This is a genomic window from Acinetobacter sp. AOR12_HL, from assembly GCF_027855275.1.
In the GTDB taxonomy this organism is placed as follows: domain Bacteria; phylum Pseudomonadota; class Gammaproteobacteria; order Pseudomonadales; family Moraxellaceae; genus Acinetobacter; species Acinetobacter baumannii.
The window spans coordinates 1-57671 of sequence record NZ_JAKTIJ010000028.1; the positions used below are offsets into that span (position 1 = coordinate 1).

General features: G+C 38.3%; 59 protein-coding genes (1 of these 59 running past the window's edge). 26 read left to right on the forward strand and 33 right to left on the reverse strand.

The window, feature by feature from the left end; genetic code table 11:
- Positions 1-61: 61 nt before the first annotated feature.
- Positions 62-1206 (reverse strand): IS3 family transposase gene (locus MKL36_RS14275; protein WP_085944219.1). Its coding sequence is split into 2 segments (ribosomal slippage): positions 62-942 and positions 942-1206, totalling 1146 coding nucleotides; the frame shifts between segments, so codons are not numbered across the junction.
- 633 nt (positions 1207-1839) lie between these two features.
- Here MKL36_RS14275 and MKL36_RS14280 point away from each other — a divergent pair.
- The 6 genes from MKL36_RS14280 (at position 1840) to MKL36_RS14305 (ending at position 7535) form a co-directional block, all read left to right on the forward strand.
- Positions 1840-2394 carry a TetR/AcrR family transcriptional regulator gene (locus tag MKL36_RS14280; protein ID WP_021511608.1) on the forward strand — a complete coding sequence of 185 codons (555 nt, stop codon included), beginning with the start codon at positions 1840-1842 and terminating at the stop codon, positions 2392-2394.
- Positions 2395-2628: 234 nt separating this feature from the next.
- Entirely contained in the window at positions 2629-3519 is an 891-nt protein-coding gene (locus MKL36_RS14285; RefSeq protein ID WP_021511609.1) for a DMT family transporter, read from the forward strand.
- Positions 3520-3751: 232 nt separating this feature from the next.
- Positions 3752-4369, forward strand: a complete 618-nt coding sequence (locus tag MKL36_RS14290) for a paraquat-inducible protein A (protein ID WP_000768105.1) — start codon at positions 3752-3754, stop codon at positions 4367-4369.
- Positions 4357-5163, forward strand: a complete 807-nt coding sequence (locus tag MKL36_RS14295) for a paraquat-inducible protein A (protein WP_001062699.1) — start codon at positions 4357-4359, stop codon at positions 5161-5163. The genes MKL36_RS14290 and MKL36_RS14295 overlap by 13 nt, the downstream gene beginning before the upstream one ends.
- Before the next feature lie 7 nt (positions 5164-5170).
- Entirely contained in the window at positions 5171-6838 is a 1668-nt protein-coding gene (locus MKL36_RS14300) for a PqiB family protein (RefSeq protein ID WP_002016783.1), read from the forward strand.
- Positions 6828-7535, forward strand: a complete 708-nt coding sequence (locus MKL36_RS14305; RefSeq protein WP_021511610.1) for a PqiC family protein — start codon at positions 6828-6830, stop codon at positions 7533-7535. The genes MKL36_RS14300 and MKL36_RS14305 overlap by 11 nt, the downstream gene beginning before the upstream one ends.
- A 58-nt stretch (positions 7536-7593) precedes the next feature.
- On the opposite strand, the gene uraH is transcribed toward MKL36_RS14305, so the two are convergent.
- Together uraH and MKL36_RS14315 are read right to left on the reverse strand one after the other, a co-directional pair.
- A complete protein-coding gene (gene uraH / locus MKL36_RS14310; RefSeq protein ID WP_000167347.1) occupies positions 7594-7995 on the reverse strand; it encodes a hydroxyisourate hydrolase in 402 nt (133 codons plus the stop codon).
- A 10-nt stretch (positions 7996-8005) separates the two neighbouring features.
- Complete coding sequence (locus tag MKL36_RS14315) at positions 8006-8473, reverse strand: GlcG/HbpS family heme-binding protein (protein WP_085941192.1); 468 nt, start codon at positions 8471-8473, stop codon at positions 8006-8008.
- A 125-nt stretch (positions 8474-8598) separates the two neighbouring features.
- Here MKL36_RS14315 and MKL36_RS14320 point away from each other — a divergent pair, with 125 nt between their 5' ends.
- From MKL36_RS14320 to MKL36_RS14365, 10 genes are all read left to right on the forward strand, one after another.
- Positions 8599-9270 (forward strand): heavy metal response regulator transcription factor, encoded by a 672-nt coding sequence (locus tag MKL36_RS14320; protein ID WP_001221364.1) that lies wholly within the window; start codon positions 8599-8601, stop codon positions 9268-9270.
- Positions 9267-10670, forward strand: coding sequence for a heavy metal sensor histidine kinase (locus tag MKL36_RS14325; RefSeq protein ID WP_001009557.1), 1404 nt, complete (start codon positions 9267-9269; stop codon positions 10668-10670). The genes MKL36_RS14320 and MKL36_RS14325 overlap by 4 nt, the downstream gene beginning before the upstream one ends.
- A 96-nt stretch (positions 10671-10766) precedes the next feature.
- On the forward strand, positions 10767-11330 hold the full coding sequence (locus MKL36_RS14330) for a lipocalin family protein (protein ID WP_021511611.1): 564 nt from the start codon (positions 10767-10769) through the stop codon (positions 11328-11330).
- A 119-nt stretch (positions 11331-11449) separates the two neighbouring features.
- Entirely contained in the window at positions 11450-12421 is a 972-nt protein-coding gene (locus MKL36_RS14335; RefSeq protein WP_000032710.1) for an acyl-CoA desaturase, read from the forward strand.
- Positions 12418-13680 carry an NAD(P)/FAD-dependent oxidoreductase gene (locus MKL36_RS14340; protein ID WP_000684184.1) on the forward strand — a complete coding sequence of 421 codons (1263 nt, stop codon included), beginning with the start codon at positions 12418-12420 and terminating at the stop codon, positions 13678-13680. Before MKL36_RS14335 ends, MKL36_RS14340 begins: the two co-directional genes overlap by 4 nt.
- Before the next feature lie 21 nt (positions 13681-13701).
- Complete coding sequence (locus MKL36_RS14345) at positions 13702-14493, forward strand: DUF1365 domain-containing protein (RefSeq protein WP_021511612.1); 792 nt, start codon at positions 13702-13704, stop codon at positions 14491-14493.
- Positions 14490-15689 (forward strand): SAM-dependent methyltransferase, encoded by a 1200-nt coding sequence (locus MKL36_RS14350; RefSeq protein ID WP_021511613.1) that lies wholly within the window; start codon positions 14490-14492, stop codon positions 15687-15689. Before MKL36_RS14345 ends, MKL36_RS14350 begins: the two co-directional genes overlap by 4 nt.
- Positions 15690-15718: 29 nt before the next feature.
- Complete coding sequence (locus MKL36_RS14355) at positions 15719-16498, forward strand: DUF1295 domain-containing protein (RefSeq protein WP_000498738.1); 780 nt, start codon at positions 15719-15721, stop codon at positions 16496-16498.
- Positions 16499-16506: 8 nt separating this feature from the next.
- A complete protein-coding gene (locus MKL36_RS14360) occupies positions 16507-17553 on the forward strand; it encodes an SAM-dependent methyltransferase (RefSeq protein WP_021511614.1) in 1047 nt (348 codons plus the stop codon).
- Positions 17554-17585: 32 nt separating this feature from the next.
- The gene (locus tag MKL36_RS14365; RefSeq protein WP_031223085.1) at positions 17586-18914 is read left to right on the forward strand and encodes a sensor histidine kinase; all 1329 of its coding nucleotides are present in this window, start codon (positions 17586-17588) and stop codon (positions 18912-18914) included.
- On the opposite strand, the gene MKL36_RS14370 is transcribed toward MKL36_RS14365, so the two are convergent.
- From MKL36_RS14370 to MKL36_RS14385, 4 genes are all read right to left on the reverse strand, one after another.
- Entirely contained in the window at positions 18911-19606 is a 696-nt protein-coding gene (locus MKL36_RS14370; RefSeq protein WP_000526534.1) for a response regulator transcription factor, read from the reverse strand. The genes MKL36_RS14365 and MKL36_RS14370 overlap by 4 nt on opposite strands.
- Before the next feature lie 17 nt (positions 19607-19623).
- The gene (locus tag MKL36_RS14375; RefSeq protein WP_000350280.1) at positions 19624-20118 is read right to left on the reverse strand and encodes a chalcone isomerase family protein; all 495 of its coding nucleotides are present in this window, start codon (positions 20116-20118) and stop codon (positions 19624-19626) included.
- Positions 20085-20657 (reverse strand): nuclear transport factor 2 family protein, encoded by a 573-nt coding sequence (locus tag MKL36_RS14380; RefSeq protein WP_021511616.1) that lies wholly within the window; start codon positions 20655-20657, stop codon positions 20085-20087. Before MKL36_RS14380 ends, MKL36_RS14375 begins: the two co-directional genes overlap by 34 nt.
- Positions 20658-20811: 154 nt before the next feature.
- Entirely contained in the window at positions 20812-21318 is a 507-nt protein-coding gene (locus tag MKL36_RS14385) for a GNAT family N-acetyltransferase (protein WP_000894329.1), read from the reverse strand.
- A 137-nt stretch (positions 21319-21455) separates the two neighbouring features.
- On the opposite strand from MKL36_RS14385, the gene MKL36_RS14390 reads away from it, so the two are divergent.
- Complete coding sequence (locus MKL36_RS14390) at positions 21456-22184, forward strand: aspartate/glutamate racemase family protein (RefSeq protein ID WP_021511617.1); 729 nt, start codon at positions 21456-21458, stop codon at positions 22182-22184.
- A gap of 14 nt (positions 22185-22198) precedes the next feature.
- On the opposite strand, the gene yddG is transcribed toward MKL36_RS14390, so the two are convergent.
- Positions 22199-23110 carry an aromatic amino acid DMT transporter YddG gene (gene yddG, locus MKL36_RS14395; protein ID WP_000042002.1) on the reverse strand — a complete coding sequence of 304 codons (912 nt, stop codon included), beginning with the start codon at positions 23108-23110 and terminating at the stop codon, positions 22199-22201.
- Positions 23111-23460: 350 nt separating this feature from the next.
- Here yddG and MKL36_RS14400 point away from each other — a divergent pair, with 350 nt between their 5' ends.
- The gene (locus tag MKL36_RS14400) at positions 23461-24828 is read left to right on the forward strand and encodes a PQQ-dependent sugar dehydrogenase (protein WP_021511618.1); all 1368 of its coding nucleotides are present in this window, start codon (positions 23461-23463) and stop codon (positions 24826-24828) included.
- A 27-nt stretch (positions 24829-24855) separates the two neighbouring features.
- The gene (locus MKL36_RS14405) at positions 24856-25308 is read left to right on the forward strand and encodes a GNAT family N-acetyltransferase (RefSeq protein WP_021511619.1); all 453 of its coding nucleotides are present in this window, start codon (positions 24856-24858) and stop codon (positions 25306-25308) included.
- A gap of 57 nt (positions 25309-25365) precedes the next feature.
- Here MKL36_RS14405 and MKL36_RS14410 read toward each other — a convergent pair whose 3' ends face one another.
- The gene (locus MKL36_RS14410) at positions 25366-26568 is read right to left on the reverse strand and encodes an MFS transporter (RefSeq protein WP_021511620.1); all 1203 of its coding nucleotides are present in this window, start codon (positions 26566-26568) and stop codon (positions 25366-25368) included.
- A 137-nt stretch (positions 26569-26705) separates the two neighbouring features.
- Between MKL36_RS14410 and MKL36_RS14415 the strand changes: the two genes are divergently transcribed.
- The gene (locus MKL36_RS14415) at positions 26706-27272 is read left to right on the forward strand and encodes a TetR/AcrR family transcriptional regulator (protein WP_001151697.1); all 567 of its coding nucleotides are present in this window, start codon (positions 26706-26708) and stop codon (positions 27270-27272) included.
- 428 nt (positions 27273-27700) lie between these two features.
- Entirely contained in the window at positions 27701-28999 is a 1299-nt protein-coding gene (locus tag MKL36_RS14420) for a dicarboxylate/amino acid:cation symporter (RefSeq protein ID WP_000347180.1), read from the forward strand.
- A 235-nt stretch (positions 29000-29234) separates the two neighbouring features.
- On the opposite strand, the gene MKL36_RS14425 is transcribed toward MKL36_RS14420, so the two are convergent.
- The 11 genes from MKL36_RS14425 to MKL36_RS14475 all read right to left on the reverse strand — a co-directional run bounded on the left by MKL36_RS14425 (position 29235) and on the right by MKL36_RS14475 (position 39462).
- A complete protein-coding gene (locus MKL36_RS14425) occupies positions 29235-29438 on the reverse strand; it encodes a hypothetical protein (protein ID WP_000758190.1) in 204 nt (67 codons plus the stop codon).
- Positions 29439-29794: 356 nt separating this feature from the next.
- On the reverse strand, positions 29795-30526 hold the full coding sequence (gene gloB, locus MKL36_RS14430) for a hydroxyacylglutathione hydrolase (RefSeq protein ID WP_001270564.1): 732 nt from the start codon (positions 30524-30526) through the stop codon (positions 29795-29797).
- Positions 30527-30683: 157 nt separating this feature from the next.
- Positions 30684-31379 carry a methionine ABC transporter permease gene (locus MKL36_RS14435; RefSeq protein ID WP_001205190.1) on the reverse strand — a complete coding sequence of 232 codons (696 nt, stop codon included), beginning with the start codon at positions 31377-31379 and terminating at the stop codon, positions 30684-30686.
- Complete coding sequence (locus MKL36_RS14440; protein WP_000614025.1) at positions 31376-32401, reverse strand: methionine ABC transporter ATP-binding protein; 1026 nt, start codon at positions 32399-32401, stop codon at positions 31376-31378. Before MKL36_RS14440 ends, MKL36_RS14435 begins: the two co-directional genes overlap by 4 nt.
- A 75-nt stretch (positions 32402-32476) precedes the next feature.
- On the reverse strand, positions 32477-33343 hold the full coding sequence (locus MKL36_RS14445) for a MetQ/NlpA family ABC transporter substrate-binding protein (protein WP_000733779.1): 867 nt from the start codon (positions 33341-33343) through the stop codon (positions 32477-32479).
- A gap of 248 nt (positions 33344-33591) precedes the next feature.
- Positions 33592-34878, reverse strand: coding sequence for a phosphoribosylamine--glycine ligase (gene purD, locus MKL36_RS14450; protein WP_001024112.1), 1287 nt, complete (start codon positions 34876-34878; stop codon positions 33592-33594).
- A 125-nt stretch (positions 34879-35003) separates the two neighbouring features.
- The gene (purH, locus tag MKL36_RS14455) at positions 35004-36578 is read right to left on the reverse strand and encodes a bifunctional phosphoribosylaminoimidazolecarboxamide formyltransferase/IMP cyclohydrolase (protein ID WP_000153210.1); all 1575 of its coding nucleotides are present in this window, start codon (positions 36576-36578) and stop codon (positions 35004-35006) included.
- Positions 36579-36667: 89 nt separating this feature from the next.
- The gene (fis, locus tag MKL36_RS14460; protein ID WP_001086304.1) at positions 36668-36937 is read right to left on the reverse strand and encodes a DNA-binding transcriptional regulator Fis; all 270 of its coding nucleotides are present in this window, start codon (positions 36935-36937) and stop codon (positions 36668-36670) included.
- A 376-nt stretch (positions 36938-37313) separates the two neighbouring features.
- On the reverse strand, positions 37314-38156 hold the full coding sequence (locus MKL36_RS14465; protein ID WP_001003277.1) for a zinc-ribbon and DUF3426 domain-containing protein: 843 nt from the start codon (positions 38154-38156) through the stop codon (positions 37314-37316).
- Positions 38157-38169: 13 nt separating this feature from the next.
- Positions 38170-39075: a 50S ribosomal protein L11 methyltransferase gene (gene prmA / locus MKL36_RS14470; protein ID WP_021511621.1), complete on the reverse strand. Its 906-nt coding sequence runs from the start codon at positions 39073-39075 to the stop codon at positions 38170-38172.
- 156 nt (positions 39076-39231) lie between these two features.
- Complete coding sequence (locus MKL36_RS14475; protein ID WP_000859008.1) at positions 39232-39462, reverse strand: hypothetical protein; 231 nt, start codon at positions 39460-39462, stop codon at positions 39232-39234.
- A 232-nt stretch (positions 39463-39694) separates the two neighbouring features.
- On the opposite strand from MKL36_RS14475, the gene mnmG reads away from it, so the two are divergent.
- Entirely contained in the window at positions 39695-41575 is a 1881-nt protein-coding gene (gene mnmG, locus MKL36_RS14480) for a tRNA uridine-5-carboxymethylaminomethyl(34) synthesis enzyme MnmG (protein WP_000559183.1), read from the forward strand.
- A gap of 386 nt (positions 41576-41961) precedes the next feature.
- On the opposite strand, the gene MKL36_RS14485 is transcribed toward mnmG, so the two are convergent.
- Positions 41962-42969: a helix-turn-helix transcriptional regulator gene (locus MKL36_RS14485; RefSeq protein ID WP_000117148.1), complete on the reverse strand. Its 1008-nt coding sequence runs from the start codon at positions 42967-42969 to the stop codon at positions 41962-41964.
- Positions 42970-43194: 225 nt separating this feature from the next.
- On the opposite strand from MKL36_RS14485, the gene MKL36_RS14490 reads away from it, so the two are divergent.
- From MKL36_RS14490 to MKL36_RS14505, 4 genes are read left to right on the forward strand one after another with little or no spacing between them, the layout of a single operon-like run.
- Positions 43195-44745, forward strand: coding sequence for a circularly permuted type 2 ATP-grasp protein (locus tag MKL36_RS14490; protein ID WP_021510402.1), 1551 nt, complete (start codon positions 43195-43197; stop codon positions 44743-44745).
- 22 nt (positions 44746-44767) lie between these two features.
- Positions 44768-45364: an alpha-E domain-containing protein gene (locus tag MKL36_RS14495; protein WP_021510403.1), complete on the forward strand. Its 597-nt coding sequence runs from the start codon at positions 44768-44770 to the stop codon at positions 45362-45364.
- 2 nt (positions 45365-45366) lie between these two features.
- A complete protein-coding gene (locus tag MKL36_RS14500; protein ID WP_021510404.1) occupies positions 45367-46146 on the forward strand; it encodes a transglutaminase family protein in 780 nt (259 codons plus the stop codon).
- Positions 46147-46162: 16 nt separating this feature from the next.
- Positions 46163-46897 carry a proteasome-type protease gene (locus MKL36_RS14505; RefSeq protein WP_000220477.1) on the forward strand — a complete coding sequence of 245 codons (735 nt, stop codon included), beginning with the start codon at positions 46163-46165 and terminating at the stop codon, positions 46895-46897.
- A gap of 52 nt (positions 46898-46949) precedes the next feature.
- On the opposite strand, the gene alr is transcribed toward MKL36_RS14505, so the two are convergent.
- The 12 genes from alr to ppsA all read right to left on the reverse strand — a co-directional run.
- Positions 46950-48020, reverse strand: coding sequence for an alanine racemase (alr, locus tag MKL36_RS14510; RefSeq protein ID WP_031222453.1), 1071 nt, complete (start codon positions 48018-48020; stop codon positions 46950-46952).
- A gap of 32 nt (positions 48021-48052) precedes the next feature.
- Entirely contained in the window at positions 48053-49498 is a 1446-nt protein-coding gene (gene dnaB / locus MKL36_RS14515; RefSeq protein ID WP_000075891.1) for a replicative DNA helicase, read from the reverse strand.
- A 200-nt stretch (positions 49499-49698) separates the two neighbouring features.
- Positions 49699-50145 carry a 50S ribosomal protein L9 gene (gene rplI, locus MKL36_RS14520; RefSeq protein WP_000382591.1) on the reverse strand — a complete coding sequence of 149 codons (447 nt, stop codon included), beginning with the start codon at positions 50143-50145 and terminating at the stop codon, positions 49699-49701.
- 8 nt (positions 50146-50153) lie between these two features.
- The gene (gene rpsR / locus MKL36_RS14525; protein ID WP_000090661.1) at positions 50154-50381 is read right to left on the reverse strand and encodes a 30S ribosomal protein S18; all 228 of its coding nucleotides are present in this window, start codon (positions 50379-50381) and stop codon (positions 50154-50156) included.
- 11 nt (positions 50382-50392) lie between these two features.
- Positions 50393-50776, reverse strand: a complete 384-nt coding sequence (gene rpsF / locus MKL36_RS14530; protein ID WP_001216679.1) for a 30S ribosomal protein S6 — start codon at positions 50774-50776, stop codon at positions 50393-50395.
- 184 nt (positions 50777-50960) lie between these two features.
- On the reverse strand, positions 50961-51839 hold the full coding sequence (gene cyoE / locus MKL36_RS14535) for a heme o synthase (RefSeq protein ID WP_021510406.1): 879 nt from the start codon (positions 51837-51839) through the stop codon (positions 50961-50963).
- 10 nt (positions 51840-51849) lie between these two features.
- Positions 51850-52179 carry a cytochrome o ubiquinol oxidase subunit IV gene (locus MKL36_RS14540; protein ID WP_000094534.1) on the reverse strand — a complete coding sequence of 110 codons (330 nt, stop codon included), beginning with the start codon at positions 52177-52179 and terminating at the stop codon, positions 51850-51852.
- Complete coding sequence (cyoC, locus tag MKL36_RS14545; protein ID WP_000852577.1) at positions 52179-52799, reverse strand: cytochrome o ubiquinol oxidase subunit III; 621 nt, start codon at positions 52797-52799, stop codon at positions 52179-52181. Before cyoC ends, MKL36_RS14540 begins: the two co-directional genes overlap by 1 nt.
- Before the next feature lie 4 nt (positions 52800-52803).
- A complete protein-coding gene (gene cyoB, locus MKL36_RS14550; RefSeq protein WP_000367186.1) occupies positions 52804-54795 on the reverse strand; it encodes a cytochrome o ubiquinol oxidase subunit I in 1992 nt (663 codons plus the stop codon).
- 3 nt (positions 54796-54798) lie between these two features.
- Positions 54799-55851, reverse strand: a complete 1053-nt coding sequence (cyoA, locus tag MKL36_RS14555) for a ubiquinol oxidase subunit II (RefSeq protein ID WP_001250044.1) — start codon at positions 55849-55851, stop codon at positions 54799-54801.
- A 316-nt stretch (positions 55852-56167) separates the two neighbouring features.
- On the reverse strand, positions 56168-56923 hold the full coding sequence (locus tag MKL36_RS14560; protein ID WP_001167811.1) for an RDD family protein: 756 nt from the start codon (positions 56921-56923) through the stop codon (positions 56168-56170).
- A 64-nt stretch (positions 56924-56987) separates the two neighbouring features.
- A protein-coding gene (gene ppsA / locus MKL36_RS14565) for a phosphoenolpyruvate synthase (RefSeq protein WP_000853480.1) crosses the window boundary here: on the reverse strand, positions 56988-57671 show its 3' portion. The gene runs 1704 nt beyond the window's last position; 684 of the gene's 2388 nt are visible here — the last part of the coding sequence; its start codon lies beyond the right edge, outside the window — the gene reads right to left on this strand; it ends in the stop codon at positions 56988-56990.

Below are 57671 nucleotides of genomic sequence, written 5' to 3' on the forward strand. Positions count from 1 at the left end.
AGAGGTGGTCCCACATGTTTGAACAACTAAAAGCTTATTTATAAGTGATACTCTGCTCTAGTTAAGCTACCTTATTTTGTTGTGGTAGCTGGTCATAGTAAAACTCATCTGGAGTCATTTTGTCCAGACTCGAATGAGGTCGTTTCAAATTATAAAATTCAAAATATGCGTTTAATTGCTTCTTCGCATCCAAAACATTGCTGTAGGCTTTGAGATACACCTCTTCATATTTAACGCTCCGCCATAATCGTTCAACCATCACATTATCAACCCATCGACCTTTACCATCCATGCTGATTTGGATGTCATTTGATTTCAATACATCAATAAATGCATCACTGGTAAACTGACTGCCTTGGTCTGTATTAAATATTTCAGGTCGACCATATTTTTCAATAGCTTCATTTAATGTTTCTATGCAAAATGTAACCTCCATACTAATCGATACTCTATGCGCAAGTACCTTGCGGCTATGCCAATCAATCACAGCACATAAATAAACAAAGCCTTTTGCCATAGGGATATACGTTATATCCGTAGACCACACTTGATTACTGCGCTGAATAGCCAATCCTTTGAGCAGATATGGATATTTGCGGTGAGCTTGATTAGCCTGGCTTAAATTTGGTTTGCAATATAACGCATTAATGCCCATTTTCTTCATTAAAGTACGTGTATGACGTCGTCCTATATGATGTCCTTGACGATTCAACAAATCACGCATCATACGGCTACCTGCAAAAGGGTATTGCATATGTAACTCATCCATACACCGCATCAGCTTCAGATCTGATGCACTCACAGGTTTTGGGCGATAGTAATAACAACCACGGGAGACTTTCAGCAGCTGAGCTTGCTTAGATACTGAAATCTGAAGTGAGTCATCGATTAACTTTTGTGGTTGAAGCGGCCCAGTTTCTTCAACACACCTTCTAAAAAATCAATTTCTAATGCCTGCTCACCGATTTTTGCATGTAGTTTTTTTAGATCGATGGGTGGTTCTGTTGGAGCTTTTGATTGATCGAAAGCTTGCGAGGAAGCTGAAATCAGTTGATTTTTCCAGTCGATAATTTGGTTTTGATGAACATCAAATTCAGCACTCAATTCAGCAAGTGTTTTTTCTGCTTTAATCGCAGCAAGTGCTACCTTAGCTTTAAAATCATTTGAATGATTTCTTCTTGGTCTACGTGCCATAAAATACTCCATATATTGATGTTTATAACATCATTTGGGGAGCAAAATATCACTTATAAGTGTTGTTCAAATTTCCTGATCCACCTCTCTAATTTAAAACAAATATCATTTTGTGTGCTTGACTGTAATAGGGCAGAGCACTATCCTTTGCCTGCTGGTCACATTACCAGTCAGCTTTTGACAGAGCTGGTACAAAAGGCGCACAACAACGTATTATTTCGTTTTGTGCGTACTCCTAAGTCACGCCTTTATGGTGAGGCTAGGAGGGGCACGCTTGCGTGCGCTGGTTTCCTTTTGTACCAGTCTGTCAACCCTTCTAGTCTTGCCACCATTATTTGACAGTAATTGGTAAGACTCTTTTAAATCAAAAGGAGTCCGCACATGCGTACTATTTCTTATTTATTGGCCTTTGCCAAATTCTCTCTATTTATACCGCCTAAACAGTCATTAAAACGGCTCAGTAGATCGTAGGTTTTCTACGCCTTAAGTATCGTTACGACTCAAAATCATAGCAACAATAAACCCGAGATAGGCGAGCACACCATTTTGTGCGGTTTTCGCATGCCTGTATTTAGCACTCATTTTAAGAGTGACGGCATTTTTATCTCTTTTATATACAACAAAAAATTATTTTAAGCGGTATACATGAAAAATTTAGGCGCTTCATTTAGAGCATTACACGTGCTCCACATAGCATCGGATTTATTTAAACAATACGGGTTTCATAAGGTTGGGGTAGACCGAATTATTAGTGAAACTAAAATTTCCAAAGCTACTTTTTATAACTACTTTCATTCAAAAGAACGTCTGATTGAAATGTGCCTCTTACTTCAAAAAGATACTTTAATGGAAAAAGTAAGAGTGGAGATAGAAACGACTCACTATTCAACTTTCGCTCATAAACTCAGGCAAATCTATCTCTTACATGCCAATTTAAAGAGCGCTTATTATCTGTTGTTTAAAGCAATTTTTGAAATTAAAACAAGTTATCCTACAGCTTACCAAACGGCAATACGCTATAGACGATGGATTAAAAATGAAATTTTCTGCCTGCTTATGGAAACTAAAAAAGCCGTTTCATATGCCGAAGCGGAAATTTTTATATTTATGATAGATGGGACAATTTTAGGGCTTTTGACTTCAGACAGAGTCGAAGAACAAACCAAGTTGTTAGATTATTTTTTAGTGAGGGTTAACTAAATTTATTGAGCTAAAGAATCAGTATTTTAGAATGAATTAACTATCTTTTTATTTTGAAATAATGATTTCTTAATTAAAAATTAACATGATTTATCTTTTATTTTATTGTTCTAGATTTTAAAAAGGACAAGTTATTTAGACTAAAAACTCACGGAATACTAAGAAAAAGTGAGTTTATAAAATCTGAAATAAAAATAGATGAAGACTTAACAATATAAATTTTTGGAGAAATTCGTGGATGATCATGATTTAAAAAGAAAAGTCGGCACGCTTGAAATGGTCGTAGCCATGCTGCTTTCAGGGAGTATTGGTCTATTTGTGATTAAGTCAGGTCAATCACCCGTTAATATTGTATTTTTCCGTTGCCTTATTTCAGCACTGTGTTTAATACCGATTTGTTACTTCTATGGTCATTTTAAAAAAGTATACTTCGGTAAAAAAGAACTGTTTTTAATGGTGACTTCGGGCCTTCTAATTATTTTTAACTGGGTTCTACTGTTTGCCGCTTTTCCTAAAACTTCTATTTCTTTAGCGACGATTGTTTATCACGTGAACCCGTTTGTCATTTTATTTTTAGGGGCTTTGGTCTTTCATGAAAAGCTCAATAAAAATGATGTGCTATGGACCATCATTGCTTTTATAGGGCTAATCGTGATTATAGGCTTAGGCAGTGCTTCGGTGAACTCTAATGAGTTGGTCGGCTTGGGGCTGGTTCTTATTGCCACAACACTTTATTCAATATCGGTATTAATCACTAAAAAATTAAGTAATACACCGCCTTTATTAATTGTATTTATACAAACTCTGAGCGGGGCGATTGTCATGGCTCCGTTTATTTCGGTTTTTGAAAACCCGCCGATCGGTCAACAATGGCTGTTTGTGGTCGGATTGGGAGTTTTGCATACTGCATTTCTCTACTATTTAATGTATTCGGCGATTAAGAAAATACCTTTAAATAATATTGCGATCTTATCTTTTATTTATCCAATATCGACCATAGTGATTGATTATTTCTTCTTTGATCATGTGTTGACTAGTACTCAAGTTTTAGGTGCAGGTTTAATTTTATTAGGCGTATTGGGCGTGAAGTTGTATTGGAATATTTTTGCGTTGAAGAGCGCCTAATTTTATTCAAATATAATATCCATTTAATTTTAAACGTGTTAAAAGCTCCTTTGAGAAAAGGGGCTTTTAGTTCTTTTTCTTTTATTTAATAAAAGAATTCATTGATGCGGTCACTAATTTTTTCTTGAAGAAATGAGATTAGTTTGGCACATTGCTTATAAATACTATTTTAGGCAAGCGTTGTAGCAAGCAGTTATTAGCACAGTAAAACGATAAATCTTAGAGTATAACTATGAAGCTTAAAGAATTAGCAGGTTGTGAGGAGTGCGATACCGTCTATCGTAGAGTCCCGCTTGCTTACGGAAAAAGAGCTTATTGTGTCTGCTGTGGTGCAGAGCTTTATCGGCATACCAAGCCTTTTACTACATTGTTAGCTCTAATTTTAACGGCCCTCATTGTATTTGTTATTGCCAATAGCTTTCCCATTGTCAAAATTGAACTGCAAGGCAACATATCCGAAACCACTTTACTGGGCGCCGTGTGGGTAATGTTTCATTACGATCGGGCATTTGTCGGTGTTCTTATTTTAATTACTACATTCATTGTGCCACTTACATATTTGTTATTGCTGGGCTATGTACTCGGTACGGTCAGTATATTAAAGAAATGCCCCCAATTTTTAGTCGGTGCTTTGCGAACACTTTATTTTATGAGAGTGTGGGGAATGGTTGAGGTGTTCCTGATTGGAATTCTGGTCACGCTTGTAAAGCTAATGGGCATGGTTCTTGTTATTCCGGAAATTGCTCTATGGGCATTTGCGGTCTTGAGCCTATTAATGGTTTATATTACTTCCGTAAAGGTGAGTGATATATGGAATGAAATTGATAGGTCACAGCCATGGCAAAAATAAAAAATGTGACTCCTGAAAAAATCACAAATACCAATATGATTTTAAAACAATATCCAAGAGCCAAAGATCTTTCACTGATATTGTGTCATTGCTGTGGGTTATTGAATTCTTCAAAAGTAAATAAAACTGATGCTCATAAAAATCAAATTCTCCGCTGTGTTAGATGCCATAGCGTTTTACACGAGCGTAAGCCGGGAAGTTTAAATCGTACCTTCGCTTTAGTGGTGGCTGCGACCATTCTCTATATTCCTGCAAATGTCCTTCCTATGACGGTAACTGACTCTCTTTTGGGCCGTCAGCAAGATACCATCATGAGTGGGGTCATTTACTTTTGGCAAAGTGGAGACTATTTGGTATCGGTAGTCATTTTTATGGCGAGTATTTTTATTCCGATGCTAAAGCTTCTTATTTTGTATTTCCTGTTGTTGGTTGTATATATACAGTCATCCGCGGCGTGGAAGTTTGCACCGGAGCAATGCATTAAACTCTACCGCATTGTTGAATTTGTAGGGCGCTGGTCCATGATTGATGTGTTTGTGGTAGCCTTACTTACTGCTCTCATTCAAATTCAATCACTTGCAACTATTTTAGCGGGACCCGGTTCAATTGCTTTTGGTGCGGTTGTGGTTTTAACCATGTTTGCATCTTTAAGTTTTGACCCACGTATTATTTGGGATAATTTTTATGCATCTCAAAATACAAATAAACCTAACCGTGTTTCTTCGGAAAAAAACACAATTATTCAGGCAGAACACTCGCCTTTGAATAATGATTCCATTAATCCCAGTCAATAAAAGAACAATGAGTATGTCTGAAAACAAAACAACCAGTGAGACCTCAGATCATCATGAAACAGATGTTGAACTGGAAAACATGAATGATTTACCAGAACCCCAAGAAAAGAAAAATCGGTGGAAGCCTCTACTAATCTGGATTATTCCACTTATTGCGCTGCTGATTGCGCTTTCTTTGGCAGTGAAAGCATTACTTTCTAATGGACCAACCATTGAAGTATCTTTTCGTACCGCCGAAGGTTTAGTCGCAGGTAAAACAACAGTGCGCTATAAGCAGGTAGACATTGGGGTGGTACGGCAAATCGATCTTGCAGAAGACCGATCTCATATTATTGCGCGCATTGATTTACGTAAGGATGCAAGCAATTTTGCTGCTCAAGATTCACGGTTCTGGGTAGTGCGTCCACGGATTGGGACAAGTGGGGTTTCAGGCATCGACACTTTATTGTCGGGTTCATATATTGAAGTAGATGGCGGGAAATCACCCGAGAAAAAACTTGAATTCACAGGTCTGGAAATACCGCCAGTGATTACGTCCGATGTGCCGGGCAAAGAGTTTTTCTTGAAAGCCGATGATTTGGGATCTTTAGATATTGGTTCGCCAATTTATTACCGGAGAATTAACGTAGGACAAATTACAGCTTATAAGCTATCTGATGACGGTAAAAGCGTAGAACTTCAGACGTTTATCCGTGCGCCGTACGATAAATTTGTAACGACTGACACACGTTTCTGGCAGGCAAGTGGTATTGATGTGACGTTAAATGCTTCAGGCTTTAACTTAGATACTCAATCGCTTGCAAGTATTGTTGCTGGTGGTATTGCGTTTGGTTTCCCTGAAAACTCAAATGCGACTGTCGCTGCTAACAAGAGCCGTTTTAATCTTTGGGACTCAAAAGCTGAAGCATTAAAAGAGCCGGATGGTCTACCGCGTGGCGTGATTATGTACTTTGATCACTCATTACGTGGTTTGGCTGTGGGTGCGCCAATCGACTTCATGGGTATTGAAATTGGTAGCATTAAATCAATTAATGCAGAGTTTTATAACAACTATAAGCAGATTCGCATGCGTGTTGAGGCAGTGATTTATCCTTCACGCGTTGAAAATGGTCAAGCACTCAATCCAAACAGCGACATTTTCAAAGATTTTGTTGAGCATGGATGGCGTGCCCAAATGAGAACCGGCAACCTCTTAACGGGTCAAAACTATATTGCTTTAGATAAGTTCCCTAAAGCAAAACCTGCCACTCTACAAATCTTGAATGATGGTCGTGTGGTAATTCCAACCACTGCAACAGAGTTAAGTGGTTTACAGGCACAGGTTTCCCAAATTGCTGATAAATTAACAAAATTCCCACTAGTCGAAATTGGGCAGGATGTTCGCAAAACGCTTAAGAATATGAATACAGCCATTGAGTCTACCGACAAGTTGGTTAAACAGCTAGATGGTAAAGTTGCTCCTGGTTTACAAGCAACCTTAGACGATGTTCGTAAAACTGTAAGATCTTCCGAGTCTATTTTGTCGAGCGATGCGCCGTTACAACAAGATGTACGTAAAGCACTACAACAAATGACTCGTGCGGCTGCGTCATTACAGTTAATGGCAGACTATATTGAACAACATCCTGAATCTATTATTCGTGGTAAGAGACCAGAGGCCAACGATGAAAAATAAAAAGAACCGATCATTGCAACACTCTAAAGTAGCCAAATGGCTGCTTGGGAGTGGAGTGCTTTTGACAGCGATAGCCATGACAGCATGTTCTAGTTCACCAACACCAAACTATTATACGCTTACACCTAAAGTGACTCCGGTCTCGAACTCAACTGTGCAGGTGATTGAGGTCTTGCCGGTCGGGATTCCAGATCGCTTAGACCGTGCGCCACTGGTGCTACAAGACAGTAATGGTAAGTCGACTGTACTTGATAATGAGCGCTGGACATCGACTTTGGGTACACAATTACGCGATACCTTATCGGCTGGTTTGCAACAAAAACTTGGAGCAATTGACAGTTATAGCAGTGGGCTTTCTGGAAACAATCAGCCTCTATATCGAGTTTCTACTGACTTTTCTCATTTTGATATTGTAGATAATAGCAATATCAACGTTGCCGTATCTTGGGTAGTGAAGCGCCAAATACCGCCTACGCAACTAGAATCAACGAATCCGAAAGTAATCTCGAATAGAGGAGCTCAGCTCAATTGTAGAATTGCGTTTAAACAGCCGATTGATCAAAAAGCTAAAAAAATGGAAGCAATTGTAAGTGCTTCAAATGAAGCGATGAGCCAAATTATTAATACCATCTCTTCTTCAATTGTGGCGCTAGATTCAAATAAAAAATCGATTATTAGCAATGGTGTCTGTTCGTAAAACGCATCGTTTTTAATCAACCCCTTTATTTGTACAACAGATAAAGGGGGTTTTTATTTTAGTTGCCTCTATAGGTTGAATAACCGTAAGGGCTAAGTAGTAACGGAATATGGTAGTGATTTACGCTTCCATCGACTTTAAAAATTACTGGAACCTCGGCAAAAAAAGTTTGTTGTTTGTTCTTCTTAAACCAGTCTTCAGTTTTAAAGGTAACTTTATAAACTCCTTGCTCTAGTTTTTTATTTTCTGGATAGAGCGCAGTAATACGACCATTTGAATCGGTCACTTGCTGGTTGAGTTTAACCCACTGGTTATTGGTATTTTTTTCTAAAACCACTTCAACCTGAGAAGAGGGCAAACCCGTCTCTAGGTTTAACACATGAACACTTAGTGGATTAGTTTGTGCAAATGTAGCTGAAGCTATAAATAATGAAGATAAAGCAATAAATGATTTAGTCATGATGAACTTCTTATGAACGAAAAACGGTTTCAATGGCTTTGCTTGCGCATTGATTGTCATTTTGTGCGCCGCCAGCACCTGCAACCCCAATGGCTCCGATCACTTGGTTCTCAAAACGGACAGGTACGCCACCGCCTAACAAAAGTAAATTTGCTACTGTAGTTAAATTTTTTGCATCGGGGTTTTGGTTACTATTTTGGCTTAAAACTAAGGTCGATGTTTTGGTAGATAACGCGGTATAGGCTTTTTTCTCGGCAGCCATTAAGTTATGCGGGCCCACCAACTCATGCCGTTCGGCAGTTAATGGATTACCACCGCGATCTACAACAACAACCGCAATGTTTTGATTTAATTTTTTGCATGCCTCTTTTGCACTGTCGGCTAGCAGGTGGGCAGTTTGAAGATCTAACGAATAAACTTGATTCAAAGCAGGGGGCTGTGCAAAAGTACTACTACCGAATAGCATGGCTGCTAACATCAGCCAGTTCAATTTTTTCATGATGATTGCCTCTATGTCGCTTTGAAAATCTTAAACAAATTGCTTAATTTCAAGCATGACAATCACATTACAAAGTTGTCATCTTTCAAATGAGTCTCTACAAAATGCGTATCCTTATTATTGAAGACGAGATCAAGATCGCCACTTATTTGGTCAAAGGATTAAAAGAGTCTGGATATCAAGCGGAGTGTGTTCACTTAGGGCTGCAAGGTTTGGAAATGCTAAAGAGAGATCAATATGACTTGCTTATTCTTGATGTCATGCTGCCAGACATAGACGGCTGGAGCGTATTACAAGTCCTACGCCAGTTTTCAAAAATTCCGGTGATTTTTTTAACGGCGAAAGATCAGGTGATGGATAGAGTGAAAGGTTTGGAGTTGGGAGCAGATGATTACTTGGCTAAACCCTTTTCCTATATTGAACTGTTGGCACGCATTAAAAGTCTGTTAAGACGACAGCAATATCTGCAAGAAAATGAGTTGTCTATTAGTGATCTAAAAATGGATATGGTTGGTCATAAAGTATGGCGTAGTGGCAACTTAATTGAGCTGAGTAAAACCGAATTTAATTTGTTGCGTTATTTGTTGCTCAACAAAGAGCAAATTGTGACGCGCAGACAAATTGGTTCCGAAGTTTGGAATATTAACTTTGACACCGATACCAACTTTATTGACGTCGCAGTACGCCGTTTACGAAGCAAAATTGATGAGGGATATGAATTAAAACTTATTCATACCATACGTGGCTTGGGCTATAAAATTTCGGTTAGTTTATGAACTTTAAATTTGTGCGTTCTCTTGAAGTCCGTATTACATTACTGGTCACGCTTTGTTCTGCCTTAATTTTATGTTCAGTCGGCTTTATGACCTATTTGGGTATTAACCAGATTTTGTTAAAGCAGCAAGATAAAGCTTTAGCAGACAGAATTAACCGTTTGGAAATTTTGCTGCAAGATAGCGAAAATGTAGAGCAAATCATTGCGCGGCCTAAGCTGTATCAAAACATGCTTGGCAATCAAGACAACTTATTTCTTTTTATTCATAAAGACAAAACTTTAATTAATATCAATCCGCTTCACATTCAACTACCTCCGCTTGCACAGCGCGACAGTCTTCAATTTCAAGATTTAGCTAACAACTCATATCCAACGAGAATTGCGTGGAAAACCATAAAAATTAATAACGAACCTTATCTGCTCATTGCAGGTAAACAATGGTCGGAACGCATTAATATTCTTTTACCTTTTCAAGAAAGTCTCTTGATCTATGTGGTCGGGGGCGTGTTTGCGATCTTTGTGCTTTGCATTTTAGTGTGTCATTTAGGTTTAAAGTCGCTACAACAGCTTCGCAAGCAAACTCATTCTATTAACGTAAATCAGCTACAAAAACGGTTAAACCTCCCAAATACACCTTTAGAAGTTGATCTGCTTTCAAAAGATATAAACCACATGCTTGAGCGTATTGAAAAGGGCTATACGCAGCTCAACCGTTTTTCTGAAGATATCGCACATGAGTTCCGCACACCTTTAAATAATCTGATTGGGCAAACTGAGATTGCTTTAACTGGTGAACGTTCGGTTGAACAATATGAAGATTTACTGGTTTCTCATTTAGATGATTATCACAGATTAAAACGCATGATTGATAGCATGCTTTTCTTGGCAAGAGCCGATCAGAAAATGGTGCTTGTAAATAAACAAGAAATAAACCTCCAAGATGTTATGGATAGGTTATGCCAGATTTTTGAATATCAGGCCGAGGAACAAGACTGTCATTTTAGTTTTAACTTAGAAGCTCAAACGTTATTTGCAGATCCTGAGCTTTTTCAAAGAGCCGTTTATAACCTGATTTTAAATGCGTTGGTTCACGGTGGTGACAAGCGAACTATTTATATCGCAACAAAACATAAGATGATTGAGCATAAGCAATGGGTGAGTCTGACTGTGGTCACGGGTGGTATTTCAATTGCTGAACATCAACTTGAGCATCTTTTTGAAAGATTTTACCAATGCCACGCAAGTCGAAGTGATGAGAATCAAACAGGTGGATTAGGTTTGTCGATTGTTGCTTCAATTCTGGATCTACATCATGGCCGCTATCGAGTTTATAACACGGTTGAGGGTGTGTGCTTTGAGCTTGATTTTCCAGTTGCAGATGCACTAAAGAAATACAATTAAATCCTTATTAATGTTGCTTAATTTTTAAAATTCACACTTTGTTCACAGCCCTCTGACGTATGTTTAAACGTATGAAATAAACAGAAGAGGGCAATCATGAAATTATTATTTAAATCACTTGTCATCAGCAGTAGCCTTGCAGCGGTCAATTTAATGCTTCCTTTGAGCACCTTTGCAGACACCAATACTAAACCTGTCGCTGTTGATTCTATTGATATTAATAAATACGCAGGTAAGTGGTATGAAATTGCGCATTTACCGATGTTTTTTCAGCGTAATTGTGTAGCAAATACAACTGCAAACTATTCTATTAACGCGGACAAAACCGTTGGTGTTTTAAATAGCTGTACGACAAAAAAAGGCGAAATAATCTCATCTGAAGGAGTTGCTTATCCGCAAAATGAAGGCAACAGTAAATTGAAGGTGAGCTTTTTACCTTCTGGTCTTAGATGGATTCCTTTTACAAAAGGCGATTACTGGGTTTTAAGAGTTGACCCAAATTATCAGGTCGCTTTAGTGGGTGGTCCAAGCCATAAATATTTATGGATTCTTTCTCGTAGCCCTCAACTTGATGAGGCGACATATCAATCTTATCTGCAAACCGCGAAAAGCTATGGCTACGACGTTTCTAAACTCGTTAAAACAACACAATCTAAATAGTGAAATTCTGGTTGCGTAGATGCTTATATTTATCTCGTAACCGAGTGAACTTCACATAAAATTCATTGCGCATTTTCTAAATTAGAACCAAAAGAAATGCTTTAGATCAGGAAGAATCAATGTCTAAATTTTTTCTGCGCTGGATCGATAGCTGGTCAGATTCAGAAAATGCGCAAGTGGGTGCTTCTAGCGAATATGTCATTGAAAAGAAAATTCAATGGTTAAGAATTATTCCTTTTATTTTATTACATATCGCTTGTTTAGCTGCATTTTGGGTGGGCGTATCTTGGTTTGCTGTGATCTTCATGCTGGGGTTTTATTTTCTTCGCATGTTTGCAATTACTGCTTTTTTCCACCGCTATCTTTCGCATAAAACTTTTCAGACATCACGTATTGTTCAATTCATTTTTGTACTGATCGGAACCATGAGTGCGCAGCGCGGACCTTTATGGTGGGCAGCCCATCACCGTTATCACCATCACTTTACCGACACCGATCAGGACCCGCATTCAGCAAAAGCAGGCTTTTGGTATTCGCATGTAGGCTGGTTTTTAAATGAGCAAAATTTTGCTACTCGAAAAAAAGTCATTAAAGACTGGTTGAAATATCCAGAGCTGATTTGGCTAGACCGATTTAGTTTGCCTATTGTGATTTTGACGGCCTTAGCAATTTATGGATTAGGTTCATGGCTTGCACAACATTTCCCTGAGTTGGGCACCAATGGTTTACAGCTTTTAGTGTGGGGATTTGTGATTTCCACTGTTCTATTAACACATGCAACCTTGTGTATTAATTCACTCGCTCATCGTTATGGTTCACGTGAGTTTAACACCCCAGATGATAGCCGTAATAACTTCCTACTTTCTTTAATTACCTTGGGTGAAGGATGGCATAACAATCATCACTTTTACGCAGGCAGTGTGCGTCAAGGTTTTTATTGGTGGCAGATAGATATCACTTTTTATGTGCTCAAGCTGATGTCTTTATTTGGTTTAGTGTGGGGCCTAAAGCCCGTACCAGACAAGGTTTATCAATATAAAAAGATTAAAAACCTATCGATAGAAAAAATTGAAAACGGTGAAGTGTTATGAAAATTGCCATTATTGGTTCAGGTATATCTGGACTTTACGCAGCTTGGAGATTGTCAGAACAACATCAAGTCACTGTGTATGAAAAAAATAACTATTTTGGCGGTCATACTGACACTCACGAGCTAGAGATAGAAGGCACTAAAGTCGCGGTAGATAGTGGTTTTATTGTGTTTAACGACTATAACTATCCGTTATTTACTGACATGCTTAAAAAATTAGGCGTAGAAACTCAAAGCAGCGATATGAGTTTTTCGGTGAATAATCTGGTCAGTGGACTTCAATATAACCCTTCAAAAAAATGGTCGCTCTTTGCCCGTCCGCAGAACTTTTTAAACCGAAAATTTCTGCAAATGCTCTCAGATTTGCTGCGTTTTTATGATGACAATAAAGATATAGATGTGGCGGATATCGATCCTAATTTATCGATTGAAGAGTATTTGGACCTTCACAAATATAGTCATGAGTTTCGTTATGAACATCTTTATCCGATGTGCGGTGCCTTATGGTCGGCACCCGTTGAGCAGGTAGGCCAAATTCCATATCGATTTGTCGTGAGCTTTTTTCAGCATCACCGCATGTTGCAGTTAAAAGAGCGGCCGCAATGGCAAACGGTTAAACACGGTTCAGCAAGCTATATTCGTGCTATTCAAAAGAAATGCCCACCCATTGAGTGGAAATTTGCAGAAGTAAAAGCTGTGAGCCGTTCACCAGAAACAGTTTTAATCGAAACCGTTGAAGGGCAAGAGCAATATGACTGGGTGATTTTTGCAAGCCATGCTGACGATAGCCTAAGTTTAATTAAAGATGCGTCAGAGCTTGAACAAGAAATATTAAGCCAATTTGGTTATCAAGATAATCGAATGGTCGTTCATCGTGATCTTTCAATTATGCCTAAAAGCCGTTTGCAGTGGGCAAGCTGGCATGTACATGTAACACCAAAATCTCAAGTCCAAAACGATGAGGCCGACATACATTATGGTTTTACCTACTGGATGAACAATTTGCAGAATTTATCCTGCGCTACGCAAATTTTTTCTACTTTAAATCCGAATATGAAAATCAAAGCCGAAGACATCTTGGTTGAGCGGCAATACCGGCATCCCGTATTTGATGCAAAAGCGATTCAAGCTCAATCTCGTTGGCACGAAATTAATGGTCAAAATCGGACTTCATTTTGTGGAGCATATTGGGGCTGGGGCTTTCATGAAGACGGCGCCCGCAGTGCGGCACGTGTTGTTGAGCAACTCTTAGCGTTATAAGAATAAATAAGGAGCTATCAAATGTTATTAAATAAACTTGCTATCGCTCCTGCGCTTATTCGTCATCGGCGTTATAGCCCTAAACCGCATGAGTTTACATCGACCTTAAATTATTTATGGTTCGATCCAGATCAATTAGTTGATATCACAAACGATTGTTCACTCTGGTCGACGGATCACTGGAATGTATTAAAACTATCTAAAAATGATTTTTTAAACATGTATCACGGTTCTATAAGGGATAGAGTAGAGAAAGCGATACTGCAAAATAATCACTTACACCTTCGGCCAGACTGGCAAATCAGAGTGTTGGCTTTGCCTCGTTGTTTGGGCTTTCGGTTTAATTCGGTCGTATTTTATTTTGTTTTAAATAAAGCCGGAAAACCGCTCTTTATTCTTAGTGAAATCACCAATACTCCGTGGAATGAACGAGAAGTCTATACACACGACTGTATAAAACAACAAGGTCAGGTAGGTGATTACCAAAGTTTCGATTTTAACTTTGAAAAATCATTTCATGTTTCGCCATTCATGCCCATGCAGTTGACTTACCGTTGGCGATTTAGTTTTTCAGATCAGCAGAATGTCATTCACATGCAGCTTTTTGAAGAGCAGAAACAAGTCTTTGATGCCACTATGCGTTTTGAGCTTGTGCCCATCACATTTCGTTCACAGCAATATCGATATGCTCTTATAAACAGCCTAGCGCCTTTTAAAATGTTGTTTTCAATATATTTAGAGGCATTTAAGTTGTGGCGAAAAAAAGTTCCATTTTATCGTCATCCTAAAAAGATCAAGGTAGATAAGACATGATAAAAACATTTCTTTATGGTGAAGATGACTCACTGCCGTTATTGCTCAAGAGTCTTCTCAAACTACGTCATGGACAGATCACTTTTCAGGGCGCGTGGAATGGGACGGTCGGTGAAGTTTCAGACTTACATGCTGTGATTGAAGTTCACAATCCTTTATTGATGGATCTCATTTTAAAAAATGGTGTTTTGGGAGCAGCAGAAGGCTACATCCGTGGTGACTGGAGCAGCGAGCACCTTGCCGAGTTGATTCAGATCTTGGCACGTAATCGAGCTGTATTGGACCAAATCAACCAGAATGTTATTGCTCAAGCGAGCCAGTTTTTTCTTAAAGCGTGGTATCAAAATCGAAAGAACTCTATAAGTGGTAGCCGTAAAAATATTGCCGAGCACTACGACTTAAGCAACGACTTTTTTAAATTATTTTTAGATCCATCTTTAATGTATTCGAGCGCCGTTTTTGAAAATGAAAACATGACTCTCGAAGAAGCATCTGATTTAAAAAAAGAGATCATTTGTAAAAAGTTAGATTTAAAACCACTAGATCATTTAGTTGAAATTGGAAGTGGGTGGGGTGGTTTTGCCATTTATGCAGCTCAACATTATGGCTGTAGAGTAACCACCATTACCATTTCACAAGCTCAATATGATGAAGCCGTTACTCGTGTAAATGAAGCTGGCTTGGCGCATCGAATTGATGTGCAACTTAAAGACTACCGTTTGCTCGAAGGCAAGTTCGATAAGCTGGTTTCAATTGAAATGGTTGAGGCAGTTGGTGCGCAATATTTATCGACATACTTTGATCAATGTAAAGCACTCTTAAAACCGAAAGGCTTGGCATTTATTCAAGCCATTATTATTGAAGATTTCCGATATAAAAAAGCATTAAATACAGTTGATTATATTAAGCGCTATATTTTCCCAGGTAGTTTTATCCCTAGCGTGAGTGTGTTGACTCAAACCGCCTCTGAGAGTGGTTTAAGGTTAAAGCATTTAAATGATATTGGTTTAAGTTATGCGCACACACTTCATCACTGGCGAGCGCGGTTTTTAGCAGCGCGGGAACAAGTATTGGCTCTAGGTTTTGATGAAAACTTCATTCGCATGTGGGATTTTTATTTATGTTATTGCGAAGGTGGTTTTAAAGAAGGCGTGATAAGCAATGTTCACTTGTTGTTTGAAAGTACCAGTTACTAAATCAAACAGCTCAAGTAAGGAGACTGCTCATGTTTTGGAATTTACTGATTCTAGATTTAATGATCATGTTGCTGAGCTGGCTACTTGCCACTCTAAATGGCAGAGCTGGAATTGTAGATGCTGCATGGAGTTTCTGTCTGGCAGTAAACATTATCGTGTCTTCTTTACTCATTTCAGTTGCCCCAGTTGAAGTGCGTCTTTTTATCGGTATTTTTAGCGGCTTATGGTTTTTAAGATTATTTTGGCACCTGTTAAGACGTTATCAATCTGAACAAAAAGAAGATGGCCGTTACGCGAGCATGCGTAAAGCGATGGGTAAGTTTCAGCATATTGGCTTTTTATTCTTTTTTATCTTTCAAACACTTTTAGTGCTTTTGTTCTTTTTACCGATGTGGACGCTACTCAATGTAGAGGCAACTGAATGGAGTAGTGGATATAAAGTCGCTTTAGTAATTGCTGCTGTCATCATGGCAATTGCTTTCATGGGAGAGCAGCTCGCTGATCAGCAGTTATACCGATTTAAATTAAATCCAGATCATCATGGCAAAACGATGGATCAGGGTTTATGGCGTTATTCACGTCACCCCAATTATTTTTTTGAATGGTTACACTGGTTTGCCTATCCAATTATTGGTTTAGCGGCAGGCCAATATGTATTGTGGATTTATCCGTTACTGATGTGGCTATTTTTATATTACGTCACGGGTATTCCATTTAGTGAAAAACAAGCAATTAAAAGTCGCGGTCAAAATTATCTTGATTATCAACAAAAAACATCAATGTTTATTCCGCGAAAACCAAAAAAATAGGTGCATATATGGATTTTATTGTTCATCAGTCTTTGAAAATTGTTGAAAGTGGTGTGATTCCAGATCATGCAATTCGAGCTGCAATTCGAGCTTTAAGTAAAAAGCGCTTAATCCAAGAAGGCCGTTATGACCCTGAACAAGGGGCGCATCGCTACATGGATGTGCTTAATATGCTGAAGAAGAGCGAAATCGCGGTTGAAACGGATAAGGCAAATGAGCAGCACTATGAATTGCCGACCGAGTTTTTTCAGGCGGTGCTTGGAAAAAGACTCAAATATAGTGCGTGCTATTTCCCGACTAAAACGACAACTTTAGATCAGGCAGAAGAGTTGGCTCTTCAGATTTATTGTGAAAGAGCACAACTTAAAAACGGTCAACAGATTTTAGAGTTAGGCTGTGGCTGGGGTTCTTTAACTTTGTGGATGGCAGAAAACTATCCACGCTCACAGATTACTGCTGTTTCAAATTCTGCAACGCAGAAAAAGCATATTCTTCGGCAAGCAGAATTGAGAGGTTTAACCAATGTTGAAGTGCTTACCTGTGATGTGAATGTACTCGACTTGGACCAAGACAAGTTTGATCGTGTTGTATCGGTCGAAATGTTTGAACATGTTCGTAATTACCAACTTCTTTTTGAAAAAATTCAGGGCTGGTTAAAGGCAGACGGCTTACTTTGGTGTCATATTTTTTGCCATCGCTTTTTACATTATCCTTTTGAAGTGAAATCAGATTATGATTGGATGTCCAAGTATTTCTTTACTGGTGGTTTAATGCCTTCGACTTCGACTTTTTTGCATTTTCAAGAGCATTTAGAGTTGACCCAACAGTGGCAATGGTCGGGTGAGCACTATATGAGAACGGCAAATGCTTGGCTTGAGAATATGGATAACCAAGAAGTCGAACTGAAACCACTGTTTAAAAAAAACTATGGAAAAGATGCCAATATTTGGTGGCAACGCTGGCGTATTTTCTTCATGGCTTGTGCTGAGCTATTCGGTTTTGAGCAAGGACAAGAATGGGTCATTGGTCACTTTTTATTTAAAAAGCGATCATAGTAATTTCTATAGCCTATCCCGGCGATAAAGATATGATAAGAACTCGACATGATGGCAAAACGAGTCATCCATTAGCCCAAATGTTCAATCGATATTACTGGTTGCAAATTGGTCTGATTGCATTATCGATCGTGGTCGGGTTGGCTTGTAGTGCTTGGGTGATTAAGGGTTCTTTACTTAAAACCGCTTTAGAACAGGAAATGGAGCATTACTGGTTACGTATAGAACGTAACCCAAATGCTGATTTACCAGATACTAAAAATTTATATGGATATCGGTGGAATACACAGGTCGCGCCTCAACCTTTTCGGGGCATGCATTTAGAAAGTGGCGTGCACCGAGTATTCGTTGATGGTAAAGAACGAATGACGGTCTATGGTGAGCGTAATGGTCAACATGTTCTATTGGTATTTGGCGAAAGCAATGTTAATAAGCTGATCTGGTTATTTGGTCTTGCTCCACTCATGTTCAGCTTATCTGTTCTATATAGTTTTTTGTGGTGGTCAAACCGAAGAGCAAGACGCTATTTTTCCCCAATTACGCGTTTAGCAAATGCTTTGGAAAATATTGATTGGGCACATCAAGACACTCAGGCATCTCCTTTTAGAGATATTAATACCAATGGCAATATGGAAGCCGAATATCTCAAACAAGCTTTAGAAAAATATCATCAGGTTTTAAGTGATTTTATTCGACGTGAAAGAGAATTTACTGGAGATGTGAGCCATGAGTTACGCACTCCACTCACCATTTTGAAAGGTAATGTACAACTGTGTCAGGCGAAATACGGAGACGATAAATCTTTAGTCCGTCTTCATAACACAATTGAAGATATGCAGTTGCTCGTCGATACCTTACTGGCGATTGCTCGGAATACGGTAAAAAGCTTGCCGTCTGAGAAAAATTTATTATCCAAAACGGTAAAAAATCTTGTTGAAAGTTTAGAAGCGGTGAGCGCGGGTAAAGGGATACAGATTAATATTCAACCTGATGTTTCTGAACAGCCGCGTTGGTTATATCCTTCTATGACTCAAATGGTTTTAGGTAATATTTTACGTAATGCGCTGAACTATTCTCAAGGCTCACAAATCGACATTATTCAACAAAAAAACAGCCTGATTATTGCTGATAATGGAATTGGAATTTCTTTACCTAACGATGTGAAAGTGCAAGAGCTCAGCGATTCGCAACTTTCCTTAAAGGCTAAAGGTCATGGCATTGGTTTGCAATTGGTACAAAAGCTTTGCAAACAACTAGGATGGAGAGTGGAGCTGTTTGATCGACAATATTATTTAACCACTCATCCTGAACTCGATTTGGAGCCAACCACAGGCTTAATTGTTGTGGTCTATTTAAGTTAAGTCGCGGAATCTTCCAAAGCAATTTTTAAACCGACACCTGCCACTGTATGTAATAGCTTTGGGTCAAAAGGTTTATCAACCATTTTTCTTAAGTTATAGATATGACTGCGTAACGCATCACTTTCAGGCTCTTCGTCGCCCCATAATTCCATCATCAGTTCTTGCTTGGTCACCACTTTTGGAGACTGGCGCATCAAAATTTTTAATAGTTTGAATTGAATAGGGGGTAACTCGATATTATTTCCAGCACGAACCACGGTTTGAGTTGCGCTATCAAGAATTAAGTCGTGAATTTGAATTTTATGGTGAGTGACTTCGCCAGCTGCTCTTTTTATTAATGCACGAATCCGCATCACTAGTTCATTAAAATCAAAAGGTTTTACCAAATAATCATCTGTTCCAGCGGTAAAACCTTTAAGTTTGTCATCTAAAGTATCTCTTGCTGTGAGCATAAGAACAGGAATATCAACACCTTGTTCGGTGCGTAGCCAGTTGCATAGGTCATAACCCGAGCCATCGGGCAAATTTATATCTAGCAACAAAAGATGATAATGCTGAGATTTGAGAAAAGTCCGTGCAGCCTCTAAATTACGTGCATGATCGACAACATAACCATGCACTTCAAGAAATTCGCAGACCGTTGCTGCAAGTTCAAAATGGTCCTCAACCATGAGGATAAAGTGATTACCCATGAGATTTTATTAAGCCATTAATTTAATAATTGTTGTTTTAATTTAGCATTAAACGGTTCACTACCAAACCAGATTTTAAAATATTGATTTGCATTCGGATTGTTCAAAGAACCGAGTAGCTTCTGGTTTAATTTCAGTTCTAGTTTTTGATTTTCATGTTGATAATAGAGACTATAAAGATCTCCACTCTTAATTGGCCTATATAGTTCATTAATATGATTAAGCGGAGATTTAGCATCAAAGCCGCTAACATTTTTCTTCAAAAAGTGCGTGGCTGCGCGTTTAAATGCCCATTCGGGAATATCGCGGTTATAGCTAAAGTCCATTTTGATGCTTTGGCTTTGCCAATTTTTTTGGCAATCTTCAGCAAAGTAACTGACATTTCCCACCTTTTTACTCGTAACCATTAAAGGTGCTGAACTGCATTTTTTCAATTCAGCCGCATTGGCTTGAGATACGATTAAGATTCCTAGAAATATCAAGATTCGACTTTTTTGAACGGCAATATCCATTTATATACTCCTCCAAATATGGGTAAAGAACGGTAGAGGCCATTCGCTGGATCCCAATAATCTTGCTGGAAAATAATTTTTTGTTGGTCATTAATCTTAATTTGACTAATTCCATAAGAAGCCATCGTTTTTGAACGACCTAGCATTTTAAAGTCATAGGTCATGTACCAATGAATGTAGGCTGTATCTTGGTGATGAGTTGCACTAATGAGTTTTACCGTGACATTATTCACTCGGGCATTCATGCCTTCAAAATGCTTAATCAGATCTTTCTTTTGAGAGAACTGCGAGAGTGTATCGTTGATATAGAGCTGATCAGCGTAAATATTGCTAGCATTATTAACAAAAGAAGGAGTACCGAGCGTATTAAATGCAGCGACAAAACGATTGCCCACATCTAGCGCCTGTTGGTCATCTAATTCTATACCAGTAATTTTTTGTTCAGCTTTGCCATAGTCACCTGAGTAGCCAGGCACACTTTTACACGCCGTTAAACCTGCCAAGGTAATCAGCCCTAGGGCTGTAGTTATAATTTTCATGTCTATATCCGAGCCAACTTTATAAGATTAAATTAAAGAGCTGGTCGTGAATTTTGCGTGAATTCTTATGTTTTATGATTTGGGTTTAATAGTGGTTTTCTTGAAACCAATAGATCTTCATTCACTTAAAGTTTTTTAAGGTAATACGTTATTTTTATCGAAGAAATGACAGGTCTTTTTTGAAAAAGATAACATCCATATTCATGTAACTAGATGAATTTGTTTTTTCAAAACCAAGTTTATTTAATAGGTTGTGGGCAGGTAAATTATCTTTTTCTGAAAAAGCGATCACATGCTTAAAGTTTCGACTTTGCATGTCTTCTAGTAACTTAAGTGAAGCTTCAACAATATAACCTTTATTTCGCTCAGTTTTAATAAGTCTAAAACCTAGTTCAGCTTCTGTCTTGCTATCAACCTCACAAGTTTCAAAACCACAATAACCAATAATTTTATGGGTATCTTTTAAAACGATAGCCATCTTGCCAAAATTATGATTTTTATAGTGCTCCAAAATTTCTAAAAAACGATCAGTTGCTGCCTCAGTTGATAAGGCACCATGAGGTGAAAAAGCCATAAAATCTTTGTCTTGAAACATCTCCAACATAATAGGTAAGTTTTCTTCAAGGAATGGCCGTAAAATTAAACGTTCTGTTTCTAACATAGAGTTCTTATTAAATAGTTTAAAAAATTATAGCTTATAAGATGAATAATAATTCAATAAAGAAAGCAATTTTATTCTAGCTGCGCTTTACCCATAAGAGATATAGATAAGTTTTGCATAAATAGAAGGATTCAATAATGAAAACAATCGGCTTATTAGGCGGCATGAGCTGGGAGTCTACAGCACTTTACTATCAACAAATTAATAGAATGGTTCAGAACAAGTTAGGGAAACTACATTCAGCCAAAATCATTCTAAATAGTGTCGATTTTGAAGAAATAGCAGTATTACAATCGAAAGGTTTGTGGCAAGAAGCTGGAGCCTACTTAGCTGAGCAAGCACAAAATTTAGAAAAAGCAGGGGCAGACTGTATTTTAGTCTGTACTAATACCATGCATAAGGTAGCACCTCAAATTGAAGATGCCATTACGGTTCCATTTATACATATTGCTGATGCCACAGCAAAAGAAATTTTAAGTCAAAATATCCGAAAAGTTGCACTGTTGGGGACAGCTTTCACCATGGAGCAAGACTTCTATAAAGCCAGATTACAAGATCATGGAATTGAGGTGATTATTCCAAATGATGCAAATCGGAAAATAGTACATAGCATTATCTATGACGAGCTTTGTTTAGGTGTGATCAACCCCGATTCGCAACTCAAATACACGACCATTGTTGAAGAGTTGATTGGGCAGGGTGCCGAGGGCATTATTTTGGGATGTACCGAAATTTGTATGTTGATTGGTGATATCAAATTTTCTGTGCCACTATTTGATACCACCACCATTCATGCGAAAGAAGCTGTAAATTTTGCATTAGAGCAAAAAACGGCAGCCCGTTCTATTGCTGTTAGTTCGGTATAAATACTCATCAACTTTTAATTTATTCTGAAATACGAACGAATCACAGCCCAATTTGTTGAAAGCCAACAGATAAGTGAACCCGCCGTGACCATGGCTGTACCTTGCCAAAAGCTGATTGATAGCTCTGTCTGTAAAACCAACATGGCAAGTAAAGATGAAATGATGGGGGTAAAATAAGAAGCAACCACCAGCATGGTAATGTTGCCATGAATAATGCCAATATTCCATGCTGCATAACCGAGGCCAATTGCAGCAGAAGCAACGATTAAAGATAAAATTGTATTTAAATCGAGTGAAGGCAAACTCACTTGGCCGCTAAAAAGTAATTTTAGCCACAAGGTTAGGGCAACACCAAGAAAGAAAATAGAAATAGGGTTTTGTCCTTTACCCATTTTCTTGGTCAACACACAGTAAAAAGCCCAAATAATGGCACCTATAAAGGCCAAAATATAACTTAAAGGATTACTATGAAAATTATCGACAACACGACCTAAACTAAAATCTCCGTTCCCGGTCTGAATAAAAATGATACCGGAAATTGAAATGAGTAATCCTAAAATAATAAACACATTAAATTTTAACTCTCTAAAAATAACAAAAGCTAAAACAGTCAGGCTTGGCCAAAGGTAGTTCACAATACTTACTTCAATCGCTTGTTGCGCCGTCTTTGAATAGGCAAGTGCAAACGAAAAGCAAAGCTCATAAGCAATAAATAAAATTGCCCCTAAAATTAAATATTTTTTAGAAATTAATTTAAAATTTGGCACTCTAAAAATAATGAGCAGGAGTAAAGCACTTAAGGAATAGATTAGCGTAATACCAACATCTGGACCGATTGCGGTCGTAATATGTTTTACAAAACCCACCATAGAGGCCCACATTAGGATGGCACTTAAACCAATCAAGGTTGCTAAATTTTTTGACATAAGAAATAAATGAACTTAATTGAATACCTGAGCTACAGTGAAAGTTAAAAATAATTAAAGTAAGTCAGGGTAAAGGAATTTTTAATTAAAAAATAGGCACAATAAACCAAATTACCTAATAAGTATTATCAGCCAACATAAATACTTTTGGTAATTAAACTAAATGCCAGGTATTAATTTATAGCTAAGCATTAGAGTAAGTTAAACCTCTAGAAAACACCCAGTTATGTATTAAAATTTTAAAAATATAGACTGTAATGCTCAGTACAGTTAAATAAATCAACTATAAGTCTCTCTTCTAAAGCATTACCCTGTGTTTATTGTGAAAAAATAATAAATGGAGATAAAAGATGCTTACACGTTTTTTACTGCCGATTTTGGGCACTACCGTTTTAGTTACAGGCTGTGCTTCGTCCTCTCAATATCCGATTAACGAGAGTTATGGTCCGGAACCAAAGTTGCCTGAACCGAAAACAAGCTTATTTCCAACCGTAAATATAGCACCGGCACAAGGTTGGCCAAGTGGTGTGATGCCGACTCCGGCAGAAGGTTTAAAAGTAAAAGCATTTGCTAAAGGACTTGAGCACCCACGTTGGCTCTATGTGTTACCAAATGGTGATGTGCTGGTGGCTGAAACGGATGCTCCGCCTAAACCTGAAGACAGCAAAGGGATTAAAGGCAAAATTATGACTTTCGTAATGAGACGGGCAGGGTCATCTCATCCAAGTGCAAACCGAATTAGTTTACTCCGTGATACGAATGGCGATGGTATAGCTGACCAAAAAACAGTATTCCTTAAAAACCTAAACTCACCGTTTGGTATGGCACTGGTAGGTAATCATTTATACGTTGCCAATACGGATTCACTCATGCGTTTTCCTTACCAAGAAGGGGAAACACATATTACTTCAACCGGTACTAAAGTATTGGACTTACCGGGTGGGCCTCTAAACCATCATTGGACCAAAAATGTTATTGCCAATCGTGAAGGTACAAAGCTCTACATTACCGTTGGCTCCAATAGTAATGTGGCCGAAAATGGTCTAGATCAAGAAAAAGGCCGTGCACAAATTATGGAGTTTGATATTGCAAGTGGTCAGTCACGTCCATTTGCAACAGGACTGCGTAATCCAAATGGTATGGCTTGGCAACCTCAAAGTGGCAAACTTTGGACAGTTGTAAATGAGCGTGATGAAATTGGTAGTGATTTAGTACCCGACTATATGACATCGGTACAGGATGGCGCTTTTTATGGCTGGCCTTATAGTTACTATGGTCAACATGTAGATGTACGAGTCAAACCACAAAATCCTGACATGGTGGCTCGTGCAATTAAACCAGACTATGCTCTAGGTAACCACACTGCTTCGTTAGGTCTTGCATTTTATACAGCCGAACTCATGCCACAATTTAGAGGCGGAGCATTTATTGGACAACATGGTTCTTGGAACCGTAAACCACATAGTGGATATAAAGTCATTTTTGTGCCATTTAGAAGTGGTCAGCCCTCTGGTCCACCGCAAGATATTTTGACAGGGTTTTTAAGTGAAAAAGGCAAAGCGTATGGGCGTCCTGTCGGGGTAGCAATTGATTTTTCGGGTGCAGTATTAGTCGCAGATGATGTTGGTAATACAATATGGCGTGTTTCACCAGTTGCTGAAACAACTTATGAGAGTCCAACCCAGCAATCCATTCATAGTTCAGTAACTCAACCTTAAAAAGGTTGGGCAAAATAGGTTTATTTTATGCAAATATTACGGTTATCTGATTACCCTCAATGCAAAGAAATGGCTGCACAGTGGTTTTCTGAAAAATGGCAAATCCCTGTGGAAGCCTATCTTGAGAGTATTCAGATTTCCATTGATCAAAGGCATGCTATTCCACAGTGGTACATTGTTTTAAATGAAAATAAGCATTTAATTGCTGGAGCAGGAGTCATTGATAATGACTTCCATGAGCGTAAAGATTTAACACCAAACTTATGTGCTTTATTTGTAGAAGAGAACTATCGAAACCAAAATATTGCAAAACAGATTTTAGATTTTGTACGTGAAGACTTGAGTAATCAGGGCATCCAAAAACTTTATTTAATAACAGACCATACCGAGTTTTATGAAAAATGTGGTTGGCGGTTTTTAACGTTGGTAAAGGATGAGGAAGGCGAGATGGTACGTATGTATGTAGCAGATACTTTTTAATAGAACTTAAAGAGCATCTATTAAAAAATAGCCTCTAGTGAGGCTATTTTTTATGGCTTATTTATCTTTAAAATTTTTAATAATCATTAGAAGGGCGACCAGTGACAATAAGATAATAAAACTAATATAACTATTTGCCGTACTCATCAGCCCAATTTTACCTACAAAATAGCCAGCTAAAATTGCAGGAATACTAAAAGCCAAATAACTTTCAACAAAAAAAGCAGCCATAAGACCCGCACGTTCTTCGGGAAGTGCCAATGGCATTACACTACGAATAGCCCCCATAAACGCCGTACCAAAACCAACTCCAGTAATAATAGAACCTAAAAATAGAACTACTGCATTGGTTAGGTTAATGGCGATGAATAAGACAATGGCACCAATAGCAATCGAGAGCGTACCAGTTAATAAAATACGGAAATTTGTCGACTTCCTAAGCGTTAATATACCTACCGCACCGGAAAGGGCGAGCGCCATAAACATAATCCCGTTTAACCATGCCGATGACGTGTGGAAGATTTTTGCCAGTAAAGATGGCATAAGCGATAGAAAGAAACCACTGACCATCCAAAGTGCAATGTTAATCGGGCTAATACTCAATAAAGCGCTTTTTGTCTGTGGGGGAATAGCCATATTGGGTTTTAATGAAGCAAGTGCACCGGATCTTCTTTGTGCGGTTTCTGGAGTAAGAAAACTTAAAATGAGTTCACAAATAAGAAGAAAACATAAGAACTCAAAAACAAGCTGTAAGGGGTGGGCAGAGAATTGCAAAATAGAACAAGTCAGAAAAATCCCAACAGCCATACCTATCATTGGTGTAATACTATTAATTAGTGAACCATGAAGCTTACTAAAATCTAAAATTGCTGCGCCTATAGCTGAAACAGCAAGCCCTGTTGCGATTCCTTGTAAGCCTCGTGCAATGAATAACACCGAAACATCTGAAGCAAATAAGAAAAAGCTCATTGAAATAATTTGCAGAGAAATAGCTGCAATAATGACTGGGCGGCGTCCAATATAGTCAGACAAAGAACCAATAATGAGTAATGAGCCAAGCAGCGTAAAAGCATAGGTAGCAAAAATCAAAGTCAATGTAACCGGTGAAAATTGCCAAAGCTGTTGGTATAGACGGTAGAGTGGTGTCGGCGCACTAGATGCAGCCATGAATGTCATGAGCGTGATGGTATTAAGTGTCAAAGCACTTGCCGCATCTAATTGAAAAACAGCTCTTGACCGTTTTGAACTTGAATTGTTCATATAAGATGAATAACATAAAAGCAAATATTTAGCTTTTATACATTATTTTTCCACTAAAGCAAATCCTTAGCTTTAGTGTATTTTGTATATAGTTATAAATATTTATAAATTTTTTGATCCCTTTACAGAGTTTATAAATGGCAAAAGTTGTTACTGGATTACGCCCTGGTGGACGCAGCGAAAGAATACAAACTGCGGTACATCAAGCTGTAAAAGAACTACAAAAAGATTTTGAGCAGAGCCAAATTACTATTCCTATGATTGCAGCGCAGGCAGGGGTTACGCCTTCAACCATTTACCGTCGATGGGGTGACATCAATCAATTATTTTCAGATGTAGCTTTAAATGAACTCAAGCCTGATATGGAACCCAAAGATTTAGGTTCGTTCCAACAAGATATTACAGCATGGGTCGAGCAATATTTTGAAGAATATGCTTCAGAGGTTGGGCAAGACTTATTGCGAGACGTACTCTATACATCAAACTCGGATTCTAATGCCCGTAAATGTGAGACTTTAATTATCCAACAACTCGATATTATTCAAAACAGGGCAAAATTACGTAATGAGCTTACTATACCTAATCAGGAAATCATCGAGGCAGTAATTGCACCTATGTTATTTCGAATTTTATTTACCAATCATGATCTTAGTCTTGAGTATGTATATGACCTTTTAAACCGTCTTTTTATAAAAAATAAGTAGATAAAATCTATAAAAAGACTAGTCCCTTGTTTTTATTAAATAAATATATATCAATCTTTCTTATTATTTAAAAAATAAATTCTCATAATTTAAGATTGATATGAGGATGAGTTAATCATTTATTTTTAAAATACCTGTTCTGCTCATTTAAAAATCAAAAATAAATATAGATAATGCATGATGTAATTAATTAAATTATTTTATAAACATGTATTTATGTAAATTTTTAAAGACTTTGAGTTTTATGAAACTTATTGACATAAATATTTTCTATACAAAAATATGCATGGTTTTTAAATTTTACATTTTTTAAATTTATGACACAGGGTGTTTTTTATTCTTTACAATGGCTCCACTTCATTTAAAGCAGCTTGTGGTGCACGCTTTATATTTTATTTTTTTATCCCCATCGAAAAGGTATTTAGATAATGGATTTCAATACCCTTGACCAAGAAACGGTACAGAAAAAACAAAAGTTTCATCAAATTTTGTATGTACAGGTCATCTTTGCAATTATTTTGGGCATTTTAATTGGTCATTTTTACCCAGAACTTGGCGAGAGCTTAAAACCGCTTGGTGATGCATTCATCAAAATCGTCAAAATGATTATTGCTCCCGTAATCTTTTTGACAGTGGTTACCGGTATTGCCAGCATGACAAACATGAGTCGAGTTGGGCGAGTGACAGGTAAGGCAATGCTATACTTCCTTACTTTTTCTAGCCTTGCGCTTGTGGTTGGTATGATTGTGGCTAATATCATTCAACCTGGTAAAGGCCTAAATATTGACCCGGCAACCTTAGTCAACGATAAAGTAAATAGTTACGTTGAAAAGGCTCATGCTACAAATATCACTGACTTTTTCATGAATATTATCCCGCAAACATTAGTGAGTCCGCTTGCTGGTGGTGAAATTTTGCAGGTTCTATTTGTGGCAGTCCTATTTGGTATTTCTTTAGCTGCCTTGGGTGACCGTGCACGTCCAATTACTGATTTTTTAAATAACCTCACGGCTCCGGTTTTCTATTTGGTTGGCATGTTAATGAAACTTGCACCAATTGGAGCTTTTGGTGCTATGGCATTTACTATCGGTGCGTATGGAATTGAATCAATCGGTAATTTATTACTATTGATTATGACCTTCTATATCACGGCAGTGCTGTTCGTATTAATCATTTTAGGGGCTGTAGCACGCTACAATGGCTTTTCAATTATCGATTTAATTCGTTACATCAAAGACGAACTCTGGTTAGTTTTAGGTACAAGCTCTTCTGAAGCTGCTTTACCATCTTTAATGGATAAAATGCAAAAAGCAGGTTGTGAAAAATCTGTAGTAGGTCTAGTCATTCCGACAGGTTACTCATTTAACCTTGATGGAACTAACATCTATATGACTATGGCGGCTTTATTTATTGCACAAGCATGTAATGTTGATTTATCAATTGGTGAGCAGGTTGCATTGCTTTTAGTGGCAATGGTGAGTTCTAAAGGTGCGGCAGGGGTAACGGGCGCAGGCTTTATTACACTCGCAGCTACTTTATCGGTAGTACCTGCTGTACCAGTGGCAGGTATGGCGCTTATTTTAGGTATTGACCGTTTTATGTCGGAGTGTCGTGCATTAACTAATTTAATTGGTAATGCATGTGCAACCATTGTGGTTGCCCGTTGGGACAAAGCTCTGGACAAGGACGTTCTAGATAAAGCTTTACGCAAATCGAAAACGAATTAATTTTTTAATTCGAAATAAAAAACCTGTAGCAACTGGCAAATCGGGAGAGGTGCTGTGTTACAGGTTTTATTATTTAATGATCAAAAAAATATAATTTAAAAACTATATACTCATTAATAGTTATTAAGGAAAGCCACTATAAAAATTTCACAAATTTTCGTATAGAACTACTTTTTAAAAAGCAGAACTTTTGAGTTATCTCCACTATAAAAATAGTATACAAACTCGCCTGGATTTATGCTTTTAAGTGATCCTCAAACTCTTCACCTAATTGCATGGCTAAAGCATTACCTGCCAAATCACAGGTCACTAAGCCATATTCTTTTTTAAAACTGAAAGTAAAACCTTTTCCATCAGCAAGGTTTTTAACCGAATACCCTAATTTTTCTAACCAAATACGGAACGCAATTAAATTTTTCGCTTTAACAACCTTTTTCACGTGAGAACTCCTTCTATCCGTGTCTTACACCTTATTTATTAATAGGGATTTACTCGAATTTTTTAAAGGGGGAAAACTTTGTTTTATTTTGCATCTTGTAAAAAAAGTAAAATAGATAAAGCAATATCCTTCATTTTATAAATTTATTAAGTTTTTATGTAATTAATCTGAATGTTTATAAATTTTAAGTTTTTGTTTTTTATATAGATTTTAAAATAATGATATTGGGTTAAAATTTAATCAATTTAAATTAATCTAAAATCAATAAATGTAAAAAATAATTTCATGCAACATGCTTTATTCAAAAAGATACAGTTCTTAAAATTAAACTGTATCTTGGTTGAAAGCTTATAATTTTAAAAATTGTCTTTTAAGCTACGTAAGTGAGCGAACTCATCTACACTTTCAGCACGCAAAAAGGGATTTGTTGCTAGTTCAAGTTCAATACTACTTGGCAAGGTAATTTTACCTTCTTGACGAAGCATACGGACTTGTTCAGCACGTTCTTGCAGTGCGTGGTTTTCAGGCTCTACACTCAAGGCAAATTCCGCATTAGAAAGTGTATATTCATGTGTGCAATACACTTTGGTTGCAGTGGGTAGTGCAGCAAGACGATTTAGTGAGTGGTACATCTGTTCTGCTGTACCTTCAAATAGTCGCCCGCATCCCATTGCAAATAAGGTATCTCCACAAAAGAGGGCATTAAGCTCTTCAATAAAATATACAATATGACCTAAGGTATGGCCTGGTGTTGCAATAATCTCTACTTTTAAATCATTAAATTTTAGATGATCATCGTGTTGTAAGGGATGAGTAATGCCAGGGATTTTACTTAGTTCATCTCTTGGGCCATATACCGCCATAGGCGTGTTAGCCGTTAAATCAGCAACACCACCGATATGGTCTTTATGCCAATGGGTAAGCCAAATCTGTTTTAAAGTTAATTGATGTTCTTGGCAAAAGTGGGTGACTAACTCAGCCTCTGTTGGATCAACTGCAACAGCTTCATGAGTCTCAGTATCTTCTAAAATCCAGATATAGTTTTGTAGGGCATTTTGCACATCAATATAATGAATTCTATAACGCATTTTTTTATCCTGAAACTAAATCCAAAAGCAGTATCTACGGGCTAATTTTGATAATAACAGAAATTACCTTGAGTAACCTGTCTAATAAAATGCTCTATAAATTAGACTCTCTAAAATAAAAAAGCCCTCATGGAAGAGGGCTTTTGTAGGAGTTCAATTAGCGCATTTTTGCGAGCCAATTTCCTAGCATTTGAACGATTTGTACCAAAAGTAATAATACAATAACCGTTAAAATAACGACGCTTGTATCAAAACGTTGATAGCCATAAGAAATTGCCAAGTCACCAATACCACCAGCACCAACTGCACCAGCCATAGCGGTTGCACCAATAAGGCTAATCGTAGCAGTCGTTAAGTTCAAAATAAGCGAACTACGAGCTTCAGGTAAGATAAAGCGCGAAATAATCTGCCAAGGAGTTGCACCCATAGCTTGAGCAGATTCGATAATTCCTTCATTTACTTCAAGCAGGGAAGTCTCAATAAGACGTCCCATATATGGTCCAACGTAAATTGTTAAAGGAACGATCGCTGCCCATGTACCAATTGAAGTTCCTACCAATAATTTGGTCAGTGGAATAACTGCAATAAGTAAAATAATAAATGGCAGAGAACGTAAAGCATTTACAATTGGGTTGAGTAAATGATAAATGAATTTATTTGGCAAAATGCCTTCTGGGCGGGTTACAAGTAGAATAATCCCTTGAATGAAGCCCCAAATACCACCAAATAAAAGCGCAAAGAACACCATATGGAAGGTTTCTTGCAATGCAGTTACAAACTGGTCAATTGAAAGAGAACTGTGCCAGAAAGGTTGAGTAAGTTCAGTTAACCACTGTACGATTAAATCTCTCATACTTGATCTCCTGATTGAACTACACTCACTTCATTTTTCTCTAAAAACTCAATAGCCTGACGAATCAACTGTGGATCACCTAAAAGCTGTACAAACATCTGACCAATGACGGTGCCGTTAATTTCAGTCATATTGGCAAATAAGATATTTAAACTAATATCAAATTGTTTAATAAGCGACTGAATCACAGGCTCTTGTGCTGAACGCCCTAAGAACTGTAAGCAATAAATGCTGTGATGATGCTGGTTTTCCAGTTGATTTAAAATATTTACAGGCAACTGCTGATGTAAAACAGTTTGTATAAAGTTTTTAGTTGTCGGATGTTGTGGATTACTAAAGATATCAATGGTTGAGCCTTGCTCAATCACTTTACCAGCTTCCATGACAGCAACATGGTCACATACAGTCTCAATCACATCCATTTCATGAGTTACCATGACGATTGTGATTTTTTGCTCTTGGTTAATTTTCTTTAATAATTCTAAAACCGACTTTGTCGTTTGTGGGTCGAGGGCAGAGGTGGCCTCATCACACAAAAGAATTTTAGGGTGGTTGGCTAAAGCACGAGCGATACCAACACGTTGTTTCTGACCGCCAGATAATTCATCCGGATAAGCATCTTTTTTATGCTTAAGATCAATGAATTCAAGTAACTCATTTAAACGCTTTTCACGTTCTGCTTTGCTGTAATTTAGCAGACGCATTGGCATTTCAATATTTTCAGCAACTGTTTTGGTTTGAAGCAAATTGAAGTGCTGAAAAATCATACCAATATTTGCACGTTCCTGACGTAATGAACGCGCATCCAAAGCAGTGAAGTCCTTTTGATTAATGATAACCTGACCTTCATTTGGTCGTTCAAGTAAGTTAATCAGGCGGATTAAAGTACTTTTACCTGCACCACTATAGCCAATAATGCCGAAAATACTGCCTTCAGGAATTTCCAAATTAATTTGGTCCAGTGCACGTATAGTTTGGCCTTTAAGCTGATAGTGCTTTGAAATGTTTTTAAATTGAATCATGTCGTCAAAAACTATGCTAAAAAGAAAAAACAGGCAAAGAGTCTTTGCCTGTTTCGCGTTGCAGCTATTATATTACTATTTAGCTTGCGTGAGGTAGCTGATTGGCTGATTCACGTCAACTTTTGTACCACCAAAGTGTTGTTCAACGTATTTTTTAACAGCTTCGGTGTGGTAAAGCTGACCAACTTTCTGAAGAACAGGGTCATCTTTACGTGATTCAGCAGTTGCAAGAATATTTACATTCAGCTTTGTACTTTGGTCAACTGGCTCATAATAGATAGAATCTTTAAGCACATTTAAACCACCTTCCATTGCTAAAGTATTACCTAAAACAATTGCATCAACTTCGTCTTTTACACGAACAGCAGTTGCCATTTGAATTGGTTTGATATCAATTTTCTTGCTGTTGTCAGTAATATCGCTTGGAGTGCCTTTCGCTGGATCAAAGTCAGCTTTAAGCTTAATTAGACCTGCGCTTTGTAATAATAACAATGCACGAGCTTCGTTCGCTGCATCATTAGGAATAGCAATGCTTGCACCTTGAGGGAACTCATCAACTTTTTTGTATTTACTCGAGTAAATACCCATTGGTTCAAGATAAGTTGTAGCAACAGGAGCAATCTTATCTTTATTTGAAGCATTAAATGCAACAAGGTAGGCATAAGATTGGAATGCATTTAGGTCAACTTCTTTGTTTGCAGTAGCTGTATTCATTGCAACATAATCAGTGAAGTTTTTAACCTCAAGTTTAAGACCGGCAGCTTTAGTTTCCGGTAAAGTTGCAATATAGCGCCAAATATCAGCGTCAGAACCAGTTGAAGCAATGACTACAGTTTGTAACTGAGCAGAGTCTTTGCCATTTTGTGGTTCATTTTGCTGTTTGCCGCAAGCTGCAAGTAATACTACAGACACGCTTAAAAAAAGACTGATCAGCTTTTTCATGTAAAAAAAGTCCTGATTATGAGAGATCTCAACCATTCGGGTTGGCTCTCAGCTGGGAAAATTGGTGATGTTGAAAGTTCCAACGGTTTAACCAATCATAACAATAAAAACATATTCAATATAGTGGACATGTTTCGATCTTATTAATCAGAATTGAATAAAAATTAAGATTAATATGAATATTTGTGATAAGTGAATAAGCAAAATAAAAAAGCCCTCATAAGAGAGCTTTTTTACTATTTAAATTTTTATTCAGCTTTTTCACGAGCAATAGCACGGTAACCAATGTCACTGCGGTATTGCATACCTGTGAAGGTTACTTGCCCACATACTTCTAAAGCATTGATTTGTGCTTCAAGAACGCTGTCACCTAGAGCAGTCACGCAAAGTACACGTCCGCCAGAAGTAACGATATGGCCATCTTCACGAGTAGCAGTGCCTGCATGGAAGATTTTAGTATCTTCTGGTGATTGACCGATACCTGAGATAACGTCACCTTTACGCACGCTGTCTGGGTAACCTTCTGCTGCAAGTACAATACCGATTGACTTACGCTCATCCCATTCTGCTTCGCTTGGTAAGTTACCTGCGATACCTGCTTCAACCAAATCAACAAGAGATGACTTCAAACGCATCATGATCGGTTGAGTTTCCGGATCACCGAAACGGCAGTTAAACTCAATTACGCGTGGTTGACCTTGTTCATCAATCATTAAACCAGCATATAAGAAGCCAGTATAAACATGTCCATCAGCAGCCATACCATCAACAGTTGGGCGCATAATTTCATTCATTACACGCTCAAAAACGTCTGGAGTCACAACTGGAGCAGGAGAGTAGGCACCCATACCACCTGTGTTAGGACCTTGGTCACCTTCAAAAATACGTTTGTGATCTTGTGAAGTTGCCATTGGTAAAATGTTTTTACCATCAATCATACAAATGAAAGAAGCTTCTTCACCAGCAAGGAACTGTTCAATTACAACACGTGAGCCTGCATCACCAAATTTGTTGCCTGCAAGCATGTCATCAATTGCTGCAAAAGCTTCTTCATTGGTCATTGCAACGATAACGCCTTTACCAGCCGCAAGACCGTCAGCTTTAATTACAATTGGCGCACCATTTTTTTCAACATAAGCTTTTGCTGCATCAACTTCCGTAAATACTTCATAAAAAGCAGTTGGAATGTTGTGTCGTTTTAAAAAGTGCTTAGCAAATGCTTTTGAACCTTCAAGCTGTGCTGCATATTGAGTAGGTCCCCAAATTTTTACGCCTGCTTCACGCGCAGCATCAACAACACCATTTACTAATGGAGCCTCTGGACCAACAACAATCAGTTCAACATTATTTTCTTTAGCAAAAGCAATAATTGCCGGGTTGTCTAAAATATCGAGCTGAACGTTAACGCATTTTGGTTCTGTTGCAGTTCCTGCGTTACCAGGCGCAACGAAAACTTGAGTAACTTTGGCATCTTGCGCGATTTTCCATGCTAAAGCATGCTCACGACCACCACTACCTAAAACTAAAATATTCATTTTTAATTTGTTCCTTAACTTTAATCCTTTTTCATCCCCCTCTATTTCTCAAGGTGGAGAAATAGTTCCATTATTGTGGAAAACCCTCCTGAATAAAAGGAGGGTTAGGGAGGACTAAATTTAAATTAGTGGCGGAAATGGCGCATACCAGTGAAGACCATTGCAATGCCAGCTTCATCAGCAGCTGCAATAACTTCTTCATCACGCATAGAACCACCCGGTTGAATAATGCATTTAATGCCAGCTTTTGCTGCATTATCAATACCGTCACGGAACGGGAAGAATGCATCAGATGCCATAACTGCGCCTTCAACAACCAGACCAGCATGCTCAGCTTTAATTGCTGCGATACGTGCTGAGTTAACACGGCTCATTTGGCCTGCACCTACACCAATAGTTTGACGGTTTTTCGCATAAACAATAGCGTTTGATTTTACGTATTTCGCAACTTTCCATGCAAAAATAAGGTCATCAATTTCTTGTTCAGTTGGTGCACGTTTAGTCACAACTTTAAGATCATCTTTAGTAATCATGCCCAAGTCTTGGTCTTGAACAAGTAAACCGCCGTTAACGCGTTTATAGTCAAGTTGTGGAGCACGTGCATCAATTGCAGGTAATTCACCACATACTAAAACACGAACATTTTTCTTCGCGCCAGTAACTTCAAGTACACCATCAGCAATACTTGGAGCAATAATTACTTCAACGAATTGGCGGTCTACAATTGCTTGGGCAGTAGCAACATCTAACTCACGGTTAAATGCAATAATACCGCCGAAAGCAGATTCTGGATCTGTTGCGTAAGCTAAATCATAAGCAGCTTTAATACCGTCTAAAGAAACGGCAACACCACAAGGGTTAGCATGTTTTACGATGACACAAGCTGGTTTTGCAAATGATTTCACGCACTCAAGGGCAGCATCAGTATCAGCAATGTTGTTATAAGACAATTCTTTGCCTTGTAATTGTTTTGCAGTAGAAACAGAAGCTTCTTTTGCATTTGCTTCAACATAGAAAGCAGCAGATTGGTGTGGATTTTCGCCGTAACGTAAATCTTGTGCTTTGTTTAATTGGGTGTTGAACGTACGAGGGAATAAATCTGCTTCACCTTCGGCCTTACCAACGCGAGCGCCTAAGTAAGAAGCAATCATGCCGTCATATTGAGCTGTATGTTCAAATGCTTTAACCGCTAAATCGAAGCGTGTTTCGTAAGAAAGTGAACCAGAAGCTTTTAATTCGCTAATAACTGTATCGTAATCTGAAGCATTTACCACAATACCGACAGATGCATGGTTCTTAGCAGCAGCACGTACCATTGTTGGACCACCGATGTCGATATTTTCGATAGCATCAGCAAGAGAACAGTTAGGTTTAGCTACTGTAGCCGCAAATGGGTAAAGGTTAACGACAACTAAATCGATTGGATCGATGTTGTGTTCTTGCATAACAGCTTCGTCTAGACCACGACGAGCCAAAATACCGCCATGAATTTTTGGATGTAGTGTTTTAACACGGCCATCCATCATTTCCGGGAAACCGGTATGTTCAGATACTTCAACAACAGCAATATTATTATCTTTAAGCAACTTGTATGTGCCGCCTGTAGATAATAATTCTACCCCTAAAGCTGCAAGGTTTTGAGCAAATTCGACAATTCCTGTTTTGTCTGATACAGAAATCAAAGCACGTTTAATAGTCATGATGTTCAAGTCAACAATTTCAAGTCTACGGATTAAAACCAATTAGAAGCACAAAAAAAATGCCCACGAAGCCGTGAGCATTTTATCATTTATTCACTCATTAAACCGTGAGCTTTTAACTTTTTACGTAAAGTGCCACGGTTGAGTCCAAGAATTTCTGCGGCACGTGTTTGGTTACCACGAGTATATTCTAGAACTACAGATAAAAGAGGTTTCTCCATTTCTGCTAGCACCATGTCATATACCTGAGATGGTTGCTCACCTTGCAATTGTGCAAAATAATGGCGAACTGCGCGATCCACGTGGATGCGAAGAGCAACATCAGATTGTGCAGTAAAAATAGGAGATTTGCTATTCATGCGAGTTAATCCGAAAATCAAATACTAGCTTGGGTAAAGTAGTATATAAATGTGGTCTAAAAATACGGAGTCCTGTTTTAGATCCTAAAACAGTGACTCTAAAACATAAGAACAATTAGCTTGCCATATTTCTTCGTATTGAGTAAAAAATAAGCGTAACAATAATTAAATATTTGTTACAGCCCCCTCAAAAACAAAAAAAGTTAGGCTATGCGCTTAATGTAGAAAAGCACACATGCTTAACAGTATATTTTTTGAATTGAGAGCGAGGAGTATATGAGTCAAAGCTTTCGTGGCGCGTATCATACCATTGTCTAGGAAAAAGTGAGCAAATTAACTGCATTTTTTTTTAATTTTTTTTCACTTTTTTTACAAATTAGGGGTGGACAATTTCTAATCGATAATTTACTAGGCTTTTTTTGCTTTTATTTAGCTCAACTTGGAATCTAAAAGGTGTATTGGTCGGAATACGTTGAATACCCCGTAAATTTTCGACCAAGTATTGTTGAGGGGTAAAAATGATTTCTTCTTGATCGGTTTCTTTGCCAAAGCTGAGTTTTAGGTTGGGCAACTCAATACTTTTATTATTCTGATTTATGAGAACACCTGAAAGTTGAGTATGCTCTGTACCAATTTTACGTAGCTTTACTTTTTCTATATAAAGAAGTTGATATTGTTCAGCTGACTTGTTGCAATGCAATATTTGACAAACATAATTAAATGCATGGCTAATCGCAGGGCTTTGTTGCATGAGTTTAGGGTTAAACCAAAGAATCTGAAAAGTAAAAACCAAAATCAGAATCAGATTTGCAGAACTCCAAAGCGTATAGTACAACCAGCTATGCTTTTTACCGTTATCTTGTTCAGGAGAGGTTGCTTGCTCAGCCAAATTAAGATTAGGAAGAGCATTAATAGGTTCATTATGGAAGTAATTTAAATTATTCAAATAAGTCAAAAGATCAATATTAGAGTTTTCAACTTTTTGATCAAAGATATCTAATACATGAGAATGGGTCATATATCGTGTTTGCATAGAGCCATGAGCTAAAGCAGATGAGTTTACCGTTTCCGGCTGCTCAACATTTACTAAATTAGTCAGAGCATTAAAATTTAAATTACATTTAGGGCAACAAACCATACCCTGAGCAACAGTTAACTGAGTAAGAGAAACTTTATAAACTGTTAGACACTTAGGGCAGCGGGTTTGTTTTTCATTCATGAGTTAAAACATCTCAATTTGTTGTTTTACGTTTTCCTGAAATGCGGCACCAGTTTTCTTCGCGCTTTTCGACATCTAATATATCAAAAAATTCAGAATAAACACCTGAAACATCAGCAACTTGCTCTTCAATTACACCAGCAAGTGCGAAATCACCATCAGATTTAAGTAATTTTGCAAACTCTGGCGCAAGTACCATTAAAGGACCCGCTAAAATATTTGCGACTAAAACATCTGCTTGTTGAGGTTTGAATTCTTGATCAAACTCTTCAGGAAGACCTACATATAAACGGTCTAATACACCATTGAGTTCTGCATTTTGTTTAGTTGCTAAAACTGCTTGTGGGTCAATATCTGTCGCATAGACTTTCTTAGCGCCTAATAATAAAGCTGCAACACCTAAAATGCCTGAGCCACAGCCATAATCAATCACGATCTTATCTTTAACATCAGTTTTACCTAACCATTGTAAGCATAAGAAAGTACTTGCATGATTACCTGTACCAAAAGCAAGGCCTGGATCAAGCTTAATATTTGTAGCATCTGCTTCTGGTGGCTCTAACCATTCAGGAACAATCCAGAATTTTTCCCCAATCTGAATTGGTTCATAATAATCCATCCATGCGCGTTCCCAAACTTGATCTTCAAGTTCTTCATGACGCATTGGCACATCTGGAAGTTGTGCTTTTAAGAAAGCTTCTAAAGTATCAACATCAATTGGGTCTTGTTCGTCTTGTTGGTAAATACCAGTAACAATGACTTTGTTCCAGAGTGGTGTTTCACCTGGTAATGGTTCCAGTAAAGCCTGATCTTCGGCATCATCCAAAGTTACGCTTACCGCACCTAGAGACATTAAAAGTGTTTCTGTGAATTCAACTTGTTCTTGATCAACGGTAATGTGTATTTGTAACCACTTCACGAAAAGGACCTAAAATTTTATTTAAAGGCATATTGTAGCCGACTAGAGTAGTTTAAAAAAGAAAACGGCCCATCTTTAATGGACCGCTTTTTAAAAATGATGATGTGATATAGGAGAATATAAAACGATTTCTCTATATCTTAAGTCAAAACTGTATTAAGGAGCAGGGGCCTTGAATTGTAATTTGCCATTTTCGTTCGGCTGGCAAGTACCATTAAAAGTTACACCGTTGTGATTGTAAGAAACCCATTCACCTTGCTGTTTTTTTGCACACACTCGAATTTGTTTTTGAGTTTCAGCTTTGCTCGTATCAGCAGCGTGTGTAAAAGTTACGCCTGAAAAACAAATTAGAGATGCTGTTAAGATTTTCAACATGGTCGTTTTCATTTTGTGTTCCTTCTAGTTGCGTTAATTTTAAAGTCATAGAAGTGCTGTACGTTTTTTATTCTAAAATGAAAAAGTTTTAAAAACATTCACTTTGTATTGAATTCATGAAACAAAATGTCAAAACATGTGGCTTACCGTAAATCATGTCACGACAATTTTGTAATTATGTACATCTATAAGCAGATAATTTTGCTATAATGTTCCGTCTTTTTTTTCTGGTGTTTTTGTACTCATGCACTATCCTAAAGTTTATGATGTTATCGTTATCGGTGGCGGTCACGCAGGTACGGAAGCGGCGCTTGCTGCTGCGCGTATGGGACGACAGACTTTGCTTTTGACCCATAACATTGAGACTTTGGGTCAGATGAGCTGTAACCCAGCGATTGGTGGTATTGGTAAGTCACACTTAGTTCGTGAAATTGATGCGCTTGGCGGTGCAATGGCTTTAGCTGCCGATAAAGGCGGTATTCAATTCCGTATTTTAAACTCGCGTAAAGGTGCTGCAGTACGTGCAACGCGTGCTCAGGCTGACCGTGTTCGCTATAAAGCTGCGATTCGTGAGACCTTAGAAAACCAAGCAAATCTTGATATTTTCCAACAGGCGGCTGATGACCTGATTGTTGAAGGCGATACAGTTAAGGGTGTTGTGACCCAAATGGGTATCCGCTTTGATGCAAAAACTGTTGTGTTAACTACTGGTACATTCTTGGGCGGTGTTATTCACGTTGGTTTAGAGAAATCAAGCGGCGGTCGTGCTGGTGATCCTCCTTCTATTGCTCTTGCTCAGCGTCTTCGTGAGTTGAAATTACCGGTAGGCCGTTTAAAAACAGGTACACCTCCACGTATTGATGCACGTTCAGTTGATTTTTCTGTTATGACACCACAACCAGGCGACTTCCCGTCTCCGGTAATGTCGTTCATGGGTGATGTGTCTATGCACCCAGAACAAGTGAACTGCTATATCACGCATACTAACGAAAAAACTCATGACATTATTCGTGGTGGCTTAGACCGTTCACCAATGTATACCGGTGTCATTGAAGGGGTAGGTCCACGTTACTGTCCTTCAATTGAAGATAAGATTCATCGTTTCTCTGATAAAGACTCGCATCAGGTATTCTTAGAGCCAGAAGGCCTTGATACACATGAGCTTTATCCAAATGGTATTTCGACTTCATTACCATTTGATGTTCAGTTTGAACTTGTGCGCTCGATTCGCGGTATGGAAAATGCCCATATCTTACGTCCGGGTTATGCAATCGAATATGACTATTTCAACCCGCAAGCTTTGAAATTTACCCTAGAAACCAAAGCAATTAACGGCTTGTATTTTGCAGGGCAAATTAATGGTACTACCGGTTATGAAGAAGCGGGTGCCCAAGGTTTACTTGCAGGCTTGAATGCTGCACGCCGTGCATGGGAACAAGAAGAATGGACACCTAAACGTGACCAAGCTTATATGGGTGTATTGGTTGACGACTTGATTACCCTAGGTACGAAAGAGCCATACCGTATGTTCACTTCACGTGCGGAATATCGTTTGATGTTACGTGAAGATAATGCCGATCAACGTTTAACAACTATTGGTCGTGAGCTTGGTTTAGTTGATGATGTTCGTTGGGCAGCTTATTGCGAAAAAATGGAAGCTGTTGAGCGCGAAACATCTCGTCTACAACATTTATGGGCGGCACCTAACAACCCAATGGGTAAAAAGTTTGTTGAAATGACAGGTGCTGATTTAAGTAAAGAATGTAGTGCGATTGACTTGCTTAAACGTCCTAATATTAATTTTGGCCAAATTGCGGAACTTACAGGTTCTGAAGTATCACAGCAAGTCGGTGAGCAAATTGAAATTGCTGTTAAATATGAAGGTTATATTAACCGTCAGCATGAAGATGTAGCTCAATTAAAACGTCTTGAAGAAACTAAAATTCCTGCTGATTTTGATTATGACGTCGTTTCAGGTTTATCTCGCGAAATTACTCAGAAGTTGAAAACAGTTCGCCCGGAAACATTAGCTCAAGCGAGCCGTATTCCTGGTGTTACCCCAGCTGCTGTTCAGCTTGTAATGATCACGATTCGTAAAAATAATATGACGAAAAAAACGGCTTAATTATTTAAGCGTGTAAAAAAGCCCGGTTAAGACTGGGCTTTTTTATTTTCTGATCAAAAAATATCTGGAATTTTCCTAAGCATCAAAAGAGATTTTGCATCCTTTTTTTCTTATTTCACAAGTTTTAAAGCGAAAGTTATATTAAATTCACGTTCAAACAAGAGGGCTTTAAACATGACAATGAAATCAATTCGCTACAATGGATATGAAATGGCATGCCAATACTCATGTTCAACATAGCGCAAAAGAAAGAGCAGATCATTTTTGGTGGGGGAAAACATATTGATCTGAAAATAAATAAAAGTATAAATGCCAATATAAAATTAAGAAAATTACAATTCAAAATCTAAAGAGAACCATATGGTTCTCTTTTTTATATCTACTGATTATTTGCTATCAGGCTCAATTTCTCGCACAGCATTGTGTACTTGGACTGGCTCAATATGAAGCAGTTTTTTACCAAAACTCCGTAACCACCATACGAGTTGGGATGTAAATGGAACGGTCGCCGTAACTTCGACAATATTTTCTTCAATTGGGGTAATGGTCTGATCTTTACTTAACTGACTTTCATAAAAAGTTTTAGCAGTTTGCTCGGTCATGGTTAAAGTAAGCTGAATAGATTCAGTGGGTTGGTTGTAATCTACTCTGAAACCTAAAGCCCCTGAGTCAATATAATGGTCAATATCGAAATTGACAGGGTGTAAAGCCCGACTTTCTAAAACTTTAGCAGATTTGAATCGGTGCAAGGCAAATGTTTGTACTTCAGTTTTATCATGGCGAGTACAAATTAAGTAAATCACAGCACCTTTTTGGACCAAAGCAAGAGGATTTAAAATATAAGTTTTATCTTCGCCTTGATTTACACGGGCCCGATAGACGCACTCAATCTGTTTGTCTTGTAGTAGACCTTCATAAATTGCCTGCTGAGCAGCACGGTCCACTACAGGTGGAATAAGCGGTTGGCTTGCTGGCACAATACGGACACGATTAATCCACTGTCTCACATTATTTTGTGTAGACAGACTACGTTTTGCTAAATCAAACCAAGGCCCCATCTCATCAAGTAGACTGGGTGGAAGTAAATGTTTGAGATGTTCCTCAACCATCATAAAGGTTACAGCTTGAGAGCTTGTCATATGCGGTAAGCTTTGAATTGGTGCATCTGATTGCCAACGCCAGCCTTGAGGTACAGCTTTATTACTTTCAATTGGAAAACGCTGAGCAATTTGGTTTAAATCACGCTGAATAGTCCTTAAACTGATTTCAATACCTTCACGCTCAAGCATTTCTTGCAATTCTCGAGTTCCGATCCATTTACCGGTAGGAAGGCGAGATAGAATCTGCCATTGGCGATATAAACTATTTGAAGTTTCTTTTTCTGTTACAGACATAAGCGTAATACATCTATATCCAATTGCTTTGGTGTCAACACAATAAAAAAACTTTACAGATTTAGCAAGTTTGTCAGATTCGGTTTATATCAGCTTTTACAATCAATGTTAAAATTTAGAAGAAAGTTATAACAATGATATTCAATAAGCATTATAGATATATAAGTGGCACTGAAATTGCTTATTTAAAAATGAAATATAGATAAATGATAAGACGAGGTTGCTATGTCAGAACAAGAGAAAGACCTACAAGCCGATATTGATTATTTTTTACAGGAACAGGCGACCAACGCATTACTTAACCAAACTTCATTTATAGAAAATCTTTCCGTACAGTCGAACCTATTTGAACAACTAAAATCGCAGTTTTTTAATGAGATGTTAGATGATGCAACATCTAACGGTATGGCCTCTAAAAAAATTGAACAATGGCTGAGCATTCGTACTTTGGATGAGTTGAAACAATTAAATGCGGAGGCTAAGCAACATTTTCTCTATCACGGCATTACATTTAACGTATACGGTGATAAGGAGGGAGTGGAGAGAACGATACCTTTTGATCTCATTCCAAGGGTTATTGAAAAAAAACAGTGGGAAAAAATCGCAGCTGGCAGCGCACAGCGAGTTAAAGCGCTCAATTATTTTTTAGATGACATCTATCATGGGCAACATATTTTAAAAGAGCAATTAATTCCGGAAAGTCAGATTATTTGTCATGAGGCTTTTCAGCCCCATATGCTTAAACACACGCTTAAAGGCAAAATTTATTCTCAAATTAGCGGAATAGATATTATTCGTGACAGTGAAGGCGAGTTTTTTGTACTTGAAGATAATTTAAGAACACCATCTGGCGTATCTTATATGATTGAATGCAGGAATATTAGTCAGCAACTCATGCCTGAGCTCTGCGCTGCTAACAATTTGCAAGGTATTGAACACTATCCAAGCTTATTAAAAGAAATACTTCAAGAAAACTCTGAAGTTGATCAGCCTTTTATTGTGGTCTTAACGCCAGGACGTTTTAACAGTGCTTATTATGAACACGCTTTTTTAGCACGTGAAATGGATGTGCCACTGGTCACCAATCGAGATTTATTTGTAGAAAATGATCAAGTATTTGTAAAAACGATTCGCGGCCGTCAGAAGGTTGATGTGATTTATCGCCGTTTAGATGATGATTTTTTAGACCCACTTGCATTTAGACCTGATAGTGCTTTAGGTGTGGCAGGTTTAATGTCTGCTTATTTACAAAAAAATGTAGTGATTGCCAATGCGCCCGGCACTGGAGTAGCTGATGATAAATCGATTTATCCATATGTTGATCAGATGATCCAATATTATTTGGGTGAAACACCAATTTTGAAGAATGTACCTACTTACCAGTGCCGTGAGAAAGAACATCTGGACTATGTACTGGCTCATTTAGATCAATTGGTCATTAAAGAAGCTCAAGGATCGGGTGGATATGGCATGTTAATTGGTCCTAAAGCAAGCTCATGTGAAATTGATGAATTTAGACAAAAACTGATTGCTACGCCGCATGAATATATTGCCCAGCCAACATTGGCTTTATCGGTTGCACCGACTTTAACTACAGCAGGAGTGGCTGAGCGCCACATCGACCTACGCCCGTTTGTACTCAGTTCTCCTTATCGGACCGAAATTGTGCCCGGAGGTTTAACACGAGTAGCCATGCAGGCAGGTTCTTTAGTCGTTAACTCCTCACAAGGAGGAGGTATTAAAGATACATGGGTTGTTGAAACGCTACATTCTTAATGGTTGGTTAAAGAGGAAATTTATGGTTTTACTCAATTCGAGTGCGCACCACATTTATTGGTTGGGTCGTTATTTAATGCGAATTCAATTTGCTGTATCACATTTGCCATTTACAGATGATGCTAAAGCAGCCCAATTTGCAGCAGCATTTGGGCTAGTCATTGATCAAGCAGAATTACTGAATTGCTATATGTTGGATACGAAACAAACATATTCGTTACTGAATCAGTTCGCTATTGCTAAAGATAATATTCAAGAGTTAAGAGGAATATTATCTTCAAATGCCTATGCAGAATTAAATCATGCGATTAAGGGAGTTCAAGCTCATCCTGACTCATTAAAGCCGGCTTTAGCGAAATGTAATCAAATACTTGATGCTGAACATGAAGATATAGCGTTATTCCTGCATTTAGGACAAAAGATAGAATTATTTGATATACAACTACGTTTTCAGCAAGACCTTACACAGCTCTTGCAGGAGCTAGAAAAATTACTTCAACAGCTGAATGACTTAGGATGGAATAAATTAACCCAACCATGGCAATTATTAAAAGGTCATCCAAATTGGGAAGCTTATTATAATTTTACCCAGCAGTTGGAATATATGTTCGAGGCATAATTATGAAATTGATGGTTAATCATCAAACGCATTATAACTATACTGAAACTGCTAAAAACAGTATTCAGTATATCAAGATGATGCCTCAAACATCGCTGCATCAACATGTTATGAATTGGGCAATCAGTGTACCTGGTGACAAGACGCTCAAAAGAGATATTTTTAATAATATTTGGATAACGGCTAGCCAGCGTTATGAGTATCAGCACCTTACCTTTATGGCGCAAGGCATTGTAGAGCTTCTAAATACAGAAATAGGAGGAGTAGATGTATCTATACCAATAAATCTATTTCTCCAAAGTACAGAGGCTACTAAATATGATGCTGAAATGTTGGATTTTGCCCAGAGAATTGTAACTGTCAAAGATCGACAACATATTGCTTTGCTCAGTGAAAATATTCTGCAAAAGATGTCATATCAACCGGATAGTACATCTGTTCATACAACGGCTACGCAAGCCTTTCAGGCAGGTCAGGGGGTGTGTCAAGATCATGCACATGTTTTAATCGCTATGTGCCGTGCGTTACAATTACCAGCACGTTATGTCTCTGGTTATCTATTTGATCAAAATTCTCCACACCTTGCCAGTCACGCTTGGGCGGAGGTATTTTTAGATAATCAGTGGTATTGTTTTGATGTGAGCAATCAATTGTTTACACCAAAGCATCATATTTATCTTGCTGTTGGTCGGGACTATCTCGATGTTGCGCCCATTAGGGGAGTGCGAGAAAAAGGTGGTACTGAAAATATGATGTCTGTGGTTCAAGTGCTGGCTTGTTGAATGTAAAGAGAACGAAATGACCTATTGTTGTGCGTTGAGATTGGAACAGGGTTTGGTGTTTATAAGTGACACTCGAACTAATGCCGGGGTCGATCATATTTCTGTGTTCCGTAAACTGCATACTTTTGGAGTAACGGGAGAGCGGTTTATTGCCTTGCAAACAGCAGGCAATTTAGCAACTACACAAGCGGTTATCGGGCATTTGCAAAATGCACTTATTTTGCAACAAGAGCCTAATTTATATAGCATTAATACTATGTTTGAGGTGGCTGATCTAGTCGGTAAAACCTTGAAAAGCGTTTTAGAAGATATCAGTTCAGATACCCAAGAACAAATGAATTATGCCTGTAGTATTTTAGTGGGTGGGCAAATCAAAGGCGGAGATATGCAGCTTTATAATGTTTATCCGCAAGGCAATTTTATTTGTGCCACCACAGATACGCCTTACTTTCAAATTGGCGAAAGTAAATATGGCAAACCTATTTTAGATCGAGCTTTATATTATGCGATGCCATTAGATGATGCTCTTCGTTGTAGTTTAATTTCATTTGATTCTACATTGCGTTCTAATGTCTCTGTTGGTTTGCCGTTAGATGCATTGGTTTATAGTAAAGATAGTTTTGTGATCCCTATGGGTAAGCGAATTACTGAAGATGATCCATATTTTTCACAAATTAGTCGTCAATGGTCAGATACGTTACGCCGTGGTTTACAGGAAATGCCAAAACCTACAGATGATTATTGGCGCTAAAATTTATTCAAAAAAAATCCAAGCAGTGCTTGGATTTTTTATTTAGTGAACTTTAAGTACCCTGACGGACTGGGCGAGAACTTAGACGGCAAAGTAATTCATAGCCGATTGTGCCATTTGCTTCAGCCACATCATCAACTAAACGGTAATTTCCCCAAAGTTCAACTTGGGTGCCAAGTTTTACTTGAGTATTTGTGACATCAATCGCAATCATATCCATACTTACACGGCCCACAACTGGGCAAAGTTTGCCATCAATAGCGACAAAATTTTGCTTAATATAAGCTCTTGGATAACCATCACCATAGCCAATAGAAACAATGGCGATATCCATAGCCTGTTGAGCACAAAAAGTAGAGCTATAACCTACGTGTTCACCAGCTTCAATATGGTTTAACGCTATTATTTCTGCAGTAAAAGTCATGACAGGTTTCAAATCAAGATCATGCACTGTTTTATCTGCAAAAGGTGAAGCGCCGTAGAGCATAATACCAGGACGTACATAGTCAAAATTTAGTTCTGGCCATTTAAAGATGGCAGCTGAATTACAGCATGATGCTAAAATTGGATCGCAAGTTTCTTTAATATGCAAAAATTGCTGTTTTTGTTGTTCATTTAAAGGGTGGTCTACATCTGCATTTGCAAAATGCATAGCAAGTACACATGTAAAACCTTCAGACTTTAATGTCTTAATCACTTCAATAATTTCTGGGTTTTTAAAACCTAAACGGTTCATACCGCTATTTAATTTAACCCATACTTTTAAGCCTTGGGCAATATATGCTTGTTTGTGTTTAATTAACCATTCAAACTGTTGTTGATGGTGAATGACGCATTCAAATTTTTGTTCAATTGCGACGGGCATTTCATCTTCAGAAAATACCCCTTCAATTAAAGTAACTGGTTGCTCGAAACCAAGTTCACGGATTTCTAATCCTTCTTGTAGGCAGGCTACACCAAAGGCATCTGAGGCATTTAAGGCTGCTAAACAGTCTTTGACTCCATGTCCGTATGCATTGGCCTTTACCATGCTTACGATTTTTGAATTTGCTGCGAGTTGTTTGACACGGTTTAAATTATATTGAAGCGCTTGGCGATCAATATAAACTGTTGCTTGACGCACCCTCATTTACTCCTTTGGGCTAGAGATAGAGTTTATTCTTCATCATCATATTGGCTGTAATACTCAGGAGAGAGATTACTAAAACGAGTATATTGGCCTTCAAAGGCAAGGCGAACAGTACCAATTGGACCATTACGCTGTTTACCGATGATAATTTCTGCGGTGCCTGCTTCTTTCGATTCTTTGTTATAGACTTCATCACGGTAAATAAACATGATTAAGTCGGCATCCTGTTCAATCGCACCAGATTCACGTAAGTCAGACATTACTGGGCGTTTATTCGGTCGGTTTTCCAGACTTCGGTTAAGCTGAGATAGTGCAATCACAGGACAGTTCATTTCTTTAGCTAAAGCTTTTAAGCTACGTGAAATTTCCGAGATCTCACCAACACGGTTGTCACCCATGCCCGGAACTTTCATCAACTGTAAATAGTCGACCATGATACAGCCGATTTTACCATCATGCATTTTTGCAATACGTCTAGCTCGGGCACGAACTTCAGTAGGTGGTAAGGCAGAGGAATCATCAATATACAAATGCATTTGTTGAAGTTGCAGAATGGTACCCGTTACTTTAGTCCATTCATCAGCATCCAAATTACCTGAACGTAAATGCCCTTGATGCACTTTACCCATAGCTGAAATTAGACGCATCGCAATTGAGTCTGCTGGCATCTCCATAGAGAAGACGAGAGCTGGGAGTTTATTGTATTGTAAAACACTTTCAACCAAGTTCATGGCAAAAGTAGTTTTACCCATAGATGGACGTGCTGCGACAATAATCAAATCACCCGGTTGCATACCAGAGGTTTTATTATCGAGCTCTAAGAAGCCAGTCGTTAAGCCAGTAATATTTCCATCTAATTTTGAAAGCTCATCAAGTTTACTAATCACATCGGCAGTTACAGAACTGATTGCTTTAGGACCAGAATCTTTTTTATTGTTGTTATGTTGTTCTGCTAAAGAGAAAATACTCGTTTCGGCTAAATCTAAAATTTCACTTACACCTCGACCTTTTGTGTCGTAAGCATTTTGTAAAATTTCAGTACTTACCTTAATCATACTGCGTAGTGTAGAAAATTCTTTAATTTTAGTCGCATAAGTTTCAAGATTATAGAAACTCGAAGGTGAGTCAGCCATAAGCTGCATCAAATATTCTTCACCGCCAATCGCATCGAGTAAGTTTTGTTTTAAAAGCCAGTCGTTGACCAAAACCGCATCATACGGTGAGTTTTCCTGTGCTAATTTTTCAATTGCACGATAAATATATTTATGACGAGTGGCATAAAAATCATTTTCTTTGAGTAAGTCACTGACTTGTTCAAAAGATTCAGCAACGGTCATCAGCGCAGCAAGTACAGCTTGCTCAATGGCTAAATTGTGTGGGGGAGTGCGAAACTCTTTAAGTTGGCCTGATTCACTCGTCTTATTTTCTGTTGGAGATGAAAGGGTTAAAGAAGTGGCATTCGCCTGAGACATAATTAGACCTGATGATAAAATGTGTACACAAAAAGGGTTTTAAGCCGAGAACTATCTTAAAACAAAACTAAATAAACTACCTAATTAAAAAACCAATTAAACTGAAGAACTGATCAGGAATTAATATATCTAATTTTATTGCTTAAATTTAAGAGATAAAAAAAGAGCATGCGTAAGCATGCTCTTTTTTTGATGAGAAATTACTCAGATACGATAGTAACGAGAACTTCTGCAACAACATCATGGTGCAATTGAATTGCGATGTTGAATTCACCAGTGTGACGAAGCGCACCGTTTGGTAAACGAACTTCTGCACGGTCAACTGTAAGACCAGCATTCGTTAACGCGTCAGCGATGTCACGAGTACCGATAGAACCGAAGAGTTTACCTTCGTCACCAGCTTTAGCAGTGATAACGATGTTAACTTCGTTCAATTGTTCAGCACGTGCTTGAGCAGCAGCTAATACTTCAGCTTCTTGCTTCTCAAGTTCAGCACGACGAGCTTCGAAAGCAGCAGTGTTAGCTTCAGTAGCTGCAACTGCTTTACCTTGAGGGATAAGGAAGTTACGGCCGTAACCAGCTTTAACTGATACTTTATCGCCTAATTTACCAAGGTTCTTAATGCGTTGTAATAAGATAACGTCCACAGATCACCTCACTTATGGTTGTCAGTGTACGGAATCAAAGACAAGTAGCGAGCTTGTTTGATAGCAAGCGCTAATTGACGTTGATAACGAGCTTTAGTACCAGTGATACGGCTAGGAACAATCTTGCCGTTTTCAGTGATGTACTGTTTTAAAGTATCGATATCTTTGTAGTCGATGTACGCAACATTCTCAGCTGTAAAGCGGCAGAACTTGCGACGACGGTAAAAACGTGCCATTGATGTTCTCCTTATTCAGCTTCTTGAGCAACTTGCTGTGCTTCTTCACGTTGAGCTTTACGCGCACGCTTTTCTTCAGCACTCTTAGCAAGCAATGACTCTTCAGTGATTGCGTGTTCACGACGGATGATAAGGTTACGAATGATCGCGTCGTTATAACGGAATAATTCTTCTAACTCATCAAGCGTAGATTGACCACATTCAACATTCATAAGAATGTAGTGCGCTTTGTGAATTTTGTTAATTGGGTAAGCCAATTGACGACGGCCCCAATCTTCTAAACGGTGAATTTGACCATCAGCTTCTTTGATCTGAGAGATATAGCGTTCAACCATACCTACAACTTGATCGCTTTGGTCTGGGTGTACCAAAAGTACGATTTCGTAATGACGCATTGTCAGCTCCTTACGGTTTAAACAGCCCCTAATAAAATTAGAAGCAAGGAGTCATAGCTAAAAATATAAATAGCTACGTCGCAAAAAATGCGAAGGCTGAATTATAGGTAAAAATTAGACTAAAAACAAATCTTTTGATGAGAAATATAAAAGTTATTTGAGAGAGGAGGAAATCCTCCCTTAATTAAAAGAGAGGAAGATTTGGAGCAGGGGATTGATAGGTAAAGCTAAAACTTAAACTTAGCAAAGTAATTAAGATTACTGAGTAAAGGAAAAAGCGTTTAGCCCAAAGTTGGTCGTTTTCGGCTTTAAATCCAATAATTGATAAATAAAACCAGTATGCGGTCAAAGCATTAAAGGTAATCAAGAAAAATACATTGGTGTAGCCAAAACAATATAACCCATTCAAAACAGCTGCAAACAACAGGATATAGATTACACATTCAATTTTCGTGCGATAAATGGAACGTGCTACAGGCAAGATAGGAATTCCCGCATTTTTGTAATCATCAAAACGATAAATTGCAATTGCCCAAGAGTGAGGCATTTGCCATAAAGCGTATGCTAAAAACAAAAGCAAGGCTGCCACATCAAATTGATGAGTTACTGCTGTATAACCAATAACAGGAGGGCTCGCTCCGGAGATACTACCAATGACGGTTTGATGGATTGAGATACGTTTAGTCCACAAACTATAAAAACCGACATAGACAATAAAACCAATCATTGCAAACAAAAATGCGTAACCATTTACACCAAACCACAAAATGCTAAAACCCATTACTCCGAGTACGAAAGCATATACAAGCGCAACAGTAGGAGAGATGGTTTTTTTAACAAGTGCACGGTTTTGAGTACGCTGCATCTTTGTATCAATATCTTGATCTATAACATTATTAACCACACAACCTGAAGCAACAACTAATGTTGTTCCAATGAGAGTGAGCAATAATAATAAGATGTCTATAGAGCCTTGGGCGGCTAAGAAGAAGCCGCCCAAGGTGGTAATGAAATTACCGAAGAGAATTCCTGGTTTAGTCAGGAATAAATACTTTTTCAACATGACAATCAGTTTAGATCATCATATTGTAGTGAAGGTAATTCATAATCCACACAGAACCGATTAAAAGTACAGCGATACATAGGATTGTGTAGATAAATGCAATCATATTCCAACGTTGTTCAGATGATGTATTCATGTGTAAGAAGTACACAAGTTGTACAAGAACCTGAGCAACGGCAGTGATTGCAATCACTGTAACCAAAAGACCGCGGCTGAAACCACCCGCCATCACCATCCCGAATGGGATGATGGTAAGGATGACAGAAAGAATAAAGCCAACAGTGTATTGCTTAAAGTTACCGTGTGACGCACCAGCAGCATTATGCTCATGACTACTCATTAGAGAACTCCCAGTAAATAAACGACGCTGAATACACAGATCCAAACGATGTCAAGGAAGTGCCAGAACAAGCTTAAGCAAGCAAGACGACGTGTATTCGGTAAAGTCAAACCTTTAGTTTTGATTTGATACATCAGTACCAACATCCACACTAAACCAGAAGTTACGTGGATACCGTGCGTACCTACCAAAGTAAAGAACGATGATAAGAAAGCACTGTGTGTTGGACCATGACCTTCTTCTACAAGGTGATGGAATTCATAGAGTTCCATCCCGATGAAGGTTGCACCAAAAAGGAATGTAATAAATAACCAAGTGATCACTTGATTTACATTCTTTTTATAAGATGCAAGTACCGCAAAACCGAAAGTCACCGATGAAATCAATAAGGCAAATGTTTCAGTTAACACGTAGCCTAATGATTCATGGAACAGGTCATATGCACTTGGAGTTCCTGGTGGAACATGACTGCTTAATACAGCGAACGCAATGAAGAGTGATCCGAAAAGAATCAAGTCACTCATCAAGTATGTCCAGAAACCAAAGACCGTTAAGTCAGTATCATCATGTTCATGATGACCATCATGGCCGTGGTTGTCGTGATGAAGTACTTCAGCCATTTCCTTAGTCCTTCTTCAAGTGTTTTTCAAGTAAAGCATAGCGTTCGTTTTCAATACGCTCAACTTCTGCAGCTGGAACATAGTAATCAACATTCTTAGTGAATGAGCTTACGATCAAGCTAACAACAGCTGCAACGAATGAAACAACAACGAGCCACCAAATATGCCAGATGAGTGCAAAGCCAAGAAGAGTAATGAACATTGCAATGACAAAACCAGCAGCACGATCAGTCGGCATGTGGATGTCTTCATATTTAGTATTACGTGCGTATGCTACACCGTTCTCTTTGTCAGTCCAGAAACGGTCAATACCGCTTGCATCTGGTTCATGAGCAAAGTTATAGAATGGAGCAGGGGAAGAAGTAGCCCATTCAAGTGTACGAGCATCCCATGGATCGCCTGTGTAGTCCATGTTTTGGTGACGTTGTAAGAAACCAACGATGATTTGCATTAAGAAACATGCAATACCAATCGCAACAAGAACAGCACCGAATAATGCAATCGCAAGGTATGGGTCCCATTCAGGGTTGTCATATGTATTCAAACGACGAGTCATACCCATGAAACCAAGGATATAAAGTGGCATGAATGCAAAATAGAAACCGAAGAACCAGAACCAGAATGCAGCTTTACCCCATGCTTCATTGAGCTTCCAACCAAACATTTTTGGCCAGTAGTAAATGATGCCGGCAAACATACCAAACACCACACCACCGATAATTACGTTATGGAAGTGAGCGATCAAGAATAATGAGTTGTGTACAAGGAAGTCCGCAGGTGGAACAGCCATAAGTACACCAGTTAAACCACCGATACCGAATGTTACAAGGAAGCCAAGCGTCCATAACATTGGAGTAGTAAAGGTGATGCGACCTTTATACATGGTGAATAACCAAGAGAAGATTTTCACACCAGTAGGAATCGCAATAACCATGGTCATGATACCGAAGAACGCGTTAACGTTCGCACCAGCACCCATGGTGAAGAAGTGGTGAAGCCATACAACAAATGCTAATACAGTAATTGCAATTGTTGCATATACCATAGACTTGTAACCGAACAACGCTTTACGAGAGAAGGTTGCAACGATTTCTGAGTATAAACCAAATGCTGGTAATACCAAGATATATACTTCAGGGTGACCCCATGTCCAGATCAAGTTCACATAAAGCATTGGGCTACCGCCAAGCTCATTTGTGAAGAAATGGAAACCGAAGTAACGGTCTAATGTAAGCATCGCAAGAGTACCTGTTAATACAGGGAAAGATGCAATGATTAATACAGCCGTACAAAGTGAAGTCCACGTGAAAATAGGCATATCCATCAATTTCATGCCAGGCGCACGCATTTTGATGATGGTAACGAAGAAGTTAACACCAGATAAAAGCGTACCTAGACCAGAAACCTGAAGTGCCCAGATATAGTAGTCAACACCTACACCAGGAGAATATTGAATACCAGACAGAGGAGGGTAAGCCATCCAACCAGTCGCAGCAAATTCACCTAATACAAGTGAAAGCATCATTAAACCAGCAGCACCAGCGAATAACCAGAAGCTTAAAGAGTTTAATAATGGGAAAGCAACGTCACGAGCACCGATCTGTAAAGGTACAGAGATGTTCATCATACCTACAACTAGGCCCATTGCTACGAAGAAGATCATGATTACACCGTGTGCGGTGAAGATCTGGTCGTAATGGTCAGGATGTAAATAACCTTCACCACCGCCTTTAGCGAGGAAAAGTTGTAAACGCATCATAATCGCATCGGCGAAACCACGCAAAAGCATGACGACAGATACGATGATATACATGATACCAATCTTTTTATGGTCTACAGTTGTAAACCATTCTTTCCACAAATATCCCCATTTTTTGAAATAGGTGATACCGCCAAGCACAGCAATTGCACCAAGTGCCATAAAGACCATGGTGACAAGTACGATTGGCTCTGTCGGGATAGAGTCCCAACCCAATTTACCAAAAATCATATCCATGTCTTATTCCCCTTGAGCAGCGTGTTCAGCTGCAACATGAGTTTCTGCTGTTGTATGTGCAGCAGAGTGGTCAGCACCATGATAGTTACTCATATAGTGGTTGATAATTGTTTCAAACAATTTTGGTTCAACTGAAGAGTAATAAGTCACAGGGTGTGGCTTAGTCGGGAACGGTTTCATCGCTTCTGCTTTAGCAAGCGCTTCTTGGTCACCAGCAGCTTTAGCACGATTTACTAAATGCTCGATTTGGTGCTTAGAACGATCGCCATCACGTAAGGTTGCCAATTCAGCTTGGTCAAGCGTAGTTTTTTGAACTGCTTCTGGGTTAATGGTTGTACCATTACCTGCTTTAACAGCCGCTACCCATTCGTTGAATTGTTGCTCTGTAACGCTATGCGCTTTGAAACGCATTTGAGAGAAACCATAGCCTGAGTAGTTAGAAGAGAAACCACGATATACACCAGTTTCATTTGCTAACAAATGAAGGTGAGTTTGCATACCTGCCATTGCATAAATCTGACCGCCTAACTGTGGAATGAAGAATGAGTTCATCGTGAAGTTAGAAGTGATTTTGAAACTTAACGGAGTTTTCTCTGGGAAACGTACTTCGTTAACAGTCGCAATGTTTTGTTCAGGATAAATAAAAATCCACTTGAACTGTTCAGCAATAACCTGAATAGTTAAAGGTGCTTTATCTGATTCTAAAGGACGGTATGGGTCATACTTGTGGGAACCCCACCAAGTTAACCAAGCTAAAATACCAATAATAATGACAGGAATACCCCATACTACAACTTCAATTGCAGTTGAGTGTGCCCATGTAGGTTTATAGTCTGCATCTTTATTTGACGCACGATATTTCCAACCAAACCATAATGCCATGATGATTGAAGGAATCACCACAAGTAACATTAAATAGATCGCAGTCATCATAAGGTCACTTTGACCTTGACCAACTGGACCTTTAGAGTTTAGAAGTACCATATCACCACCACACCCAGTCAAAAGTGCGGCAAGCGTTGATAAAGACAATACAGCTAAAATCGTTTGTCTCATTTTACAACCTCGGTGAAGAGTCCCATTCCCTAATTAAATATGGGATAGCGATTAAAGTGTCGCATGATTGAGAACGCTAGTCTTAAAAATTAGACTTCTCAATGATGTGACACCGCTACGTTGTAGGGCATTATGCCTCATATCGACAAACTAAGCTACACATAAAGTCGTCTGAAATAATTGTTTTAAAACCCGATTTTTTTTGTAGGGTATCTAATTTCAACAGAGCTTTTATTTAAATATCAACTCTCTATGGAAAAAAAGGAGGCGAGGTGCCTCCTTTTTTTTAGACATTAAATGAATGAGTCATTTACTATCATTTGATCACTTTTGTTCTTGCAATTTTGTCATGTAGAGCTTGTCGCTTTTGTCCTAATGCAAAAGCATAGTCAATAATTGTACTAATAGGCATAAATAGTAAGTTTAATATAATGAAAACGACACTTCTTAGAAGGAAGATACGCGTTAAATTAACTTTACCATTGGTTTCGGCATCGACAATTCTAATTCCGACAATTTTTTTACCAATACTTTGCCCAAACTTGGTCAATAAAAATGCTTGAATAGCGAGCATTATCACGACATAAAGTAGCATTGTGTGCCAAGCTTCTATAGGAATAAGGGTAAAAAGCTGCTGTTGAAGTTCAGCTGCTTTAGTTGATGCAACTTCTGCAGATTGCATCTGTTTTTGTAACTCAAAAAGTTGTTTATATTGAGCTTCATTAAAGAAAAAAGACGGAATAGCTGCAATAGGTAGCCAAAGTAATAAGTCAATAATTTTTGCAAGAGCACGAGACGAAATTGAAGCAAGCTCGTGTGTTTTAGTTTCTACACGAATGTGCTGAATGGTCTCATTATAAGGCGTATTTGTATTTGCTGAAAAAGCAGAATAACCAGTAGGTTGATATACAAGTTTACCTTGGGTTAATTCTCCTAAAGCTTTCCATTCTGTCATGCCTTCATGCCAAGCTAAATCAGTAAGCAAAACTTGTTGACTTGCCAACATTTGATTTAGTTGTTCTAAGGTATAAGGCCCAGCTTGTTGATTATTACGTGCCAAGTAAATTTGCATAAGTAAAAATTCTCTATTCTAAAGATGAAAAAAGACCCACGGATGGGTCTTTTTTTATAACAAATTAGATTTGCTTGATTTTTTCTTCAGCAAGGAAGAACCATGTGTCTAAAACCGAGTCAGGGTTAAGAGATACTGATTCGATGCCTTGCTCCATTAACCATTTTGCAAGGTCAGGGTGGTCTGATGGTCCTTGACCACAGATACCGACATATTTACCAGCTTTACGACAAGCATGAATTGCCATTGAAAGGAGAGCTTTTACAGCAGCATCACGCTCATCGAACAAGTGAGAAACAATACCAGAGTCACGGTCAAGACCAAGTGTTAACTGAGTTAAGTCGTTAGAACCGATAGAGAAGCCATCGAAGTGTTCAAGGAATTGTTCAGCTAACAATGCATTAGTTGGTAATTCACACATCATGATGACTTTTAAGCCATTCTCACCACGCTTCAAGCCATTTTGAGCTAATAACTCAATAACGCGTTTCGCTTCAGACACTGTACGTACGAATGGGATCATGATTTGGATGTTAGTTAAACCCATTTCATCACGAACTTTTTTAAGTGCGCGACATTCAAGTTCGAAACAGTCACGGAAATTGTCCGAAACATAACGGCTTGCGCCACGGAAGCCAAGCATTGGGTTTTCTTCTTCTGGCTCGTATAACTTACCGCCAATAAGATTCGCATATTCATTTGACTTAAAGTCAGACATACGAACAATAACTGGTTTATCAGCAAATGC

Excerpts from the sequence above, each read along its gene's own strand:
- MKL36_RS14305 (WP_021511610.1), top strand. The coding sequence starts at position 6,828 with ATGAAAAATAAAAAGAACCGATCATTGCAACACTCTAAAGTAGCCAAA.
- MKL36_RS14485 (WP_000117148.1), bottom strand. The coding sequence starts at position 42,969 with ATGTCTGTAACAGAAAAAGAAACTTCAAATAGTTTATATCGCCAATGG.
- MKL36_RS14440 (WP_000614025.1), bottom strand. The coding sequence starts at position 32,401 with ATGATTCAATTTAAAAACATTTCAAAGCACTATCAGCTTAAAGGCCAA.
- MKL36_RS14375 (WP_000350280.1), bottom strand. The coding sequence starts at position 20,118 with ATGGATATTGCCGTTCAAAAAAGTCGAATCTTGATATTTCTAGGAATC.
- MKL36_RS14405 (WP_021511619.1), top strand. The coding sequence starts at position 24,856 with ATGCAAATATTACGGTTATCTGATTACCCTCAATGCAAAGAAATGGCT.
- MKL36_RS14345 (WP_021511612.1), top strand. The coding sequence starts at position 13,702 with ATGTTATTAAATAAACTTGCTATCGCTCCTGCGCTTATTCGTCATCGG.
- MKL36_RS14445 (WP_000733779.1), bottom strand. The coding sequence starts at position 33,343 with ATGAAAAAGCTGATCAGTCTTTTTTTAAGCGTGTCTGTAGTATTACTT.
- MKL36_RS14390 (WP_021511617.1), top strand. The coding sequence starts at position 21,456 with ATGAAAACAATCGGCTTATTAGGCGGCATGAGCTGGGAGTCTACAGCA.
- MKL36_RS14560 (WP_001167811.1), bottom strand. The coding sequence starts at position 56,923 with ATGCAAATTTACTTGGCACGTAATAATCAACAAGCTGGGCCTTATACC.
- MKL36_RS14465 (WP_001003277.1), bottom strand. The coding sequence starts at position 38,156 with ATGAATGAAAAACAAACCCGCTGCCCTAAGTGTCTAACAGTTTATAAA.
- MKL36_RS14350 (WP_021511613.1), top strand. The coding sequence starts at position 14,490 with ATGATAAAAACATTTCTTTATGGTGAAGATGACTCACTGCCGTTATTG.
- purH (WP_000153210.1), bottom strand. The coding sequence starts at position 36,578 with ATGACTATTAAACGTGCTTTGATTTCTGTATCAGACAAAACAGGAATT.
- MKL36_RS14300 (WP_002016783.1), top strand. The coding sequence starts at position 5,171 with ATGAGTATGTCTGAAAACAAAACAACCAGTGAGACCTCAGATCATCAT.
- MKL36_RS14325 (WP_001009557.1), top strand. The coding sequence starts at position 9,267 with ATGAACTTTAAATTTGTGCGTTCTCTTGAAGTCCGTATTACATTACTG.
- cyoC (WP_000852577.1), bottom strand. The coding sequence starts at position 52,799 with ATGGCTGAAGTACTTCATCACGACAACCACGGCCATGATGGTCATCAT.
- cyoB (WP_000367186.1), bottom strand. The coding sequence starts at position 54,795 with ATGGATATGATTTTTGGTAAATTGGGTTGGGACTCTATCCCGACAGAG.
- cyoE (WP_021510406.1), bottom strand. The coding sequence starts at position 51,839 with ATGTTGAAAAAGTATTTATTCCTGACTAAACCAGGAATTCTCTTCGGT.
- MKL36_RS14410 (WP_021511620.1), bottom strand. The coding sequence starts at position 26,568 with ATGAACAATTCAAGTTCAAAACGGTCAAGAGCTGTTTTTCAATTAGAT.
- MKL36_RS14280 (WP_021511608.1), top strand. The coding sequence starts at position 1,840 with ATGAAAAATTTAGGCGCTTCATTTAGAGCATTACACGTGCTCCACATA.
- cyoA (WP_001250044.1), bottom strand. The coding sequence starts at position 55,851 with ATGAGACAAACGATTTTAGCTGTATTGTCTTTATCAACGCTTGCCGCA.
- MKL36_RS14340 (WP_000684184.1), top strand. The coding sequence starts at position 12,418 with ATGAAAATTGCCATTATTGGTTCAGGTATATCTGGACTTTACGCAGCT.
- MKL36_RS14500 (WP_021510404.1), top strand. The coding sequence starts at position 45,367 with ATGAAATTGATGGTTAATCATCAAACGCATTATAACTATACTGAAACT.
- MKL36_RS14420 (WP_000347180.1), top strand. The coding sequence starts at position 27,701 with ATGGATTTCAATACCCTTGACCAAGAAACGGTACAGAAAAAACAAAAG.
- MKL36_RS14540 (WP_000094534.1), bottom strand. The coding sequence starts at position 52,179 with ATGAGTAGTCATGAGCATAATGCTGCTGGTGCGTCACACGGTAACTTT.
- MKL36_RS14415 (WP_001151697.1), top strand. The coding sequence starts at position 26,706 with ATGGCAAAAGTTGTTACTGGATTACGCCCTGGTGGACGCAGCGAAAGA.
- MKL36_RS14475 (WP_000859008.1), bottom strand. The coding sequence starts at position 39,462 with ATGAAAACGACCATGTTGAAAATCTTAACAGCATCTCTAATTTGTTTT.
- MKL36_RS14365 (WP_031223085.1), top strand. The coding sequence starts at position 17,586 with ATGATAAGAACTCGACATGATGGCAAAACGAGTCATCCATTAGCCCAA.
- yddG (WP_000042002.1), bottom strand. The coding sequence starts at position 23,110 with ATGTCAAAAAATTTAGCAACCTTGATTGGTTTAAGTGCCATCCTAATG.
- MKL36_RS14355 (WP_000498738.1), top strand. The coding sequence starts at position 15,719 with ATGTTTTGGAATTTACTGATTCTAGATTTAATGATCATGTTGCTGAGC.
- MKL36_RS14320 (WP_001221364.1), top strand. The coding sequence starts at position 8,599 with ATGCGTATCCTTATTATTGAAGACGAGATCAAGATCGCCACTTATTTG.
- purD (WP_001024112.1), bottom strand. The coding sequence starts at position 34,878 with ATGAATATTTTAGTTTTAGGTAGTGGTGGTCGTGAGCATGCTTTAGCA.
- MKL36_RS14380 (WP_021511616.1), bottom strand. The coding sequence starts at position 20,657 with ATGAAAATTATAACTACAGCCCTAGGGCTGATTACCTTGGCAGGTTTA.
- MKL36_RS14400 (WP_021511618.1), top strand. The coding sequence starts at position 23,461 with ATGCTTACACGTTTTTTACTGCCGATTTTGGGCACTACCGTTTTAGTT.
- MKL36_RS14435 (WP_001205190.1), bottom strand. The coding sequence starts at position 31,379 with ATGAGAGATTTAATCGTACAGTGGTTAACTGAACTTACTCAACCTTTC.
- MKL36_RS14330 (WP_021511611.1), top strand. The coding sequence starts at position 10,767 with ATGAAATTATTATTTAAATCACTTGTCATCAGCAGTAGCCTTGCAGCG.
- MKL36_RS14490 (WP_021510402.1), top strand. The coding sequence starts at position 43,195 with ATGTCAGAACAAGAGAAAGACCTACAAGCCGATATTGATTATTTTTTA.
- MKL36_RS14505 (WP_000220477.1), top strand. The coding sequence starts at position 46,163 with ATGACCTATTGTTGTGCGTTGAGATTGGAACAGGGTTTGGTGTTTATA.
- MKL36_RS14370 (WP_000526534.1), bottom strand. The coding sequence starts at position 19,606 with ATGGGTAATCACTTTATCCTCATGGTTGAGGACCATTTTGAACTTGCA.
- MKL36_RS14360 (WP_021511614.1), top strand. The coding sequence starts at position 16,507 with ATGGATTTTATTGTTCATCAGTCTTTGAAAATTGTTGAAAGTGGTGTG.
- MKL36_RS14295 (WP_001062699.1), top strand. The coding sequence starts at position 4,357 with ATGGCAAAAATAAAAAATGTGACTCCTGAAAAAATCACAAATACCAAT.
- MKL36_RS14315 (WP_085941192.1), bottom strand. The coding sequence starts at position 8,473 with ATGTTAGCAGCCATGCTATTCGGTAGTAGTACTTTTGCACAGCCCCCT.
- uraH (WP_000167347.1), bottom strand. The coding sequence starts at position 7,995 with ATGACTAAATCATTTATTGCTTTATCTTCATTATTTATAGCTTCAGCT.
- MKL36_RS14495 (WP_021510403.1), top strand. The coding sequence starts at position 44,768 with ATGGTTTTACTCAATTCGAGTGCGCACCACATTTATTGGTTGGGTCGT.
- fis (WP_001086304.1), bottom strand. The coding sequence starts at position 36,937 with ATGAATAGCAAATCTCCTATTTTTACTGCACAATCTGATGTTGCTCTT.
- gloB (WP_001270564.1), bottom strand. The coding sequence starts at position 30,526 with ATGCGTTATAGAATTCATTATATTGATGTGCAAAATGCCCTACAAAAC.
- mnmG (WP_000559183.1), top strand. The coding sequence starts at position 39,695 with ATGCACTATCCTAAAGTTTATGATGTTATCGTTATCGGTGGCGGTCAC.
- MKL36_RS14290 (WP_000768105.1), top strand. The coding sequence starts at position 3,752 with ATGAAGCTTAAAGAATTAGCAGGTTGTGAGGAGTGCGATACCGTCTAT.
- MKL36_RS14335 (WP_000032710.1), top strand. The coding sequence starts at position 11,450 with ATGTCTAAATTTTTTCTGCGCTGGATCGATAGCTGGTCAGATTCAGAA.
- MKL36_RS14385 (WP_000894329.1), bottom strand. The coding sequence starts at position 21,318 with ATGTTAGAAACAGAACGTTTAATTTTACGGCCATTCCTTGAAGAAAAC.
- rpsF (WP_001216679.1), bottom strand. The coding sequence starts at position 50,776 with ATGCGTCATTACGAAATCGTACTTTTGGTACACCCAGACCAAAGCGAT.
- rpsR (WP_000090661.1), bottom strand. The coding sequence starts at position 50,381 with ATGGCACGTTTTTACCGTCGTCGCAAGTTCTGCCGCTTTACAGCTGAG.
- dnaB (WP_000075891.1), bottom strand. The coding sequence starts at position 49,498 with ATGTCTCAGGCGAATGCCACTTCTTTAACCCTTTCATCTCCAACAGAA.